At 60.6% G+C, this 57,671-nt stretch carries 45 protein-coding genes and 1 pseudogene (1 of these 46 running past the window's edge); 14 read left to right on the top strand and 32 right to left on the bottom strand.

Going from position 1 to position 57,671, the window contains the following annotated elements:
• The 12 genes from BLW21_RS02485 to BLW21_RS02545 all read right to left on the bottom strand — a co-directional run.
• The coding region (locus BLW21_RS02485) for a transposase (RefSeq protein WP_139255058.1) at positions 1–295 on the bottom strand (295 nt) is incomplete at its 3' end.
• Positions 296–304: 9 nt separating this feature from the next.
• Positions 305–757: an amidoligase family protein gene (locus BLW21_RS02490; protein ID WP_092737590.1), complete on the bottom strand. Its 453-nt coding sequence runs from the start codon at positions 755–757 to the stop codon at positions 305–307.
• A gap of 385 nt (positions 758–1,142) precedes the next feature.
• Positions 1,143–1,973 carry a 5-dehydro-4-deoxy-D-glucuronate isomerase gene (kduI, locus tag BLW21_RS02495; RefSeq protein WP_092737592.1) on the bottom strand — a complete coding sequence of 277 codons (831 nt, stop codon included), beginning with the start codon at positions 1,971–1,973 and terminating at the stop codon, positions 1,143–1,145.
• 110 nt (positions 1,974–2,083) lie between these two features.
• Positions 2,084–3,334 (bottom strand): DUF4861 domain-containing protein, encoded by a 1,251-nt coding sequence (locus BLW21_RS02500; protein ID WP_092737594.1) that lies wholly within the window; start codon positions 3,332–3,334, stop codon positions 2,084–2,086.
• Positions 3,335–3,436: 102 nt separating this feature from the next.
• A complete protein-coding gene (locus tag BLW21_RS02505) occupies positions 3,437–4,750 on the bottom strand; it encodes an MFS transporter (protein WP_092737596.1) in 1,314 nt (437 codons plus the stop codon).
• A gap of 5 nt (positions 4,751–4,755) precedes the next feature.
• Positions 4,756–5,430 (bottom strand): beta/alpha barrel domain-containing protein, encoded by a 675-nt coding sequence (locus tag BLW21_RS02510; protein WP_245711784.1) that lies wholly within the window; start codon positions 5,428–5,430, stop codon positions 4,756–4,758.
• 118 nt (positions 5,431–5,548) lie between these two features.
• Positions 5,549–6,592, bottom strand: coding sequence for a sugar kinase (locus BLW21_RS02515; RefSeq protein ID WP_092737600.1), 1,044 nt, complete (start codon positions 6,590–6,592; stop codon positions 5,549–5,551).
• Positions 6,585–8,036 (bottom strand): glucuronate isomerase, encoded by a 1,452-nt coding sequence (gene uxaC / locus BLW21_RS02520; RefSeq protein ID WP_092737602.1) that lies wholly within the window; start codon positions 8,034–8,036, stop codon positions 6,585–6,587. The genes BLW21_RS02515 and uxaC overlap by 8 nt, the downstream gene beginning before the upstream one ends.
• Positions 8,037–8,137: 101 nt before the next feature.
• The gene (locus BLW21_RS02525; RefSeq protein ID WP_217633831.1) at positions 8,138–9,397 is read right to left on the bottom strand and encodes a glycoside hydrolase family 88 protein; all 1,260 of its coding nucleotides are present in this window, start codon (positions 9,395–9,397) and stop codon (positions 8,138–8,140) included.
• Between the two features lie 74 nt (positions 9,398–9,471).
• Positions 9,472–10,671 (bottom strand): alginate lyase family protein, encoded by a 1,200-nt coding sequence (locus BLW21_RS02530; RefSeq protein WP_092737605.1) that lies wholly within the window; start codon positions 10,669–10,671, stop codon positions 9,472–9,474.
• Between the two features lie 450 nt (positions 10,672–11,121).
• Entirely contained in the window at positions 11,122–13,593 is a 2,472-nt protein-coding gene (locus BLW21_RS02540; protein WP_245711785.1) for a glycoside hydrolase family 2 protein, read from the bottom strand.
• A gap of 201 nt (positions 13,594–13,794) precedes the next feature.
• Entirely contained in the window at positions 13,795–15,906 is a 2,112-nt protein-coding gene (locus BLW21_RS02545; protein WP_092737611.1) for an Ig-like domain-containing protein, read from the bottom strand.
• A 410-nt stretch (positions 15,907–16,316) separates the two neighbouring features.
• On the opposite strand from BLW21_RS02545, the gene uxuA reads away from it, so the two are divergent.
• Entirely contained in the window at positions 16,317–17,480 is a 1,164-nt protein-coding gene (gene uxuA, locus BLW21_RS02550; RefSeq protein WP_092737613.1) for a mannonate dehydratase, read from the top strand.
• Between the two features lie 107 nt (positions 17,481–17,587).
• On the opposite strand, the gene BLW21_RS02555 is transcribed toward uxuA, so the two are convergent.
• The 4 genes from BLW21_RS02555 to BLW21_RS02570 all read right to left on the bottom strand — a co-directional run bounded on the left by BLW21_RS02555 (position 17,588) and on the right by BLW21_RS02570 (position 24,354).
• Positions 17,588–18,403: an SDR family oxidoreductase gene (locus BLW21_RS02555; RefSeq protein ID WP_092737615.1), complete on the bottom strand. Its 816-nt coding sequence runs from the start codon at positions 18,401–18,403 to the stop codon at positions 17,588–17,590.
• Between the two features lie 116 nt (positions 18,404–18,519).
• Entirely contained in the window at positions 18,520–19,719 is a 1,200-nt protein-coding gene (locus BLW21_RS02560) for an alginate lyase family protein (RefSeq protein WP_245711811.1), read from the bottom strand.
• A 30-nt stretch (positions 19,720–19,749) separates the two neighbouring features.
• Complete coding sequence (locus tag BLW21_RS02565; protein ID WP_092737619.1) at positions 19,750–21,186, bottom strand: RagB/SusD family nutrient uptake outer membrane protein; 1,437 nt, start codon at positions 21,184–21,186, stop codon at positions 19,750–19,752.
• 108 nt (positions 21,187–21,294) lie between these two features.
• Positions 21,295–24,354, bottom strand: a complete 3,060-nt coding sequence (locus BLW21_RS02570) for a SusC/RagA family TonB-linked outer membrane protein (protein ID WP_092737621.1) — start codon at positions 24,352–24,354, stop codon at positions 21,295–21,297.
• A 275-nt stretch (positions 24,355–24,629) separates the two neighbouring features.
• Between BLW21_RS02570 and BLW21_RS02575 the strand changes: the two genes are divergently transcribed.
• Positions 24,630–25,649, top strand: coding sequence for a LacI family DNA-binding transcriptional regulator (locus BLW21_RS02575; RefSeq protein WP_092737623.1), 1,020 nt, complete (start codon positions 24,630–24,632; stop codon positions 25,647–25,649).
• A gap of 24 nt (positions 25,650–25,673) precedes the next feature.
• Here the strand turns inward: BLW21_RS02575 and BLW21_RS21020 are convergent, their stop codons facing one another.
• Positions 25,674–26,219 (bottom strand): ISAs1 family transposase, encoded by a 546-nt coding sequence (locus BLW21_RS21020; protein ID WP_175470835.1) that lies wholly within the window; start codon positions 26,217–26,219, stop codon positions 25,674–25,676.
• Between the two features lie 161 nt (positions 26,220–26,380).
• Positions 26,381–26,683 carry a hypothetical protein gene (locus BLW21_RS02585; protein WP_092737627.1) on the bottom strand — a complete coding sequence of 101 codons (303 nt, stop codon included), beginning with the start codon at positions 26,681–26,683 and terminating at the stop codon, positions 26,381–26,383.
• 158 nt (positions 26,684–26,841) lie between these two features.
• Between BLW21_RS02585 and BLW21_RS02590 the strand changes: the two genes are divergently transcribed.
• From BLW21_RS02590 to BLW21_RS02605, 4 genes are all read left to right on the top strand, one after another.
• Complete coding sequence (locus BLW21_RS02590) at positions 26,842–27,450, top strand: hypothetical protein (protein WP_092737630.1); 609 nt, start codon at positions 26,842–26,844, stop codon at positions 27,448–27,450.
• 56 nt (positions 27,451–27,506) lie between these two features.
• The gene (locus BLW21_RS02595; protein ID WP_092737632.1) at positions 27,507–28,166 is read left to right on the top strand and encodes a helix-turn-helix transcriptional regulator; all 660 of its coding nucleotides are present in this window, start codon (positions 27,507–27,509) and stop codon (positions 28,164–28,166) included.
• Positions 28,167–28,618: 452 nt separating this feature from the next.
• Positions 28,619–28,789 carry a hypothetical protein gene (locus BLW21_RS21025; RefSeq protein WP_245711786.1) on the top strand — a complete coding sequence of 57 codons (171 nt, stop codon included), beginning with the start codon at positions 28,619–28,621 and terminating at the stop codon, positions 28,787–28,789.
• 899 nt (positions 28,790–29,688) lie between these two features.
• Positions 29,689–30,114 carry a hypothetical protein gene (locus tag BLW21_RS02605; RefSeq protein WP_092737637.1) on the top strand — a complete coding sequence of 142 codons (426 nt, stop codon included), beginning with the start codon at positions 29,689–29,691 and terminating at the stop codon, positions 30,112–30,114.
• A 103-nt stretch (positions 30,115–30,217) separates the two neighbouring features.
• Here the strand turns inward: BLW21_RS02605 and rplT are convergent, their stop codons facing one another.
• From rplT to BLW21_RS02650, 9 genes and pseudogenes are all read right to left on the bottom strand, one after another.
• Positions 30,218–30,562 (bottom strand): 50S ribosomal protein L20, encoded by a 345-nt coding sequence (rplT, locus tag BLW21_RS02610; RefSeq protein WP_092737639.1) that lies wholly within the window; start codon positions 30,560–30,562, stop codon positions 30,218–30,220.
• 150 nt (positions 30,563–30,712) lie between these two features.
• Positions 30,713–30,907, bottom strand: a complete 195-nt coding sequence (gene rpmI / locus BLW21_RS02615) for a 50S ribosomal protein L35 (protein ID WP_092737641.1) — start codon at positions 30,905–30,907, stop codon at positions 30,713–30,715.
• Between the two features lie 248 nt (positions 30,908–31,155).
• Positions 31,156–31,713 (bottom strand): annotated as a pseudogene (gene infC, locus BLW21_RS02620) (translation initiation factor IF-3); the annotation flags it as partial.
• Between the two features lie 203 nt (positions 31,714–31,916).
• A complete protein-coding gene (gene thrS, locus BLW21_RS02625; protein WP_092737645.1) occupies positions 31,917–33,866 on the bottom strand; it encodes a threonine--tRNA ligase in 1,950 nt (649 codons plus the stop codon).
• 175 nt (positions 33,867–34,041) lie between these two features.
• On the bottom strand, positions 34,042–35,121 hold the full coding sequence (locus tag BLW21_RS02630) for a tetratricopeptide repeat protein (protein ID WP_139255060.1): 1,080 nt from the start codon (positions 35,119–35,121) through the stop codon (positions 34,042–34,044).
• 85 nt (positions 35,122–35,206) lie between these two features.
• On the bottom strand, positions 35,207–36,073 hold the full coding sequence (locus BLW21_RS02635; RefSeq protein ID WP_175470836.1) for a tetratricopeptide repeat protein: 867 nt from the start codon (positions 36,071–36,073) through the stop codon (positions 35,207–35,209).
• A 191-nt stretch (positions 36,074–36,264) separates the two neighbouring features.
• Entirely contained in the window at positions 36,265–39,228 is a 2,964-nt protein-coding gene (locus tag BLW21_RS02640) for a DNA gyrase/topoisomerase IV subunit A (protein WP_245711787.1), read from the bottom strand.
• Between the two features lie 362 nt (positions 39,229–39,590).
• Complete coding sequence (locus BLW21_RS02645; RefSeq protein WP_175470837.1) at positions 39,591–41,645, bottom strand: tetratricopeptide repeat-containing sensor histidine kinase; 2,055 nt, start codon at positions 41,643–41,645, stop codon at positions 39,591–39,593.
• Positions 41,646–41,852: 207 nt separating this feature from the next.
• A complete protein-coding gene (locus BLW21_RS02650) occupies positions 41,853–43,778 on the bottom strand; it encodes a DNA topoisomerase IV subunit B (RefSeq protein ID WP_092738313.1) in 1,926 nt (641 codons plus the stop codon).
• A gap of 195 nt (positions 43,779–43,973) precedes the next feature.
• Between BLW21_RS02650 and BLW21_RS02655 the strand changes: the two genes are divergently transcribed.
• The 3 genes from BLW21_RS02655 to BLW21_RS02665 all read left to right on the top strand — a co-directional run bounded on the left by BLW21_RS02655 (position 43,974) and on the right by BLW21_RS02665 (position 47,489).
• Positions 43,974–45,164: an AI-2E family transporter gene (locus tag BLW21_RS02655; RefSeq protein ID WP_092738314.1), complete on the top strand. Its 1,191-nt coding sequence runs from the start codon at positions 43,974–43,976 to the stop codon at positions 45,162–45,164.
• Positions 45,165–45,277: 113 nt separating this feature from the next.
• Positions 45,278–45,745: a ferritin-like domain-containing protein gene (locus tag BLW21_RS02660; protein ID WP_092737653.1), complete on the top strand. Its 468-nt coding sequence runs from the start codon at positions 45,278–45,280 to the stop codon at positions 45,743–45,745.
• Positions 45,746–45,980: 235 nt separating this feature from the next.
• Positions 45,981–47,489: an exonuclease domain-containing protein gene (locus tag BLW21_RS02665; protein ID WP_092737655.1), complete on the top strand. Its 1,509-nt coding sequence runs from the start codon at positions 45,981–45,983 to the stop codon at positions 47,487–47,489.
• On the opposite strand, the gene BLW21_RS02670 is transcribed toward BLW21_RS02665, so the two are convergent.
• Positions 47,482–47,910, bottom strand: coding sequence for a hypothetical protein (locus BLW21_RS02670; RefSeq protein ID WP_092737657.1), 429 nt, complete (start codon positions 47,908–47,910; stop codon positions 47,482–47,484). The two genes, BLW21_RS02665 and BLW21_RS02670, sit on opposite strands and share 8 nt — an antisense overlap.
• A 163-nt stretch (positions 47,911–48,073) precedes the next feature.
• On the opposite strand from BLW21_RS02670, the gene BLW21_RS02675 reads away from it, so the two are divergent.
• A complete protein-coding gene (locus BLW21_RS02675) occupies positions 48,074–48,502 on the top strand; it encodes a hypothetical protein (protein WP_092737659.1) in 429 nt (142 codons plus the stop codon).
• Between the two features lie 235 nt (positions 48,503–48,737).
• On the opposite strand, the gene BLW21_RS02680 is transcribed toward BLW21_RS02675, so the two are convergent.
• A complete protein-coding gene (locus BLW21_RS02680) occupies positions 48,738–50,345 on the bottom strand; it encodes a hypothetical protein (protein ID WP_139255061.1) in 1,608 nt (535 codons plus the stop codon).
• Between the two features lie 150 nt (positions 50,346–50,495).
• On the opposite strand from BLW21_RS02680, the gene BLW21_RS02685 reads away from it, so the two are divergent.
• On the top strand, positions 50,496–52,094 hold the full coding sequence (locus BLW21_RS02685; RefSeq protein WP_092737663.1) for a hypothetical protein: 1,599 nt from the start codon (positions 50,496–50,498) through the stop codon (positions 52,092–52,094).
• Between the two features lie 101 nt (positions 52,095–52,195).
• Here the strand turns inward: BLW21_RS02685 and BLW21_RS02690 are convergent, their stop codons facing one another.
• Positions 52,196–53,311: a DNA topoisomerase IB gene (locus tag BLW21_RS02690; RefSeq protein WP_092737665.1), complete on the bottom strand. Its 1,116-nt coding sequence runs from the start codon at positions 53,309–53,311 to the stop codon at positions 52,196–52,198.
• Positions 53,312–53,617: 306 nt separating this feature from the next.
• Between BLW21_RS02690 and BLW21_RS02695 the strand changes: the two genes are divergently transcribed.
• Together BLW21_RS02695 and BLW21_RS02700 are read left to right on the top strand one after the other, a co-directional pair.
• Positions 53,618–54,427, top strand: a complete 810-nt coding sequence (locus BLW21_RS02695) for a M48 family metalloprotease (protein ID WP_092737667.1) — start codon at positions 53,618–53,620, stop codon at positions 54,425–54,427.
• A 148-nt stretch (positions 54,428–54,575) separates the two neighbouring features.
• Positions 54,576–55,709 (top strand): App1 family protein, encoded by a 1,134-nt coding sequence (locus BLW21_RS02700; RefSeq protein WP_092737669.1) that lies wholly within the window; start codon positions 54,576–54,578, stop codon positions 55,707–55,709.
• A 42-nt stretch (positions 55,710–55,751) separates the two neighbouring features.
• Here the strand turns inward: BLW21_RS02700 and BLW21_RS02705 are convergent, their stop codons facing one another.
• Together BLW21_RS02705 and mtgA are read right to left on the bottom strand one after the other, a co-directional pair.
• Positions 55,752–56,225: a YybH family protein gene (locus BLW21_RS02705; protein ID WP_245711788.1), complete on the bottom strand. Its 474-nt coding sequence runs from the start codon at positions 56,223–56,225 to the stop codon at positions 55,752–55,754.
• 92 nt (positions 56,226–56,317) lie between these two features.
• Entirely contained in the window at positions 56,318–57,064 is a 747-nt protein-coding gene (mtgA, locus tag BLW21_RS02710) for a monofunctional biosynthetic peptidoglycan transglycosylase (RefSeq protein WP_092737671.1), read from the bottom strand.
• A gap of 207 nt (positions 57,065–57,271) precedes the next feature.
• Between mtgA and BLW21_RS02715 the strand changes: the two genes are divergently transcribed.
• Positions 57,272–57,671: the 5' portion of an LON peptidase substrate-binding domain-containing protein gene (locus BLW21_RS02715; protein WP_092737673.1), read on the top strand. 233 nt of this gene lie beyond the right edge of the window; only the first 400 of its 633 coding nucleotides appear in the window; it begins with the start codon at positions 57,272–57,274; its stop codon lies off the right edge, out of view.

The raw sequence follows: 57,671 nt of genomic DNA on the forward strand, positions 1-57,671 counted from the left end.
CTTTGACCGTGGTCGAGTCGACCAGCACCCAAGCATAATCCGGCTCCTGCACCGCCTGGAACAGGCCCTCCCAGACCCCAGCCAGCGCCCAGCGGCGAAAGCGTCGGGCTACCGTGTTCCAAGGGCCAAACCGTTCGGGCAGGTCGCGCCAGGCGCAGCCCGTGCGCACCCGGTAGACCACGGCGTTGACAAAATGGCGGTTGTTGCGGCCTGTGCCGCCTGCCGTACCGGCCTGCCCAAGTGTGTGCGGCTGAATCAGTTCCCATTCACGCTCAGTAAGTTCGTGGCGTCGCATCCCGCAAATTTAAACATGACTGTCCACACACTCTAGGCCGTCGCAGCCCTGTAGTACCGGGCTTACCAGCTCGAAAGCGTCGGCGCCGCTTAGGCTGCCGTCGCTTACTATTTTCCAATGCGGGCGGGTGCTGTGGTTGTAGCCCTCGGCTTCGGCCTCCAGGCCCTGGGCCCGCAGCTCAGCAAGCAGCGTGGCGCGGGGTACGCCGTAGGCCTCTATTTCTACGCCGAAGGTGCGGGTGAAGCGGGCGGGCTGGAAAGCGGCCAGGGCCGGGGCGGCGGGCGAGGCCAGGGCCTGCGTAGCGCGGGCGGCCACCCAGGCGGCGTACACGTTCTGGGCGAAGCCGTAGCCTACGCCCATCAGGTTGGCTACTTCGCGGCGGCTCAGGCCCAGGGCGAAGAGCTGCTGCATTTTCCAGGTTTTGGTGGTTCCGGTAGTGGCGAGGATTTGGGCGGTCGTCATATTCGTAAGTCGTTGTTTGCGTTCCGTTTAGGTGATGCAAACAACGCATGCTCTCCGGCCCCTATCAAGTTAAAGTACTTGTTTTTGAGTGCGTTGGCTACAGATTCCATGCACGGTGCAAGCGGCCGACTAGCAGGGTGCAATGAACACGAAATAATCCCGGCTGGTAGGCCTTGTCCTTACCCAAATCTTTCGAAAGGCTAGGAGTTCACGAAACTCATCTGTTTGGCCAGTTTCCTAAACTTTGAATCGTAGACGAGTTTCTTAAACTCACCGAGCGCTGCAGCGCCCTGCCAGCAGCCAGCACCTGGTGCGGGGCAGTTGCTAGCAGTTTAAGAAAGGGAGCAATTGAATTGCAGGACAAGACAGTCCAATTACCGCTACTCTACCGCAAATCGGTCATAGCCACAGCGTCCATGTCGGTGTATTCGCGGTTTTCGCCGGCCATACCCCAGATAAAGGCGTAGCTACCGGTGCCGCAGCCGGTGTGGATGGACCAAGGCGGCGAGAGGATGGCCTGCTCGTTGCTCACCCACAGCGGGCGGGTTTCCTGGGGCTCCCCCATCAGGTGCAGCACGCGCTGGCCCTCGGCCAGGTTGAAATACAGGTAGGCTTCCATGCGCCGGTCGTGCACGTGGGCCGGCATCGTGTTCCAGACGTTGCCGGGCTTGAGCTGGGTGAGGCCCATCACGAGCTGGCAGCTCTGGATGCCCTCGGCGTAGATGTACTTGTTGATGGTGCGCTGGTTGGCAGCTTCCAAGGTGCCCATTTCCACGGGCGTAGCCTCGGCGCGGGTGAGGCGAGTAGTAGGGTACGCATGGTGGGCGGGAGCTGAAAGCAGATAATACTTGGCCGGCTTATTGGCGTCGTGACTTACGAACTCTACCTGCCGGCTACCCTGCCCGATATACAGGCAATCCTGGTGGTCAAGTTCGTAGGTTTCGCCGTCGACGGTTATCTGGCCCGGCTCGCCAACATTAAGCGCACCCAGTTCCCGGCGCTCCAGGAAATAGTCAACTTTAAGATTGGCGGGGCAGGGCAGCGCCAGCGGCGCGGTGCCCGGCTGCGCCCCGCCCACAATCATGCGGTCGTAGTGCGTATAGGTCAGCGTGATGTCGCCGGCCACGAACAGGCGCTCAATTAGGAAGTTCTCGCGCAGCTCGGTGGTAGACATCCCCGCCGCTTCGCGGGGGCTAATGGCATATAGTTGGGTCATGGTCGTTTTTAGGTGTTGGTTCTTCGTTATTCGTTTTCTGGCCCCTGAAGTTCGTTTTTCCTGAGTTTCTGCCCCGATAAACGAGCAACGGACACCCAAAAACGAACCCGCTATTTCACCTCTACCTCCAATGGGTAGGCCAAGCGTTGGGCGAAGTCGCGCAGGTAGTCGTCCCAGGCGGCGGGGGTAGCAAACTGGCCGCTTTTGGTCCAGCCGAAGCCCGCGTAGTACACTAGCCGGCCGTTGGCAGGCGTGGTCATCACCAGTAGGTGGCTCTGCTCCTTGGCCCGGGTGCGGTGGTCTTGCCAGCCCTGGATGGCAGCGGGCGCCAGCACAATGCCGGTGCCCAGCTGCGCATCATCCATCGGCTCCCAATAGCGAAACCAGCCCTGCTTAGGCTCGGCCTTCACTTCGCCGCGCACGCCTTTGGGCTCGGCGTGCAGGGTGGTGCCGATAGTGAGGTTGGGCAGCGGCTTGTCGGCACTAAGCTGCTCCTCGAAACGGGTGAGGTTGCTGCCCAGATCGAGGCTGATGATTTTCTTTTCCCGCACCGTGCGGCCGTTGGCCGACCAGGGCGCGTAGCTCAGCTCGAACAGCGTGCGGATAGGCCCGGTAGCCAGCCGCTTGTAGCTGATAAAGTTGCGCGAGACGTAGAGCGAGTCGTTTTCCCAGACGCCTGTGCCCGCAAAACCCCGGCTGACGCCCACGTGGTAGGGGTCGTGGCCCTCGCCCCGGTCAACGTGGTAGTAATTGCTGTTGGTGCGGTAGCCGCCGTACCACTTATCAATGACGGGGTACGAGACGCGCTTGAGCCAGCAGTCCATACCGCTGGTGAGGGTGCCGCCTTTCTCCTTGGCCACCACCATGCGCTCTGCCTCGGGGCCATAGGTGCGGAAGCTCACTAGGTCGTTTTCCCAGGCGTAGTCGTCGGTGCGCTCGGGCACGAAACGCGAGAAAGTGGTCAGCTCGCTTTTAGGCTGGCGGGCGGCCCCGTCGGGCTGGCCCATTACCGTGAAGGAGCGGGTGCCGCCGGCTTCGCTGGCTACTTGAAACAGCAGCTCGTCGGGGGTGCCATTGCCATCAGTATCCAGGGGCTGGCTCACTACGAACTGCCCGGTCTGTTCGTCACGCACCAGCAGGTTTTCCGCTCCGTACTGCGCCAGTAACGCCTGCAACCGGCCGGCGGCCGGAATGCTCACCGTTTCGGCCGGGCGGGCCTGGGCCAGGCGGTTGCGCACGGTTACTGTGAGCGAGTCGGCGGTCTTGGCGGCAGCAGTAGACTTAGCACCAGTACACGAAGCTAGGGCAGCAGCTCCCAGCAATGGCAGAAAAGTTAAGGTCAGGGAAGAAGGAGCACGCATTGTTGTCAGTAAAGTACGGGCGACTAAAAGGGGCAGTCATGCTGAGCGAAGGTGCAGCCGTAGCCGAAGCATGACCGCCCTTCTATCTGTTCTCCACACACCCTACGCCCGGGCGACCAGTTCGGCTTCGGTTACCGGCCTGAGCGTGGGCGAGATGAAGTGCATCACCGTCCAGGCCACCAGGTAGGCCAGGCCGCAAATCAGGAAAATAATATTGTAGCCAGAATTGATGTTACCGCTGTTTTTGGCCGAATCGAGCAGGTAGCCGATAAGAATGGGGAACAGGATACCCCCGACCGAGCCGGCCATGCTGCCCAGGCCGATAACCGAACTCAGGGTACGCTTGGGGAACATATCGGAAGCTACCGTAAAGATGTTGGCGCTCCAGGCCTGGTGGGCGGCGGCGGCGAGGCTGATGAGGGCCACGGCCGGCCAGATGCTGGTGGCGTAGCGGGCGGCCATAATCGGGAGTACCGCAACGGCAAACAGCAGCATGGCCCCCTTGCGGGCCTTGGCCACCGGCCAACCCTTCTTAATCAGCCACGACGACAGGTAACCGCCCCCGATGCTGCCCACGGTTGTCATCGAGTACACGACCACCAGCGGCAGGCTGGGCTTTTTCAGGTCGAGGTCGAAGGTAGTGGCGAAATACGAGGGCAGCCAGAACAGAAAGAACCACCAGATAGGGTCGGTGAGCAGCTTGCCCAGCAGGAATACCCAAGTCTGACGCAAACTCAGCAGGCGGCCCCAGCCTACGGCCGGGCCCTGGTCGCTGGCGGCCGGCGCCTCGGTTTCGTCGTCGGAGTTGATGTAGGCCAGCTCCTCGGCCGAAAGCTTGGGCTGGCGCGAGGGCAACTCGTAGCCGAACCACCAGAAAAACAGCCAGATAAACCCAATGGCGCCGGTCACGATAAAGGCCATTTCCCAGTTGTACACGCCCAAAATCCAGGGCACAAGCACGGGCGCCACCACGGCTCCGATATTGGCCCCGGAGTTGAAAATACCAGTGGCCAATGCTCGTTCTTTCTTGGGAAACCACTCAGCCACCGTTTTCACGGCCGCCGGAAAGTTGCCCGCCTCCCCTAGCCCCAGCGCGGCCCGCGCTATTCCGAACCCGATGGTGCTGGTGGCAAACGCGTGGGCAATAGCAGCCCCGCTCCAGGCAATAATCGAGAAGGCGTAGCCCTGCTTAGTGCCGATGCGGTCAATTAAACGGCCAAACACCAGCAGGCCTACGGCGTAGGCCGCCGAAAACGCCATAACGATATGACTGTAGTCGGTTTCGGTCCAGCTGAACTGCTCTTCGAGCGTGGGCTTGAGCAGACCGATTACCTGACGGTCGAGGTAGTTGATGCTGGTGGCGAAGAACAGCAGGGCCACCACAGTCCAACGGTAATTTCCGACGGGTTTTTGCATGGCCGTTAGCACTTTAAAGAGTAAATGAAAGAAGTCAATTCAGCTACCCGTGCCGTGAGGGCGGCCGGGTCGGCGCTTTCCTTGAAGAGCTGGGAGCCGATGCCCACGCAGCTCACCCCGCCCCCGAACCAGGCCGCTAAGCTTTCCAAGGTTGGCTCCACGCCGCCCGTCACCATAATTTTCACCTGGGGCATGGGCCCGTGGATGGATTTCACATAATCGGGCCCTACGAGGTTACCGGGGAAAATCTTGACTAGCCCCGCACCCAGGCGGGTAGCTTGGAAAATCTCGTTGGGCGTGAGCACGCCCGGCACCCAGGCTACGTTGTGGTGCCGGCATATGGCGGCCACATCGGCCGTCGTAATTGGCTGCACTACGAAATCGGCGCCGGCCGCAATGAAAGCTTCGGCCGTTTCGGCGTTACAGATAGTGCCGATACCCAGCAGCAACTCGGGGCACTCCTGCCATACAAACTCGCGCAGTTGCCGGAACACGGGCAGGGCGTTGTTACCGCGGTTGGTGAACTCGAACACCCGGATGCCGCCCGCGTAGCAGGCCTGCACCATTTGTTTGGCATGCTCGATATCAGCATGGTAAAACACCGGCACCAAGGGTGCTTGGAGCATCCGCGCCAGCGCATCAGCTGCGGCCACAGGCGGAAAATTTTCGGAGAGAGTCATTGTTTTTGAGCTGTTAGCTGCTAGCGGTCAGCCGTTAGCTTCGTTCTGGGGAAGAGGATATAGGACCTGACTTTCTGGTCTTTAGGCTTTATCCTGAAAAAAGCTATTGGCTAATAAATCATCGTAATAGCCGGCCGGTGATATTCCCGGCCAGGATGTGGCGGACTTCGGCGGGCGTTACCAGGTTGATGTCGCCGGGAATGGTGTGCTTGAGGGCCGAGGCGGCCGTAGCGAAAGCCAGCGAATCGGCGGCCGACTGGTTCTGGAGGCAGCCGTAGAGGAAGCCGGCCAGGAAGGCGTCGCCCCCCCCAATGCGGTCCACTACCGGCGTCAGGTCGTAGTAGGGCGTTTGCAGGTAGCCCTCGGCGGCGTCGAAAAGCATGCCTTTGATGCGCTCGTGGGAGGCACTCTGGGTTTTGCGCTTCGTGGCCAGCACCTGTTTCAGCTGGGGGAAGCGTTGCAGCAGTTGGGCGGCCACCGAGGCAAAGCCGTTATCGGCCCCGGCTTCGGCCTCGATGCCGAACAGGTCGGCCGCGTCGCCCTCCGAGCACACGATAACGTCGCAGCTGGCCACCAGCCCGGGCATTACGTCCTGGGCTTTGGCGCCGTACTGCCACAGGTTGCGGCGGTAGTTTACGTCGGCCGATACGGTGAGGCCCCGGGCCCGAGCGGCGGCAATGGCCTCGCGGGTGGCCTGGGCCGCGCCGGCTGAAATGGCGGGCGTAATACCCGTCCAGTGCAGCCATTGAGTATCTCTTAAAATTTCGTCCCAGGCAAACCACTCTGCCTGCAGGTGGGCGAAGGCCGAGTGGGCGCGGTCGTACACCACCTGGCTGGCCCGCAGCGAGGCCCCGGTTTCGAGGAAGTACAGCCCCAGCCGCTCCCCCCGGAACACGGTGCCGGCCAGCTCCACGCCAAACTGCCGGAAGTGACGGGCGGCGGCGTGGCCCAGTGGGTTATCGGGCAGGCAGGTAACGTGGGTGGCGCGCAGGCCCAGGCCCGCCAGGCCGGCGGCCACATTGGCCTCGCCCCCGCCGTAGGTGGCCTCCAGGCTACTGGCCTGGGCCAGGCGCTGGTGGCCGGGCGGCGAGAGGCGCAGCATGATTTCGCCGAATGTAACCAGGCCCCCAGGGCGGCCCGAAACCGGTAAGGTACTAGACATGGGTAGCGGTTGCGGGTGAAACAGGAGCCGTCGGAGCAGGAGTACCAAAACCGAAGTACTGGTGGGCGTTGTGGTAGCATACGTTCTGCACAAGCTGGCCCAAAGCGGGCAAATCGGCGGGCAGCTCGCCCCGGCGCACATCTTCGCCGAGCAGGTTGCACAGAATACGGCGGAAGTACTCGTGGCGCGGAAAAGAGAGGAAGCTGCGCGAATCGGTGAGCATGCCTACGAACCGGCTCAGCAGGCCCTGGCTCGAAAGGCTGTTGAGTTGCTGTTCGATACCCTGCTTCTGATCGAGAAACCACCAGCCCGAGCCGAACTGAATTTTGCCCGGCACCGAGCCGTCCTGGAAGTTGCCGGCCATCGTGGCCATCAGGTCGTTGTCGGCGGGGTTTAGGTTGTAGAGAATGGTTTTAGCCAGCTGGTCGGGCGCATCGAGGCGGTCGAGGTAGCGGGCGAGGGCCAGGCCCTGTCGGTAGTCACCAATCGAGTCGCCGCCGGCGTCGGGGCCCACGCGGCGTAGCAGCCGGGTGCTGTTGTTGCGCAAAGCACCCACATGGAACTGCTGAGTCCAGCCCTTCTCCCAGTTCAGGCGACCCAAAAACACCAGCAGGCCCGACTTGAATTGCCCGGTTTCGGCGAGGCTCAGGGCCGCGCCGCCACGCACCTTCGCGAAAGCCGCCGTTACCTGTTCGGGCGTGTAGTCGTCGGCGTAGAGGTGGCTCAGGCCGTGGTCGGAGAGCCGGCCACCCAGGTGGGCGAAGTAATCGTGACGGTTGCGCAGGGCCGCTTCCAGATCCTGATAGGTGCGGATATCGAGGCCGGCGGCTGCAGCCAACCGGTCGAGGTAGGCGTTATAGGTGGCGGGGTCTTCCACGGCCAGAGCCTTGTCGGGCCGGAAAGTGGGCAGCATCCGGGGGCCGGCGGGGTCAGCGGCGGCCAGCGCGCGGTGGTGCTCCAGCGAGTCGGCCGGGTCGTCGGTGGTGCACACCACTTCCACCTGCATCCGGCGCAGCAGCCCGCGGGCCGAGCATTCGGGGGCCTGGAGTTGCTCGTTGCAGGCCTCCCAGATGCGGCGGGCACTGCCGGGGGTTAGCAGCTCCGTGATTCCGAAGTAGCGCTGCAACTCCAGGTGGGTCCAGTGGTAGAGGGGGTTGCGCAGGGTGTAGGGCACGGTTTGGGCCCACTTCTCAAACTTCTCCCAGTCCGTGGCAGCGCCCGTGATGAAGTGCTCGGCCACACCGTTGGCCCGCAGCGCCCGCCACTTGTAATGGTCACCGGCCAGCCAGAGTTGGGTCAGGTTCTCGAACTGCCGGTTCTGGGCCAGCTGGTCGGGCGGCAGGTGGCAGTGATAGTCGATAATGGGCATGGCCGCCGCGTACTCGTGGTACAGCCGCCGGGCCGGCTCGGAATACAACAGAAAATCAGGGCCGAGGAAAGGCATTTTATTAGAGCTTAATACTTAGTTGATAGTGCTTAGGATGGTGGTTGAGCAGGATGAAATAAGAACGTTGTCATGCTGAGCATGTGCTTGTTTCAACGTTCCTACTTCCCTCCTGCCCCCACTCTGCCGGCCACTACCGTGCGGCCGGTGGCCAGGTGTTGCTGGCGCAGCAGGGCCTCCATGAAGTAGTAGTCGGCGTAGCTTAGGGGCACGTCGATTTCGCTGTTACCTGGTTTCGAGCCGGTGCTGTGCAGCAGCAGGAAGCCGCCGTTGGTGCCGGCCGGGGCGGTATAGTCGCGGGCCAGGCTGGCCAGGGTTTTGTCGGCCTGCTGGCGGTAGATGGCAGCCTGGGGGCTGTAGGTGCTCAACTCGTAGAGGGCCGAGGCAATGAGCGCCCCCGCCGAGGCGTCGCGGGGCTCATTGGGAATGGCGGGCGCGTCGAAATCCCAGTACGGCACCCCGTCAGCGGGCAGGTTGGGGTGGTTGAGCAGGTAGCCGGCTACGCGTTCGGCCTGGGCCAGGTATCTGGGGTCGCGGGTTTCGCGGTACATGAGCGTGTAGCCGTACAGCGCCCAGGCCTGCCCCCGCGCCCAGGCCGACTCGGGCGCGGCTCCCTGGTGGGTGGTGCGCGTAACTACGGCTCCGGTAGTGGGATTATAATCGACTACGTGGTAGGTGCTGAAATCGGGGCGGAAGTGGTTTTTGAGCGTGGTGTTGGCGTGTTGAACGGCGATTTTATAGAACGAGGAGTCGCCCGAGAGGCGGGTGGCAGCAAACAGCAGCTCCAGGTTCAGCATGTTGTCAATTATCACCGGAAAGCCCCACACGTCCTGGTGGTGGTCCCAGGAACGGATGGCCCCGACCACCGGATTGAAGCGGGTGCTGAGCGTGCGGGCCGAAGTCAGCAGCACCTCTTTATAAGCCGGGTCCTGGGTGTAGCGGTAGCCCGTACCGAAGCTGCAATACACCTTAAAACCCATGTCGTGGGTGGTGGCGTTGGTTTTCTCGGGCTCGATGAGGGCCGTGTACTGGCGGGCTGGCACCTGCCATTTATCGTGTCCGGTGGCCTCGGCCAGCAGCCACAAATAGCCGGGCCAGAAGCCGCTGGTCCAGTCGCGGGAGGCCACCAGTACTAGGTTGCCCTGGCCGTCCACGGTGCGCGGCGACACCAGCGGGGCTTTGCCCGCCGCCACGGGCTTGCGGGCCTGGGCCACCGGAATTTCGCGTAGCAGCAGCGCCGCCTGCGTTTCGGCCAGCTTTAAGGTCGCACGCATGACGGAAGAAGCGGCCGGCTTGGTGGTCTGGCAGCCGGCCAGCAGCGTCAAACCAATCAGCGGACAGAGAAAAGGGCGGAAAGTCATGGGCTTAATCGGCTACTGTTTTTCAATCAGATGCGGCATAGCCGGCGGATAGCTTAAGGTGGTAATGGTGGCGGCTACAGCCAGATAAGTGGGTGCCGCACGGGCAGGTTGCGTAGCACTTCGGGCACCTGAGGGTCGTGGTCGAGGCGCTGCCAGGTGGTTAGCCACTGGCGGTTATCGAAGCGCACGGCCACCAGCACCAGGCTGGGGTGGGCCACCGGCCAGTCGTTCCAGTACATCACATCGTGGGCAAAGGGCCAGGCGGCTTTGTTTTCGATGTAGGGGTACAGGAACTCGATGCCGCGCCGGATACCGCGGCCGTCGGGCGTCTGGTAGGTCCAGAGGTCGTCGGTGGGGGTGCTGAGCACGGCGCAGATTGTGGCTATGGCGTCGAGGTTGAACAGGGAGTAGCCGTAGGGCTTGGTGCGGCGGGTTTCAAGCGGAAAGCTACCGTCGAGGGACATCTGGGTGGGCAGCAGCACGGTTTTGTAGCGCGTGCGGCAGAAGTCAAGTAGTTCGGCGTTGCCGGTGAGGCGGGCGAAGGCGGCCACCTGCACGGTCCAGCAGGTGCCATGGTTGTTGGCCTCGTTCATCTCGGCAAGGCCGTAGGGGTGAGTGGTAAGCCAGGTGAGGTAGCTGCTGAACCACTCCTTGATGCCCGCCAGCTCGGGCCCGCTCCGGAAGGCCGGCGACGAGGCTTCGAACATCCGCACGCCCTGGGCCACTTCCAGCAGTTGAATGGTGTCGATAACGCCGATACCGCGGCCCGTAAACCGGCCCGAAATGGCTTGTGAGTACAACAGCGAGGGATTCATGAGCGTGGCCGGGTCGAGAAACCAGGCCCGTAGGTGCCGTAGCGCGTGGCGGGCGTACCGCTCGTCGTGAGTAAGCTGGTAGGCCGAGGCCAGGGCCCCGACAATGCGGCTGAACCGAATCATGGCCCGGCGGTGGGCCACAAAGTTGGCGGGGTTGGTCTGGCCGTCGCGCTGCACGTAGGGGCCGCCGGGGTTGGCCGGATCAGGCCACCAGTAGTCGCCCTCCGAAAAGAAATCGTGGGGGCCGCCGGCACTCCGGGTCGCCACGCTGTCGGTTACCGTGCGCGGCTGCTCCAGCAGGGCCTGGGCCGCCTCGGCCAGCACCTTGGCCCGCAACGTGCGGGTCGCCAGTTGCTTCAGCGACTCCGATTGGTTGGCGCTGATCGGAATCTTGCTTGCGCAACCAGTGGCGAACACGCCATTCAGCAGACAGCAAAACAGGGTCAGCGTTTTCAACATGGGGGCTTGCTAATGGTGGGCGCAGGGTGCTTGGTGGTGTACTTCGTGATTTTGGCAGGCCTCGTCGCATCGGCCTGGCCCGCGCCTTGCGCTAAACGCTGCAGGCTGTTCACCACGCCCGAATGCCGGAACGCCGTTGCCGGAGGGGAGGGATTTAGTAGAAGCATTGGCGCAGTACTCTGCTGGCACTCCGCATTTGTTGGCAGCACGCTGGCCGCGAGGCCCGTGCGCAACAGCGCGGGCAGGAAGGCAAACAGAGACATAGCACGGGTGGGAAAAGCGAACAAAAAGGGCCGACAAGACAGCCAGTGCAACCGGATTAAGGCTCCGGCCACGCTTAAATGTAGGTCTCCTCGCCCCCGATACCCTGCAAACGGCCGGGTTTATTTACGGAATCGTTTGCAGGGTTTGGCCTTGCGCAACCCACATGTGCCTCCCCGCCCCAGCCTCCTACAACGCCAGCACTGCCGCGGGCAAACCGGGCGACTGCACGGCCACAGTGGTTTGGCCGGGCGTGGCGGTGAGGCGGATGATGGCCCGGCCGTTGTAAGCCTGCACCCTGCTCGAGCCGCTGCTGGTACCCAAATCGTCGTGCAGGCGGCCTTCGCCGGCCAGCGAGAAGCGCAGCCAGTTGGCGGCGTCGAGGCAGGGTACGCCCTGGGCGTCGCAGAGCTGAGCCTCCACGGTTACTAGGCCGTTGGCGTCGGCAGTTTTGGTGAGTGTGAGGCGGGCCGGGGTAGCCCACTTTTCGGTCTGGTAGCGGAAGCTGATTTGGTCCTCGACGCGCTGCTTGCCCTGGTAGGCAACGGCCCGTACCTGGTTGGTACCGGCCACCAGCGGCACCTGCCAGCTCAGGCCGGCGGCCGGGAAGTTCTGGCTGTCGCGGGTTTTAAAACCGTAGCTTTTGCCGTTTACAAACAGCTCGGCCCGCTCGCAGTTCGAGTACACTTTCACCATCTTCAGCTCGCCCGGCTCCCCCCAGCGCACCGGCCACGAGTGCCCGTAAATGTGGGCCATCGGCTTATCTGTCCAGTATGACTGGAACACGTAGTACGATTCCTTGGGCGTAAGGTCGCGCTCCACTACGCCCTTCTGGTTCATGTAGGGCACGGGGTTGTCGGGCCGCACGGGGGTCGAGAAATCCTTGAACGGCCAGTAGGCGGTGCCGCTGAGCCAGGGCATAGTTTCCTGCTCCTTGAGGTGCCAGTCGATGAGGTTACAGATGTAGCTCTCGCTCCAGTCGCCATCCTTGGAAACCCGGGCGCTGCCGCCGAACAGCGAGGCGTCGCCGGCCCGCTCGTCGGCACCCTGGCCGGTTTTTATCTTGGCCAGCGCGTTGTCGGGGGTTTCGGAGTGGCGGCCGGCATGGCTGTCGCCGCCCCATTCTACGTGCAGAAAGCGCTTCACCTGCTTGAATTCTTCCGCCGATACTTTTTTGTAATCGGTGTAGATACCGCGGTACCAGCCGGCCCAGATGGAGGGCGAGTACACGTCGGGAATGTCTTTGGCGAAGTCGCAGCGGCGGATGGCGGTGTAGCGGCTGGGGTCGAGCTGATGGGCCAAGTCGTTGAGCTCCTTCATGTAGGTGCGAATCTTCTCCTTGTCGAACTCGGGGAAGTCGTTGGGCCAGTCGTTTTCGTTGCCCAGCCCCCAGATGATGATGGACGGGTGGTTGTAGTGCTGCTGCACCATGTTGGTCATCATGCGGCGGCCCTGCTCCTGGTACACCGTCCCGCCCAGCCCGCCCCGGCACCACGGCACTTCCTCCCACACCACAATACCCAGCGAGTCGCACAAATTCAGCACAATGCGCGACTGCTGGTAGTGGCCCAGCCGGATAAAGTTGACGCCCATTTGCTTCATCAGCAACATTTCCTGCCGGATCTGCGGCTCGGTCATGGCGGCGGCCACTCCGGCGTGGTCTTCGTGGCGGTGGGTGCCGCGCAGCAGCAACCGCTGCCCGTTGAGCTTAAATGGCCTCTTCTCCACGAACTCAATGTGCCGGAAGCCCACGCTAGTCGTAAGCCGCCAGGCCCGGGGGCCCTCCCCCACCGTTACCTCCACGGCGTACTGGCGCGGGTTCTCGGGCGACCACAGCAGGGGCTTTTTCAGCTTGAAATCGGTTACCGCCACCTCGCCGGCCGCCACCCGCACCGCGCCCCGGTACTGGCCCACGACTTTGCCGCGCGGGTCGAGTAGGCGCACGACCACCGGCGCATTGGTGCCCGTGGCCACGGTGGCCGGAAAGGCTATTTTCAAACCTAAGGTGCCGGTTTGGCCGGCGGCATCTACGGCCGCATGAGCCATAAGGCGCTCGGCGTACAGGGCCGGCACGTAGGTCAAATTCAAGTAACGATAGAGCCCCCCGTAGAGGTTGAAATCCGACAGGTCGGAGGGCATCATCTCTAGGTCGCGCGAATTGTCGCAACGGATGCTGATGGGCACCTTGCCCTTAAACTGCTTCTGGTAGGCCTCCATCTTTTGGAAGTCGGCCACAGCTTGGGTGATGTCTACCGTCCACTCGTCGTAGCCGCCCACGTGCGAGCCCACTTTGGTGGTATGAATGTAAACCTCCGTTTTCTGGCCCGCGCCCTCGAAGTGCAGCAGCGTCCGGCCGTTGGCGTAGGGGTTTTGCACGGCCAACTGGGTGCGGTACCAGCCAGGGCCCTGGTAATAGTTTATGTCGGGGGCCACGGCATCAACGGCGTTGAAGCAGTGGGGCAGCGTTACGGGCGTCCAGAGCGGTACGGTTTCGGGCGAGCCGGGCGCAGCGGGCCGCACGGCTTCCCAAATGCCGCCCAAGTCCTGTTTCACGTATTCCCAGCCGGCCGTGAGGCGGATGCTTTGCTGGGCCTGGGCAGGCTGATGGCGGGTGGCAAACAAAAGCAGCAGCAAAAACCGCAGGAAATGAGTGCCTTTCAATGGGTGGGGAACTGGGGAAGTGCGTTTACGAATCATTAGCAAAAACAGGGTCGGCGCGGGCTATACCCGGCGCCGACGGCGGATGGACGGAGGAGTTACAGGAATGAAACCGGGCCATTACCCGGGCTGGTTTTCAGCAAAAACGCTCCACTCCGTTTGCGGGGCGGGGCGCTTTTGCTACCGGCGTTGTCGGGCGGCGGGTTACTGGCGGCTGAAGCGTATCGTTTGCCGGTGCGAACCGTCGCTTACGGTCATCAGATAAGTGCCCGCCGGCAGCGCAGTTACGTTCACGCTGGCCGCGGGCTGGCCGGCCCCCAGGCGCTGGCGCAGCACTGTCCGGCCCAGCAGGTCGGTAACGGTCAGGTCTGCCGTGCTGGCTCCCGCTCCCACCACCGTCAGTAGCCCGTCGGTGCTGGGGTTCGGAAACACGCGCAACGTTGCGGCCGGGCTGGTGGCTGGGGCGGTTGCCAGCCCGGTGGCCGGGCGTGCAGCGGAGCAGATAGGGCGGGTGGCCGAATTACTGAAGTAGAGCGTGAAGCCCCCGGCTTTCGATACCATCACGAAGTTGCTGCCGTCGTTGGTCACCCAATAGGCCCCGTCGAGGCCCGCCAGGCCGGTGTTCGTAAGGGTTACTTCCGGGCGGGCGTTCTTCAGCTGAAACGCCATAGTTTTGCTGAAATCCACGTAGTAAGCGGGCACGCCGTTGGTCGTGTTAAAGGCAAACTTGTAGAGCGCGTTGGCCGAAGGCACCCAGTAGAGACTGAATTTCTTGAAGTTGCTCAGGGCGGGCCCACCGCTGCCCAGCACGTGCACGTTGGTAAAGCTCACGTTGTTGAATTCGGGTAATCCGGCGGCCGAAGGCGTACCGAACGAGCAGCTGCCGGCCCCGCCACCCGCAGGAGCCTTTTTGATAATCACCGTCCGGGAAACCTCCGTAGCCAGGGCCTGGGAGCCGGCCTCAATGGCCCGGGCGGCCACGGTGTAGGTACCGGCCGCCGTGGGCGTCCACGTCACGCTGTACGGGGAGGAAGCATCCTGCTGGTAAAAGGCTCCATTAATTTTGAAGTTCACCTGCTGAATCGAGCCGTCGGGGTCGGAAGCCGTAGCGGCCAGCGTGATGGTGGTGCCCAGCACGTACTCCTGGTTGTTGCTGGCCGGCGAGGTGAGCGAAACCGTGGGCGGCTGGTTGGCCGGCGGCGTAGTGCTGCCGCCGCAGGGCATGATGTTCCAGCCCGGGCACGATTTGGTGATGATGCTTTCTGTGCCGTCGCTGAGCGGGAAATCGGGGGTGTTGGGCACCCGCGTGTTGTTCCAGACGTGGATATTGCGCGGGCTGCCTTGCTTTTTGCGCACCGTCGGAATCTGCCCGCCGGCGGTTTGCAGGTTGAAGGTGTTGCCAAAAATGGCCAGGCTGTCGGCCGTGCGGCTGGCTATGCCCCGGTCCAGAATATCAATGCCCGAGGCTAGTACCGTAGAGCCCGCCCGGTTGAAAGTGTTGCCGTACACGAAGGCGTAGGAGCCCTTCAGGTCGATGAAAGCGTCGGCGCTGTTCTCCCCGCTGATGCCCGCGGCCGAAAACGTGTTGTTGCGGATAACGGTCCCGCGGGTGCCTTCCTTCAGGTCCAGGCCTTCGGCGGCCACGTTGGGGCCAATGGTGCAGTTCTGTACCGTGTTGAAGTCGCAGTGCGGGCGGTATTTGGCGTGCTGGCCCACATCGGAGCCAATGTAGATGCCTTCGCCGTAGCCGGGCTGCACGAGGCCGGTGTTGTAAATCTGGCAGCCATCCACCACGTTGCGGCCCGAGCCGTCGCGCAGGTGCAGGGCTTCATCGGCCACGTCGTGCACTGCCACGTTGGTAATCTGGCCGTAGCTGGAGTTGTCGAACACCAGCCCCTTAGAACCCTGGCGCAACTCTAAATCTTTTATTTTCCAGTAGTTGCCCCCCATAATCCGCAGCACGTAGCCCGCTGTGTTGGGCCCCGCGCCTTCCAGAATGGGCCGGTTGCTGGCGCTGGCCCCGCGCAAAATAATGGGCTGGGTGGCCGTACCACTGGCTTTCGAGGAAAACCAGGCTAGGTCTTTCACGGCCAGACTTTTGTACGTGCCGGCTGAAATCACGATTTCGTCGCCGGGCTGGGCCGTGGCCAGGGCATTCTGGATTTCGGCTACCGTACCGCAGATTTTAACGGCGGTTGCCCGGTTGGCCGTGGTCGGAGCCGAGGCAGGGCCGGTGGGTTGCGCCTGCGCGCTCAGGGCGGTGGGCGCAAGGCCAAGCAGTAGCGCGCAGAGGCGCGGCAGGAAGAGATGTTGCATAACGATTGTGGGAATTGGTGGAAGGAGAAGCAGCGCGGCAGCCAGCGAAGCGTTGGCCCGGCTAGTCGCTCCCGTTAGTGGGGCCCAACAACCGTAGGCAAAAGAGCTTTTCACTGGTTATCAGATAATTATTATTGTATAGTAGATACATAAGTACAGGAAATACTTAGGGTCTGACCTACTTTCACCAGCATTTATCTACGGAATCGTTTTCGTTCTCCCGGCCCCGTTCCGGCTTTGGTCCGCCCCGGAAACGATTCCGTAGATAAACAGGCTATCTACTGGTGCAGACCCGCGCGATAATCCGGTATTTGGTGCAACTAGCGGGCGGCGCGCCCTACCAAGTGCGCATCTTGTGCGCACTTGGTAGGGCGCGCCGCCCGTTTTTTTCCGCCTCCTTATTTTCTGCAATGCCCCTTATTCAAAGCTGGCGCTGGTATGGCCCCGCCGACCCCGTTTCACTCGCCGACATTCGCCAGGCCGGGGCTACCGATGTGGTATCTGCCCTGCACCACATTCCCAACGGCGAGGTGTGGCCGGTAGCCGAAATTGAACGGCGGCAGGCCGAAGTAGCCGCCGCCGGCCTGTGCTGGAGCGTAGTGGAAAGCGTGCCCGTGCACGAGCACATTAAAACCCGCACCGGCGACTTTGCCCTTTACATCGCCAATTACCAGCAGAGCCTGCGCAACCTAGCCGCCTGCGGCATCGGCACCGTCACCTACAACTTCATGCCGGTGCTCGACTGGACCCGAACCGACCTGGCCTATGAACTGGCCGACGGCTCGCGGGCCCTGCGCTTCGAGCGGTTGGCCTTCGTGGCCTTCGATGCGCTACTGCTGCAGCGGCCCGGTGCCCGCACCGAGTATTCGGAACAGGAGCTGGCGGCTGCCGCCGCGCACCTAGCGGGCCTGAGCGCCGAGCAGCAGCTGCAGTTGCAGCGCAACATCATTGCCGGCCTGCCCGGCAGCGAGGAAAGCTTCACGCTCCAGCAGTTTCAGCAGGCCCTCGATGCCTACGCCGGCCTCGACGCGGCCCGGCTGCGGGAACATTTGGTGCTGTTTCTGCGCGACATCGTGCCGGTGGCCGAAGAGGTGGGCATCAACTTGGCCATTCATCCCGACGACCCGCCCTACCCCATCCTGGGCTTGCCCCGGGTGGTGAGCACGGCCGCCGACGTACAGGCTTTATTTGAAGCCGTGCCCTCGCCCAGCAACGGGCTGTGCTTCTGCACCGGTTCGTTCGGCGTGCGGCCCGACAACGACCTACCCGGCATGGTGCGCCAGTTCGCCGACCGCATCCACTTCCTGCACCTGCGCAGCACCCAGCGCGACGCGGCCGGCAACTTCTACGAGGCCAACCACCTCGAAGGCGATGTGGACATGTACGCCGTGCTGCGCGAAGTAGTGCTGGTGATGCGGCAGCGGCAAATCAGCCTGCCCATGCGCCCCGACCACGGCCACCAGATGCTCGACGACCTGCACAAGCGCACCAATCCCGGCTACTCCGCCATCGGCCGCCTGCGCGGCCTAGCCGAGCTACGCGGACTGGAATTAGGCATAGCGCGCGGTTTGTAACCCGTAAATAACTATCCAAAGGCACGAAGCCCACGAGCCCGTAGCGCGACAGACGTGCGCTACGGGCTCATGGGCTTTAGGGGTGGTGGGCTCCGTACTCTGCCAGATTACACCCCGCCAAAAATAGAGAAGCCGCCGTCTACGCAAATCATGGAGCCGGTAACGAAGCGGGAGGCGTCGCTGAGCAGCCACACCAGGGCCCCTTGCAGCTCCTCGGGCTGGCCGAAGCGCTGGAAGGGCGTCTGGCGGATAACCTTGCCGCCGCGCTCCGTAAAGGTACCGTCGGGGTTGGTGAGCAGGTCGCGGTTTTGCTCCGTCAGGAAGAAGCCGGGGGCCAGCGCGTTCATGCGCAGCTTATCGGCGTAGCGGTTGGCCATTTCCACCGCAAACCACTGATTGTAACAGTCGACGGCGGCCTTGCCCATGTTGTAGCCCAGCACCTTGGTAATGGCCCGCTTCGAGTTCATGGAGGAAATATTGACGATGCTGCCGGCCCCCGATTCGGCCAGCAGCGGCCCGAATACCTGGGTGGGCAGCACCGTGCCCCACAGATTCAGGTCCATCACCCGCTTCATTCCTTCAATGTTCATATCGAACACGTCGGCAGCGGGGTCGAGCACGCCGTCGGGGGCGTTGCCGCCGGCCCCGTTCACGAGGCCATCGAGGCGGCCGAACGTGCTGCGCACCAATTCGGCGGCGGCCCGCAGCTGGGGTTCGTCGAGCACGTCGGCCACCAGGGCCAGGGCCCGGCCGCCCTGGTCGGTAATGGCGCGGGCGCGCTGCTCGGCCACTTCGGCGTTGCGGCCCAGGATGCCCACGGCCCCGCCGGCAGCCACGATGCCTTCAATAAAAGCGGCGCCCAAAATACCGGTGCCCCCGGTTACCACGATTACTTTATCCCGGAGAGAAAACTGTTCCGTCATTGTAGTTATTGATTGTTCGTTGTTGGTGATTGGAGGCTAGGGCAAGTCATTTACTAAAGTCAAGCTTAGTATTACAGACTACTCAGCCTTAGTAACCAGTCTATTATCTTTCCCACTCACAAACTCCACGGGGTCCGCACTTCCTGCGGGTAGCGGGCGAACACCTGCGCCACCGGCAGCGCTGGATAGTGCGGCCCGGCCCGGTCGTAAATGGCCAGCAGGGTCCGGTTGCTAACTGGCGTAACATCGGTTAGCTCGAACTGGCGCTGGCCCAGCAGATAGGAGGCAAACCAGGCTACGGCCGGTTCCAGCCCGCGCCCGTCGGAGGTGCGGTAGTGCCAGAGGTCGAGGCCCAGGGGTTGGGCCAGCACGGCCAGCTTCACCCACCCTTCCAGGTTCATAGACGTGTAATTCCAGGGCCGGGTGCGCTCCAGCTCCAAGGGCTGGGCGCCGTCGGGAGCAAATTGCACGCCGATGCGGGGCAGCGTTTGGGTTTGCAGCGTGGTGCGGGCCAGCGCCTCATCCCCGGTGAACCGGGCAAAGTCCACGACTTGCAGGTCGTAGTACGTGCCGTGGTTGTTCTCGCTGCCACGCTCCTGCAGCCCAATGGGGCTGGTGGTGAGCCAAACGGTGAACTGCCGGAACCAGCCCCGTAGCTCCTCGGTCAGCTTATTATCGGCGGCCCGGCTGCCGTGCAGCAAGGCCAGCGCGTCGGGGATATCGGTAAGGTGGCGGGTTTCAATGATGCCGAAGCCCCGGCCCGTTGCAGTGCCCGGAATGCCCTGTCCGTAATTCAGGTTGGGGTTCATGCGGGTGGCGGGGTCCAGAAAAAACACGCGCAGCTGCCGGGCGGCGTGGGCGGCGTAGGCTTCCTTGCCACTGAAATAATACGCCAGCCCCAGCAGCCGCGCCTCGTGGCACACCCGGGTCAGCCGGGCATCGTCGCGCATGTCCCTTGATTCCGGGTTGCGGAGCCCGTCCTTGCGCAGGTAGGGCTTGCCATCGGGCTTGCTGGGGTCGGCCCACCAGTACGGGGCCTGCGAGAGGTAGTCGTGCTTGTTGCCGCTGGGGGGCAGCTGGGGCTTGCCAGTGATAGGGTCGGGGGCCTTGGTAAGCGCCTGGTCGGCCTCGGCCAGCAGCGCCTTTACCGGCCCTACAACTGCGGGTTGGCCCTGCTGGTAAGCAACCTTAAAGGTGGCCAGCGCAGCGCTATCGAGCAGCAGCAACCGGGGCAGACCGGGAGCCGCCCCGGCAGTTGGGGCGGCCCATAGGCTGCTCAGCAGCAGCAGCAGCAGATAAAAGCGTAATCCTCGCATCACATCAGCCATTGTTACCCAAGTTGCAGGTTACTGGCCGTAGCCGGGGTTCTGGGTGAGGTTGGGGTTGAGGATAGACTCGTTGACCGGAATCGGGAACAGGTAGTAGCGGGGTTCCACGCGGCTCACCAGCGTGGGCTTGGCTGCTACTACGGCCTCATTAAGGCGCTTGAGGCGAGTCAGGTCGTACCAGCGGTGGCCCTCAATGCACAGCTCCCAGCCCCGCTCGCGCACCAGCAGGTCCACGAAAGCGTCCTTGGTGGTAGTGCCGGTGAGCGGCGCCAGCCCTGCCCGCACCCGCACGGCGTTGATGCCGGTGTACTTGGCCGGGTCGGCGGGATTGATATTATTGAGGATTTCCGACTGCAGGAGCAGAATATCGGCGTAGCGCGCCACCAGGTAGTTGGCCCGCGAGTCGTTGCCGATGCGCAGCGGGTCTTTGAATTTCACGAAGGAGTAGCGCGGCAGCGTAGCGCCGTTCGAACCCCGGTTGGTGATATTCCAGGCCCGGCGCACATCGGTGGCGGCGTAGGAGGTAACGAAGGTCGGCTCCACGCTGAACGTGCCCAGCCCGTCGGGCACGATTTGCGCGGGCGTAAACTGGCGCACGATGATGCTGCCGATGTTGGGCGGCAAGTCAAACTGAATGGAGAAGATGTGCTCCGGACCGTTTTCCTTGTCCGGGTCGAATACGTCGGAGTAGATGGGTACCAGCCGGTAAAGGCCCGAGTTTATCACCCGGTTCACGGCGCTTAGCGCGTCGGCCATATCGGTGGGCTTGGCGGCGGGGCTGCCGGCGCGGGTTAAGTAGAGTTTTGCCAGCAGAGCGGCGGCGGCCCCCTTCGAGGCCCGGCCCTTCTGGTCGCCCGGAATCTGGTTCTCGGCCAGGCAATTGGCTTCGGCGAATTGCAAATCGGCAATTACCTGCTCGTACACCTGGGCGGCGGGCGTGCGGGTCGGCTTTAGATTATCGTCCGGCGACTTCACCGTGCTGAGCACCAGCGGCACGTCGCCGAAGCAGCGCACCAAATCGAAGTAGGCCATGCCGCGCAGAAAGCGGGCATTACCGATGAGGTTGTTCCGGCGGGCTTCGTCCATGGGCACGCCGGGGCCGCGCTCAATCACGTCGTTGGCCCGGTTCACCATCAGGTAGATGCTGGTCCACCAGTTGTTTACCTCGTTCAGGCGCTCATCGTACGTGAAGCGCGAGAGTTGGGCCCGCTCGTCGCTGGCCGAGCCCACCCGGATGTAGTCGCCGGGCAGTTCCGTGATTTGCCAGGCCGTGCGGCCGAAGTACAGCTGCGGTAGCAGGGCCCCGTAGGCCCCGTTGAGGCCGGCTACCAGGTCGCCCTCGCTCTTGTAAAACGTGTCGGAAGCCACGAAATCATACGGCGTTTCTTCCAGGAAACTTTTGCACGAACCCAGGCTTAGGCCCAGCAAGCTTAGTAATAGTAAATTCTTTTTCATCTTGAAAGTCAAATTGGGGTGGGGAATGATTAGTGGATGGTACTTAGTGGCTAGTGCTTAGTGGTTATCTGTCAGCTAAGCACTAGCTCCTAAGCTCGAAACACTAAATCAAAAGGATGCCTTCACGCCGAAAATGAACGTGCGGGTGTTGGGGAAGGCGTTGTAGTCGGTGTTCAGGCTCAGGTTGTCGCGGCCGAATGAGTTCACTTCCGGGTCGTAGCCCGAGTAGTCGGTGATGGTTATCAGGTTCTGAGCCGTAACGTACACGCTGGCCCCTTTCACGGCGTTGCTGAACTTGGGCAGCGTGTAGCCCAGCGTCAGGGTTTTGAGGCGCACGAAGCTGCCGTCCTCCACGTAGTCGCTGATGATGCCCGTGGAGCGGCGTACCGGGCTGCCGGCCCGCGGGATGTTGGTATCGGTGTTGGTCGGCGTCCAGCGGTCGACAACCGTTTTGAGCTTGTTGGTCGTGAAGATGCCCGATTCCAGCTCGTAGCGGTTCAGATTGAGCACGTCGGTGCCCTGCACGCCCTGGATAAACACGCTCAGGCTGAAGGCCCCGTAGCGGAAGTTGTTGGTGGCCCCGTAAATGAACTTGGGCTGGGCCGTGCCAATGATTACGCGGTCGGCCGAGGTAATCTGGCCGTCGCCGTTCTGGTCGATGAAGCGCGGGTCGCCGGGGCGGTACACGGGCGATTTGATGCCGCTGGCCGTAATTTCATCCGCCGACTGCCAGATGCCGTTCGACTGGTGACCGTAAAACGAGCCGATGGGTTCGCCCACCCGCAGAATGCTGGTAAAGCCCACGCCCGAACCCACGAACAGGCTGGAGCTCGACTGCCCCACCGGCCGCTCGAATTCGCCGTCGAGGTCGAGCACTTTGTTGCGGTTGAGCGACAGGTTCAGGTTGGTGTTCCAGCCGAACTTCGGGCCATCGAAGTTGGAAGTGTTGAGGGCAAATTCAAGGCCCTTGTTCTCCACGCTGCCCGCATTGCGCAAAAGGTTCGGGAAGCCCGTCGTGCGCGGGGTGGCCACCTCCAGCAGCAGGTCGGTGGTTTTCTTGTAGTAAGCGTCGGCCGTGAAGCTGATGCGGTTTTTAAAGAAGGCCACGTCGATGCCTACGTTGGTGGAGGCCGTCGACTCCCAGCGCAAATCGGGGTTTCCAATGTTGAGCGGGGCCAGGCCCACCAGGCGGCTTGTGCCGCCGGCGTAGCCCGCCACGCCGTAGCGCTGCAACGACTGGTAGTTGTCGATTTCCTGGTTACCCGTAATGCCGTAGCCCACCCGCAGCTTCAGGTCGCTCAGGGCGGTCAGGCCCTGCATAAACGGCTCGTCAATCAGCCGGTAGGCAAAAGCCGCCGACGGGAAGTAGCCCCATTTGTTATTGCGGCCAAAGCGCGAGGAGCCGTCGGCCCGCATCGTCACCGTGAACAGGTAGCGCTCGAACAGGCGGTAGTTTACGCGGCCGAAATACGAGGCCAGCGAGTTGGAGAAGCGCCCTGAGCCGGGCGGCAGAAGGTTGGCCCCCAGGCCGATGTTGTCGGAGCCCAGCTGGTTGGTGAAGAAGTTGGTGTTCGAGACGGCGAAGTTGTTGCCAAAAAACCGCTGGAACGTGAGGCCGCCCACCACGTTGAGGGCGTTGTTTTCGTTGAGCTTCTTGTCGTAGGTGAGCGTGTTCTCGTTCAGCCAGCTGTACTGGTTTGCCGCGCCCCGGGTGGCCAGGCCCTTGTTGAGGCGGCCCAGAAAAATATCGTTAGGCCGAAAAATATCGGTCTGGGTAATGCGGTAATCGAGGCCGGCCGTCGAGCGCAAAGTCAGGCCCTCGATAATTTCGTAATTGGCGGCCAAGTTAAACAGCCCCCGCGCCGTGGTGCGGTGGTCTTTGGTTTTGAGCGCGTAGGCCACTGGGTTACCAATGTTTTCTACGTTGGGCAGCGGCGTATTCGAAAACGTGTATTCCCCGAACTCGTCGCGCACTGGGTTGATGGGGCTGAAACGCAGCGCGTCCAGAATTACGCCCCCGTTGCTGCCGCCCGATGAGTTCACGAAGGCCCGCTTCTCGAACGTGCCCGCCAGCTGGCTAGTCAGACCAAAGCTGAGCTTATTGCTGATTTTGCGGTCGATGTTGAAGCGCAGCGTGCCGCGCTGGAAACCCGAGTTGAGCACGATGCCCTCCTGGTCGAAATAGTTCAGGCTCAGGTTGTAGCGCGTAGCCTCGGTGCCCCCGTTGAAGCTGAGCTGGTAGTTGCTCATGCGGGCCGTGCGCAGAATTTCGTCCTGCCAGTCGGTGCCCTCGCCCAGCGAGTCGATCTGGCTGGGGCGGTAGGGCTGCGGCAACGTCCCGCCCGATTCGGAAGCCACGTCGTTGAGGTAACTGGCAAACTCGCGGGCGTTCATCAAATCGTACTTCTTGCGCACAATCTGAATGCCGGTGTAGGCCTCGAAGTTGATGGTGTTGCCGCCAGCCTTGCCTTTTTTAGTGGTGATGAGCACCACGCCGTTGGCGCCCCGCGAGCCGTAGATGGCCGTGGCCGAGGCATCCTTCAGAATCTCTACCGACTCAATGTCGGAGGGGTTGATGGAGTTCAGGTCGCCGGCTCCCGGAAAGCCATCGACCACAAACAACGGCTCGTTGCCGGTATTGATGGAGTTAGTGCCCCGGATGCGGATGGAAATGTCGCCCCCCGGCTCGGCGCTGGTCTGTGTTACCTGCACCCCGCTCACGCGGCCCTGCAGAATCTGCTCGGGCCGGGTAATGGGCGTTTCGGCCACCTGCGCCGCCGAAATCGAGGCCACGGCACCCGTAATGTCGCGCTTGCGCTGGGTGCCGTAGCCCACCACCACCACGTCGTCGAGGGTCGTAGTGGCCTCGGCGAGCCGCACAGTAACCGGGCCGGTGCCGCTTACCTGCACCTGCTGGCCGGCAAAACCCACATAAGAGAATACCAGCAACGGGTTTTCGACCGTTGTATTTACCACGAACGAGCCGTCGGCGTTGGTGCTGGCGCCTTGGGTGGTGCCCTTCACGATGACCGTTACGCCGGGCAGGCCCTGGCCGTCGGCGGCACTCACCACCCGGCCGGTTATCTGCCGGCTCGGAGTTTGGGCCTGGGCTGCCGTAAGGGCCCCGAGCGTAACTAGTGGAACCAGCAGCAGAGTAGATGTGCGCATAGAATGTGGGAATTAGGTGAGGAACCGGTCAGCCAAGTACCGGAATCAAGCGGCGGAAACACGGGCTTTGGCGGGATTTATTCACGGAAACGATTGCGAAACAGACTCCCAAAGTCACTATACCTATGTCAGTTGCATTATTCCCCTAGAGTGGAACGCTAGTGGCTCCAACTTGCCTGCTGGTAGCGCCTCTGACTAGGCCCGGCCTTCGCGGGCGGGTGAGCCCTTACCCACTCCGTTACTTATCCAGGAAAAATGCCTAATTTCCGTTCCCTATGAGCTCCGTCAACTTAAAGCAACTGGCCCAGGCCCTCGATTTGTCCGTCTCCACGGTTTCGCGGGCCCTCAACGACAGCTACGAAATCAGCGCTGCCACGAAAGAGAAAGTGCAGTTGCTGGCTACCCAGCTGGGCTATCAGCCCAACCCCTACGCCAGCAGTCTGCGCCGCCAGCAAAGCAAAACGGTGGGCGTTATCATCCCGGAGGTAGCCAACAACTTCTTTTCGCTGGCCATCAACGGCATCGAGGAGGTAGCCCGTCAGAACGGCTACCATGTACTCATCTACCTTACCCACGAGAACTTCGCCCAAGAGCAAACCATTGTCCAGCACTTGGCCAACGGCCGGGTCGATGGCATCCTTATCTCGGTATCAGGCGAAACCCAGGACGCGGCGCACTTTGCCAAACTGCGCGAGCTGAACCTGCCCACCGTATTCTTCGACCGGGTGTGCGAGCAGACTGATACGGCCAGCATCACCACCGACGATTACGACAGCGGCTACCGGGCTACCCATCACCTGTTGGAGCGGGGCTGCCGCCGTATTATGCACCTCACCCTGGCCCAACACCTGTCCATCGGCCAGAAACGAATGCAGGGTTACCTCGATGCCCTACGTGACGCTGATGTTGCCTTCGACCCGGCCCTGCTGGTGCGTGGTGGCCATGGCTCCGACCACAACACGGCCTTGGTGCAACAACTGCTGGAGCAGGATCCCAGTATCGACGGTATTTTCGCTGCTGTCGAGAGCTTGGCCATTGCCGGCTACCGTGCCTGCCAGGCCACCGGTCGCCGTATCCCTGCCGACATAAAAATCATCGGCTTCTCCAACCTCGAAATGGCCGACCTGCTTAACCCGTCCCTAACCACCATTCGGCAGCCCGCCTACGCTATTGGCCGGGAAGCTGCCACCATTTTGTTTCAGGGACTGATGAAGAATCGTCCCATCCTTACCAGCCAAAGCCAGGAGCTTAAGTCAGAGTTAGTGGTTCGCGCTTCTACTGGTGGCCTTGGTTGAAATTTTGGTCTAAATATCAGATACCTATAGCGGTTTCGCTTTGCGCAGCCGATGGTAGTACTTCCAAAAGCCCCAGCCCGCGTGGCGTTTGACCAAGGCCAATAGCGCGTCCACGAGCAGCGCATCGGCCGCCTGCCGTTCGTTTTGATCGCCCCGGCCGTGGCCTTTGTCGCGCTGCGTGTGGGCGGGCGCTTGGCTGAGCAAGGGCGCAAAATGGGCTTGCACTTGCGCGAAGAGTACGGAGTGGTTTTGCTTGAGGGCCAGCATGTAGTCGGCCTTGCGTTCGAGCAGTCGAGCGGCTAGCGCCGGCTGCGTGCCCAGTGCATCCAGGCTCACCACGCTACCGGCCACGTCCACTAACTCCAGCACCTGCGGCATGGCCACGGCCTTACTGCGCTTGGCGGCTACGGGCACGTGGGCCAGACACAGGCGTGCTTCTTCCGCCCACACGCTCACCAGTTGCACACTGGCTTGCCGACGTCCAGCCACGGTGGTGCCGCGCAGTTGCTTGCCATCGACGACGGCAAGCAGTTGGCCCCACGCAGTGGACCTCTTCCGGCAATTTGACACGCAGGCGACGGGTGCCGTAGCGCTTGTGGTGGCGGCTAAAAGATTTTTCCAGCGCCGTTTCACACACCACAGGCGTAGCGCCTGTAGCGAGCTTGTGCGCCAGGCGTAGTAGTGGGCGGGAGCTACTTCCAAGACCTGGTATAGTAGCCGTAAACATATAGCTACCCCGTGACTGATCTATAAGATGGATAGCAGCTCATAGCGCCGGTGGGATGGCCGAAAAATGACGATGGCTTTTTTGAGATCTCTAACTCTTGCTCCAGCCGTCGGTTGGCAGCGCGTAACTGACGCTCTTCGAGCGCCTCGGCAGGCAGGGCGGGCGTCGCGCTGCCACCGTAGACCAGCTTGGGGTCCAGGTTCAAGGCACAAGCGGCAACTGAGGTCTTGTGGCTCTCGGCGACCATTCGCAGAGTTTGCGTATGGAAGGCCACGTCATACCTACGGTACTTATCGAGCTTTCCCATGGGCGGAAAATACCACCCAATTTTTTCTCGCTCAGCTAGATCACCTCACTCAGCCACTACAAAGTGTAGTTGTTCGTTATTCTATTGTATACTACACTTTAGTGTAGTTGTGTTGCCCAAGGTCTAGGGTTTATTTGGGTCTAAGCTCTATACTAAATATGAATATTACGCAAAATCACCTAGGGCAGTTAGAACTGGGACTACTCAGTGAGTTGGCAGCATTTGTAGTAGGGGAGAACTTCAGTCATCACTCCGCATTATGCCCAAAGGTGGACGTACAACGTGACGTGCAGAATATCTGCTGTGAAGAGATGCACCATCTCAAAAACTCAAGTTTTTACATTGCCCGAGATGCATCCGGAGTCATTCAAGGCTCCATAAGACTCACCAAGTGGGACTACAAAGCGGAGTTGCCTTTACAGAAGATCTTCGACATTAATCCGATTGACACCCTTGACTGCGCTGAGAAGGTATCGCATATCTGGCACATTGGCCGGTTTGCTACGCGTAAAAGCAATACAGACAGGAATATGTTCAAAAAGCTTATGGTCCACGCTGTTACGCCTATCTGTAAGGAGAAAGATAGTGTAGCCTTCGCTGAATGTGACAGCAAGCTATTGAGAGTCATTAACCTGCTTGGTATCGAAACCCGGATAATTGGCAAGTCAGTGAATTACCTGGGATCAGAGACTATTCCCATCTCAATAAGTGCGCAGGGGCTGAGTAGATTTTACCATAAAAATAAAGACTTAATGAGGGTGGAATAGTGTATTCCCATAAGTCAAAATAGGGCGAAAAAAGTCTACTTCCAACTAAAGCTATCATGACAATGAATCAGGCAGAAAGTGTACTCATTGACTGGGATGCTCCCAACCTTTTAGAGCAGCTTGTTCATAACATAAAAGCTCCTTTGGAGAACATTGCAGCTGCGGGAAGAAATAGCGAAGAATATAAAAAAGATAAAATAGAAGAAATTATATTTTCAAGCACTGAAGAGATACGTGATATTATAGAAGCAATAGTAGCAAAGAATAAAATAAGATCACTTGACCTAAGTCATGAAATCCGTCCAGATATATTTCAAATTTATGAGTCTAACGAACATGTTAGACAGATGTGTACCGATGCATTAATTCCTCAAAAAGTGACAAAAGTCGATCAGGTTTGGTTGATGAGTCTCGAAAAAGAGGTTTATGAAAACCTAAGTAATGACTTTCTGAATTTGTATGAACTGTCATTTAAAATGGCTGTGAGTGAACGACAATTGTATAGAAGGATTTTGAGTCTGGTGGCCTTAACTCCTAATAAATATATCCGCATATTGCGTTTGCATAAAGCAAAACAGATGATTGATAACTTCGTAGAACATTCCATTCCACAGATCGCTTACGCAGTTGGCTATAGCGACGTTCATTACTTTTCGAAACTTTTTGCGAGTCAGTACAGTGTTTCCCCAAAAAAACTCGTGGGTTCTCTGCGATAAGATGATGTCGGCCTTACATTTGAAGTAAAATAGTGAATTGACTGAGAATTTCAAATACATGAAACGAAAGTAATTCTATAAATTTGAACAAACAAAAAAATAAAGGGCAAAAAATACTATTAAAAATAATTTGTAAATCTTGGAAAGGTGGTCAATTCAAAAAAAAATACTTACCAACCTTAAAGAAATATTAGAGTACATCTTCGGAAAGAAATTCTCATATGAAAAACCAATTAAAGTTACCGATAAGTCTAATCCGTCCTCTTTATATATTAATATTCCGGTAAAGCCGAGTTCCGAAGAAGATGTGTCAACCCAGAGTAGGAGGGTAAATTAGCAGCAGGTGCAACTAGTAACGGCTTTGTTATGACCGATTACAAATCACTGTACAACTCATTATAGCGGTTTCGGGAACGGTTTATCCTTTCATGAGCCTTCCCGTAAGGTAATATATGAAACCCTATTCCTTGGATTTACGCACCCGCGTGGCGGCCGCCTGTGAGCAGGTCGGCTCCCGCCAACAAGAAGTGGCCGCCCGCTTCGGCGTGAGCGTTTCGTTCATCAAGAAGTTGCGTCACCAGCAGCGTAAAACCGGCTCGTTAGCCCCTATAGCGGTTTCGTGAACAGTGTACCCGTCTGATGTAGAGTTCAACGCCGAGACGCATATTTGCGTCTCGGCGTTGAACTCTACATCAGACGGGTACACTGTTCACGAAACCGCTATAAGCCTCTACGCCAGCACCACGTCATTGCCTCATACCTGTACTTCCTCACGCTGGCCCTCTACTTGCTGCCCGCACTCTATATGTTGCTTAAGCCCCTGTTCCAGACACTACCCGCAGGTATGGGTACTATGGAGATAGGCATAGTCATCTTTACATGCATTCTCATGCTGGTAGGATTCGGATGGATAGGATTTGGCATGCGTGCCGGTAAGACCTGGGCCAAGGTGTTGTTCTTGGTCTTCATGGTCTGGATAATCTACCTATTTGCCCGACTCTCCCCTAACCTATTCCAGCACGGGCCATGGTGGGCGCTACGACAGCTTGTAAGCCCTGTCCTGCAGCTGGCTACGGCCTTCTTTCTGTTCAAGGACACCTTCGTGCGGCGAACAGCCTCTTGAGCGCCTAGAGGCCTGCCAGAAACTTTATGCATCTTGTTTGACAGGATTGCCGGCGCAGGTAGTAGCATTGCCTCCAGCGGCCCCAAAACGAGCTGTGAGAACGTCACAATTTTATCACAAAAGTGCCCCAAATCTGCATCACAGCACGCACTACAACCGCCTCCACGTGCTGGAAACGGGGTCGTGTTGGGGTGGCCACCAATTCAACTCTCGTTCCCGCTACTTGTAAAAAACCGCTTCGGACAATCCCGGAGCGGTTTTTTATTTTTAGCGCAGTTGGGAGGTGCATCGTCCGTAGCCCGGCAGTTTAGCTTTGCCAGAGCCGCCACTAACCGACGATTTAGCGCTATTGGTCTAAATAAGTAGGACATTGAACGAGAAATACGCTCTTTTGAACTTATGCGGCAACAATTCCTCACTCCTACTGGTACGACGTTCCTGACCACTGAATTTGACCAGCAGAATAACTGGATTTACAACGACTGGCAGGGCTTACTCACGCTGGAAGCCATCCAGGAAGGCTCACATGGCATTCTGCATCTGCTGGAGCAGACGCATTGCCCCTATGTGCTCACCGACAACCGCCGTTTGCTAGGCTCGTGGAAACACGGCAACGACTGGCTGGAGCAGGTTTGGATTCCGCAGGCGCTGGCTGCCGGCATGATGTATTATGCCCATGTTAAGGCCCCCGGGGTATTCGGGCAGGCCTCAGTCGAGGACATGCATCTGCGTGTGGGTTCCCACTTGCACCTGCAATTATTCGACGAGATGGAAGAAGCCACTGACTGGCTACATGAAATGCAACTTCTGAAGCTCATAGGGTAGACTCTACGGGCTTCTACCCGTCCGAAAGAGCAAGAACACAGAGAACAAAAAAAGCGGCTGCCCCATAAAGGGCAGCCGCTTTTTTTACAGTAACCGCAAGCGGCTACTTGATTTTCTCAACGATGCCTTTGAAAGCCTCGGGGTGGTTGAGAGCGAGGTCGGCCAGAACCTTACGGTTAAGCTCTATACCTGCCTTCTTGAGGCCACCCATGAACTGCGAATAGGACAGGCCATACTCACGGGCACCAGCGTTGATGCGCTGAATCCAGAGGGCGCGGAACTCACGCTTTTTTACTTTCCGGTCGCGGTAAGCATAGAGCAGACCTTTCTCTACGGCGTTCTTGGCAACGGTCCAAACGTTTTTGCGACGGCCATAATAGCCTTTCGCCAGCTTCATTATTTTTTTCCGACGATGGCGCGAGGCCGCGTGGTTTACACTTCTTGGCATAACCTGGATTGTTTTTGGCGGCCGGCGGCGGACTTACTGCCGCAGCTTGGGTTCCTACCGGACGCCTGGTGGTTGATTTTGAAAGTATGAACTATAGATTTTGAATTACTTTCTGAAGCTTATGCCTCATTCATAATTCAAAATTCATAATTACATGTTAAGCATGTCCTTTACGCGGTTCATGTCGGCCGAAGAAACCAGCGTGATGTGCGTAAGGTTACGCTTCTGCTTGGTGGTTTTCTTGGTCAAGATGTGGCTCTTGTAGGCGTGCTTACGCTTGATTTTGCCCGTGCCGGTCAGCGTAAACCGCTTTTTGGCGCCGGACTTGGTCTTCATTTTCGGCATTGTGATGGTAGAAAAAGGTGAAACATGCGGCGGTCGGCTGCCTAGGGCCGGTGCGCCAGCGAAAAAACGGAGCAGAGCTCCGGGTAAAAGCGTTATTCGGCTCCCTGGTCAGCGGCATCGGTTTCGGCCGGAGCCGTTCCCTGAGCCTCCAGCACCGGAGCAGCTTCCTTAGTGTCGGCAGCCGGGGCTGCGGGCTTGGCAGCCTTATCGGCCGGCTTCGCCTTATCGACTTCCTTAGTAACCACCTTTTTAGGCGGAGCCACCACTTTCGGTGCCAAGTACAGGAACATACGCTTGCCTTCGAGCTTGGGCAACTGCTCTACTTTGGCCAGATCCTCGAGGGCCTGAGCAAACTTGAGCAACAGTATTTCACCCCGCTCCTTGAAGACAATGCTCCGGCCCACAAAATGCACGTAAGCCTTGATTTTCGCGCCTTCCTTCAGGAATTCCTGGGCGTGCTTGAGCTTGAAGGCAAAGTCGTGGTCGTCAGTGTTGGGTCCGAAACGGATTTCCTTGATGACAACTTTGGTTTGCTTGGCCTTTAGCTCACGGGTTTTCTTCTTCTGCTCGTACTTAAATTTCGAGTAGTCGATAACCCGGCACACGGGCGGCGAGGCGGTGGGCGAAATTTCTACTAAGTCCAGGTTTTGGTCCTGCGCCATGCGCCGGGCCTGATCGGTGGGGTAGATGCCTTGCTCCACGTTGTCACCAACGAGGCGCACTTCACGGGCCGTAATCTTATGATTGATTTTAAACGGCTCCTCGACCTGGGCGCGAGGGATATAGCGGCGGTTAGGGGTAGCTATGGCGGTTTCTCCTTAAGGTGAAAGTCGATTTTGACTAGTACTACAACCACATCGGCCGGGGCCAATGAGTTCAGCTAGCGGGCAAATATCCGGCATTTTTTCCAAATCCGCACTAAAACCTATATAAAAAAAGGCTTTAGTAGGCAGAAAAAAGCGCCTTATTACCGTGGCCCGACCTATTATCGGGCCACGGTAATAAGGCGCTACATGGCTGCGCCATCCATCATGGCGGCTACCTGGCTCTCGAAGCTCTTAATGAATGAGTCGATAGGCATCGAACCCACGTCGCCCTCACCGTGCTTGCGCACCGATACGATGCCGTTTTCCTGCTCCTTCTCGCCTACAATCAGCATGTAGGGCACCTTTGATACTTCGGCGTCGCGGATTTTGCGGCCGATTTTCTCGTCGCGGTGGTCGACGGTACCGCGCAATTCGGCACTCATCAGGCGGTCGTACACCTGTTGGGCGTAGTCGTGGTACTTCTCCGAGATAGGCAGCACGGCGAACTGCTCGGGCGAAAGCCAGAGCGGGAAATTACCGGCGCAGTGCTCGATAAGCACGGCCACGAACCGCTCCAACGACCCGAATGGGGCCCGGTGAATCATCACCGGCCGCTGGCGCGAGTTGTCGGAAGCCACGTACTCCAGATCGAAGCGCTCGGGCAGGTTATAGTCGACCTGCACCGTGCCCAGCTGCCATTTGCGACCCAACGCGTCGCGCACCATGAAGTCGAGCTTGGGGCCGTAGAAGGCGGCCTCGCCCAGCTCCGTTACCGTGCTCAGCCCCTTCTCGGCGGCCGACTCGATAATGGCCTGCTCGGCCTTGTCCCAGTTCTCATCGGACCCGATGTACTTGGCCTTGTTCTCTGGGTCACGCAGCGAAATCTGGGCCGTGAAATCCTCGAAACCCAGAGCCCGGAATACGTAGAGCACCAGATCAATAACCTTGGTAAACTCTTCCTTTACTTGATCGGGCCGGCAGAAGATGTGGGCGTCGTCCTGGGTGAAGCCGCGCACCCGCGTCAGGCCGTGCAGTTCGCCGCTTTGCTCATAGCGGTACACCGTGCCGAACTCGGCCAGGCGCACCGGCAGGTCGCGGTAGCTGCGGGGCTTGGTCTTGTAGATTTCGCAGTGGTGGGGGCAGTTCATGGGCTTAAGGAAGAACTCCTCGCCCGGGTTTGGCGTCTTGATGGGCTGGAACGAATCGGCGCCATACTTTTCGTAGTGGCCGCTGGTTACGTACAGTTCTTTAGAGCCGATGTGGGGCGTCACGACGGGCTGGTAGCCAGCCTTTATCTGAGCCCGGCGCAGAAACTGCTCCAGCTTCTCGCGTAGCATGGTGCCCTTGGGCAGCCACAGCGGCAGCCCCGCTCCTACTTTGTCGGAGAAAGCAAACAGCTCCAGTTCCTTGCCCAGCTTGCGGTGGTCGCGGCGCTTGGCCTCCTCGAGCTTTTCGAGATACTCGGTCAGCTCCTTCGCCTTGGGGAACGTGATGCCGTAGATGCGGGTGAGCTGCTTGTTCTTCTCGTCGCCGCGCCAGTAGGCGCCGGCTACGTTAAGCAGCTTCACGGCCTTGATGTTGGCCGTATCGGGCAGGTGCGGGCCGCGGCAGAGGTCCACGAAGTTGCCTTGCTGGTAGAATGTGATGGAGCCGTCTTCGAGGCGTTCCAACAGGTCCAGCTTATAAGGGTCGGCCTTCTCGGTGAAGTAGGCCACGGCGTCGGCCTTGGATACGGCGCGACGCTCGAACTTACTCTTCTGGCGGGCCAGCTCCAGCATTTTCTTCTCGATTTCCGGAAAGTCCTCGCTCGAAATAGTGCGGCCTTCACCCAGATCAATATCGTAGTAAAAGCCGTTTTCGATGGCCGGACCTATGCCCAACTTCACGCCGGGGTATAGCGCTTCGAGGGCTTCGGCCAGTACGTGGGCCGAGGAGTGCCAGAAAGCCATTTTGCCGTCGTCGTCGTTCCAAGTGAGGATGGCTACCTGGGCATCCTGCTCAATAGGGCGGTGCAGGTCGCGCACTTCGCCGTTTACGCGCACGCCCACGGCGTTGCGGGCCAAGCCTTCACTGATGGCAGCGGCGACATCGTAGCCCGTCGCGCCATCTACAAACTGGCGCACCGAGCCGTCGGGGAGGGTGATATTCAACATAAAAAAGGGAGCGTAATGGCTATACAAACAGCCGTGAAGCCGCAAGTTACGGAAATGGTGAGATGGTGAGGTGGTGAAATGGTGAGTTTGACGCTCAAAACCCCTGACTATGCTATTTGCGCTGCTAGGCTCCCCGAACGTAAAACGCACTATTTCACCAGCCCACCATCTCCCCCTACAGCCCCGACCGGTGCAGGCCAAGGGGCTCAATGGCTTCGACGGGTGCGGGGCGCGGGGTTTCGTCGACGATGATGCCGCGGGCGCGGTTGCCCACCTTCCAGGTTTTATAGGTCCAGCGGCGGTTACCAGGGTTTTCGACTACCAACAGCCGATACTGGTCGGCCGCTTCAGTCCAGCGGCCCTGGCTTTCGAAGCTTTCGGCCAGCATGGCGCGGGCTTCGGGTAGGCGCGGCGCGCGGCGCAGGGCCCGCTGCAGGTGGGGCACGGCCAGCGCGTAGCGGTGGCCTTTGTAGGCTGCCAAACCCAGGCGGTAGTCGGCCCGGTAGAAGGTGGAGTCGAGTTGTACCACGCGGGCGTAGCTTTGCAGGGCCTGCCCGGGCTGATTCTGCAACTCAAACTGGCGGCCGTAATCGTACCAGAGCGGGGCGTAGGTCGAATCCAGCTTCAGGCCCCGGGCAGCATACACCGCCGCCTGATCGGGCCGCCGGTAGGCATTGGACAAAAAGGCCAGCTGGTGCAGGATTTCGGGCTCGCGCGGGGCGCGGGCCACGCTGGCCCGCAGGTAGTCGAGGGCCTGCACGGTGTCCTGCAGCCCCACAAAGGATAACCCCTTGTAGAATAGGGCGGCCGCCAAATCAGGCTCCTGCTGCAGGGCCCGGTCGAATTGGTCGAGCGCATCCTGATAGCGGCGGGAGGCCAGGTGCATTTCGCCCACCAGCAGGTTCAGCTCGGGTGAGGCAAAGCCGCGGCGGGCCGCCTCGTCGGTGGCTTCGAGAGCCGCCTTGATGAAGCCTTGAGTGCGCAGAGCGCGGGCTTTGGTGAAGTAGAACTGGCCCGGCGCATCGTCGAGAGCCAGCGCCTGGTTGATGTCACTCAGCGCGGCGTCGGTCTGGCCGGCATCGAGGCGAAAAGCAGCCCGGCGGGCATACAAGGAGGCGTTGCGGGGCTGCCGGATGATGGCGCCGTCGAGCTCTTCGGCTTGTACGCGCGGACCGCTGGCTACTGTGCGCAGGTCAATCATGGTATCGGGCCGGGCCGGGGTCGACTCGGCGCAGCCCGCCAGCAGGCCTGCCATAGCCAGCCCGGCAATCCACCAAAAACGAAAAACCGGCACGGCCACAGACTGAAAAGAGTGAGACGACAAAGATACAAGCTGCCGCTCAGTGGCCCCGGCGCAGCAGCTGGCGACGCTGGAGGCGGGTAAGTTTGTCAAGCATTTTCTGGCAACGGCGGCTGATGACTAACTCTTCGGCCGTAACGGGCGTCAGCCGCAGAGCCGCTCCCAATACGTTCTGAGCCCTGGTATACTGGCTGCGGTTGAGATAGACGCGGGCCAGGTCGTAGGCCACCTCAATGCGGCCGGAATCCAGCTCGTAGGACTGGCGCAGCGCCTCAATGGCCAGCAGCGTGCTGCCACCCGCCGGCATGCCCCCCATAAAGAGCTGGCTGTAGAGGCGCTCGGACAGGCTGTAGTGGTCGACGCGGTAGTGCCAGCGGCCCAGCAGCTGCCAGGCTTCGGCCCAATTAGGTCGCAGTTCGGTGGCCCGGTACACGTGAGGCCGCATTTCGCGGTAGGCCAGCAGGCGGCTGCGCAGCGGCTGCAGCGGGGCCTGAGCGGCGAGTACCCGCGCGGCGGCGTAGTGGGCCTCGGCCCCCTCGGGGCACACTACCAGGGCCCGGTTGGCGTAGAGCCGGGCGGCGGCATAGTAAGCAAATTTGCGGCTCTCGTCGGTGTAGCGGCTGCCAATACGCACGCTTAGTACGGCTGCCTGCCAGAGGGCCTCGTAGGTGGCCGGGGCCTGCGCCAGCACCTGCTCGTAGCGGCTCAACGCCTCCGACTCGCGGTAGGCTTTCAGCAGCTGTCCGGCTTCGGCCAGCCCGGCCTGCAGCGCAGGCTTGGCCGGAGCGGCTCCGCAGACGGGTGCTGGCACCACGGCCGCCGCTTTGGAGGCCGCCCGTTTCGGGCGCAACTGGGCCCGCGCTGCCCGGGGCACCAGCAGCCCTGCACTGGCAAGGAGCAGGCCCAACAGAAGCAAACAACGAATCGGCAGCAGACGAAAAACCAGCATAAACAACTAACGGCCCGGCAGCCACAATCCACCAACCAACGCAAAAGTGGTCAATCCGGCTCAAACGCCCGGCCCACCGAAAGCGAAGCGGGGGAGCAGCCCCTTTCTACGGTGCTACTCCCCCACTTTACTTTGGTGCTTGGGCTGGCCTAAAAGAATTTCAGCTGCGACTTAGGCGTTTTGAGCACGGCCTTGGCCTGAGCAACCTCATCGGCCGAGATGGCGAAGTCGTCGGTGCGGTCGGGCAACGGCTCGTGGGGCGCGATGGGGTCGGCGGGGCGCGGAATGGGGGCCGGACCGGCCTTTTTCTTGGCCGATTTGCGCTCGGGCTCGGGGCCTTCGTCGGTGAGCAGAGTGAGGGCGTGGAGCTTGTAGTAGTTGAGCTTGTTGCCGCGGGCCTTCCAGCCCTTCACGTCGATGAACTCCTGGAGCAGCATTTGCTCGGTTTCGCGCTCGGCTTTCTTATCGCGCTGCAGCTTCAGCTCTACGGCCGGCGCCGGATGGGCCGTGGCCACCAGTAGCTTCGAGCCCTTGGTTTCGCTGATGAAAGTGAAGCGGTTGGCCAGCGTGCTGGTTTCGATGCGGAAGCGTTTGACGTAGTGCGTTTTAGTCTCACCGTCCAGATACACGGCGCTCAGCACCACTTCGGGGTCGAATTTGCGCAGTAGCACCAGGTTGGGCACATCGAAATGGATGGCCGGGTCGGGCGCAGTCAGTTCGTAGGAGCCATCCCGATACACGGCCAGCACCGTATCATCGGTGTCGAAGGTGCCTAGGTAGCGGCCGTGGCCGTCGGCGTTGAGGCGGCCCACTACGCTGTCGAAGAACATTTCGCGCCCGCCCAGCGTGGAGTCACCGAGGGCTTTCTGGGTGATTTTCTTGATGGGCTGCTTGGTAACGATATTGCCCATGGAGCCCTTGCCCTTGATGGCCAGCTCAGCAAAATCGAAGTCGAACTGCTTCACCCGGGCCGCCGCCTTATCGGCCAACTGAATAGCCACGAGTTCCGACTCCGAGTTGGGGTTAGCCGTCAGGTAGAGTGTTTTGGTACCCTTGGTGCCTTTGGTCAGGTCGTAGGTTTTGTCGCGGGTGATGCCCGTAACAAGGAAGCGCTTGGCGAAGCTGATGCCCGAAGTGCCGTCCTGGTAAATCATGTTGTACACCAGCCGGTCGTCGTTCTTGTTGTACACCCCGGCGTGCAGAATGTCCTTGCCAACGAAAGTCTTCTCGGCAATACGCGTCACCATAAACGTACCATCGCGGCGGATGGCAATGATGTCATCGAGGTCGGAGCAGTCGGTGACGGCCACCGCTTTTTCGTCTTTCTTAAGGCCGTAGCCCACAAAACCGTCGGCATAGTTCACGTAGAGCTTCTGATTAGCCACGGCCACTTTCTGGGCTGTTACCACCGAGAAGGTGCGCAACTGGGTGCGCCGCTCACGACCGGCGCCGTACTTCTTCAGCAACCCTTCGAAGTAATTAACGGCATAGCGGGTGAGGTGGGCCAGGTGGTCGGCCACTTCGGCCATTTCCGTTTCGAGGCGGGCAATCAGCTCGTCGGCCTTAAAGCCGTCGAACTTGCTGATGCGCTTGATGCGGATTTCGGTCAGCCGCGTAAGGTCGTCCTCGCTGATGGCGCGGGCCAGCACGATGCGCGTATCATTGGCCTTTTCCTTCTCGCTGGCTACCCGCGTGAATTTCTTCAGGCCGGCTTCAATCGTGCGCAGGATTTCTTCCCAGGTTTCGCACTCCTCGATTTTGCGGTAGATGCGGTTTTCGATAAAAATCTTTTCCAGCGAAGCCGAGTGCCATTTTTCGCCCAGCTCCTCCTGCCTGATTTCCAGTTCCCGCTCCAATAGCCGCACCGTTTTCTGGGTGCTCAGCCGCAGCATATCCTCCACGGCCACAAAGCGCGGCTTGTCTTCAATAATAACGCAGGTATTGGGCGAGATGCTGATTTCGCAGTCGGTGAAGGCGTAAAGCGCGTCCATCGTCAGGTCGGGGCTCACGCCGGGGGGCAGGTGCACCTGCACTTCCACCACGGCCGCCGTGTTATCGACCACCTTCCTGATCTTGATTTTATTGGCTTCCGAGGCTTTCACGATGCTTTCCATGAGCGCCGTGGTAGTGGTGCCGTACGGAATGTCGCGAATGACGAGCATGGTCTTGTCGACCTTGTCGATGGTGGCCCGCAGACGGATTTTACCGCCCCGCTGGCCGTTCTGGTAGTTGCTCACGTCGGCCAGGCCGCCGGTCGAGAAGTCGGGAAACAGCTCAATCTCCTTGCCCCGGAGTACGGCGATGCTGGCCTGGCACAACTCGCGAAAGTTGTGGGGCATAATCTTGGTGCTCAGGCCCACGGCAATGCCTTCCACGCCCTGGGCCAGCAGCAGCGGGAACTTTACGGGCAGCGTGGTGGGTTCGCGCTTGCGGCCGTCGTAGCTCATTTGCCACTCCGTGATGTCGGGGTTGAAGACCACATCGAGGGCGAATTTGCTCAGGCGGGCCTCAATGTAGCGGGGCGCGGCGGCCCCGTCGCCGGTGCGGATGTCGCCCCAGTTGCCCTGGGTTTCAATCAGCAAATCCTTCTGGCCCAGGTTCACCATGGCGTCGCCGATGCTGGCGTCGCCGTGGGGGTGGTACTGCATGGTCTGCCCGATGACGTTGGCCACTTTGTTGAAGCGGCCGTCATCCATTTCCTTCATGGCGTGCATGATGCGGCGCTGCACGGGCTTAAGACCATCCTCAATGGCGGGCACGGCCCGCTCCAGAATCACGTAGGAGGCGTAATCGAGAAACCAGTTCTGGTACATGCCGCGCACCGTGGCCACATCGTGGATGGTTTCGCCGGGCGCGAACTTGGCCTCCTCTTCCTCGGCGTCCGCAGCAGTTTCGTCGTCCGGAATGGGTTCGGGCTCGATGGTGGCCTCCACATCGGCGCCAGATTCGGCCAGTATCTCCCCCTGAGGGGTATTTTCCGTGGTTTCAGCCGCTTCTGCCGGCGTGCCAGCCGATTGAGCGGAGGAAGCTACAGCATCGAAACTGAGCGTGTCGCCCGCCTCGAACAGGGCGGGCTTAGGCGTTTCGTCCAGGGGAGCGTCAGGGTTGACCATAAAGGCAGGGGGTTGGTCGGCAAAGGGAATTCGGGTGTCCATCAAAAGTACCGTTAGCTGCGCAGAACGCAATAATCACAAGGAGCAGCCGTCGCATAAAGTTCCTAATTTTATTAGCTAATAGCAAACCTGTTTCTACTACCAGGCCGAATACACCCTATCAAAATCAGCCTTTCAGTTCAAATCAGGCCCATACTTTGCAACTAACAAAATTAGCCAAAACAAACAACCGCTTCACACCCAAGTATAGGCTTCCGAAGCTCATAGCTTCGGCACTACCAACTTTTATGATTCATTTGCATTATTCGGTTTCAGCCTTTTCGGGCTGGGGGCGGGATGCCGGGTCTCGGTATCGTCCTTCTCTACCCGCTGCTCAGGGGTATCTGCACCCGTAGCCGGAAGCCCCCCGGGCCGGAGCCGGCCGTGGCCTCGCCCCCCACCGCGGCGGCCCGCTGGCTGATGTTGCGCAGGCCGTGGGCCGTGCGGCGGTGGTAGGGTAGCGCACTCTCCGGCACCGGCACTACTTCGGTTTGCCCATCGTCGGATATGCTGAGTACCAGCCGGCCGCTATCCAGAATCCGCAGCTCAATGGTAACGCGGGTGGCGGCGCGGGCATGCTTGAGCACGTTGTGCAGGGCCTCTTTATAGATGAGGTAGAGGTTGCGGCGCAACAGTACCGGCAGGCGCTGTTGGGGCAAACTGGCAGGCGCCTCAAACACTACTTCCAGCCCGGCGTTACCCAGCACATCGTGGGCGTAGTCGCGCATGCGCGCCAGCAGGTCGGGCAGGTGGTCGTTGTGGGCATCGAGGCTCCACACCACATCGTTGAGCTGGCGGATGGCCGAGCGGCTGGCTTCCGAAATCTGGCCGAGCTGCTCCCGCTGGCTGGTGGCATCAGCCAGCCCTTCCTGAAGCTGGCTGCTCTGGAGCGAAATCTGGCTTAGCAGCGTGCCCACATCGTGGTGCAGGTTGGCGGCCAGGCGAGTGCGCAAGGCCGTTTCGCGGGCCTGCTGGCGGCGGTAGCGCCACAGCAGGCCGCCGCCCACCAGCACCGCCAGCACCAGCAGCCCCGAGAGCAGTAGCATGTTGCGCTGGGTACGCAGACGCTCCAGCTCCCGCTGCTGGCTGAGCTGGCGGTAGCGGCCCCGCTGCTGCTGCAGCTCCTGGTTGAACTGAAGCGCATTGATACGGCGCGAGACATCGGCCCCGTTCAGGCTGTCGTTGTACACCGTAACCCGCTGCTGCGCCCGGTAGGCTTCTGCAAACTGGCCGCGCTGGGCAGTAGCCACGGCCAGCACCTGGCTGGCATCCCGGATTCCTGCCTGAAACCGCATCCGCTGGCTGCCCTCCCACCCCTGCCGGGCATACCAGATAGCGCTATCCGGCCAGCCGTTGCGCAACGACGCCTGCGCCAGCACCACCTGGGCCCGCGGAATCAGGGAAACCAGGCTGGCCAGCTGGGCCCGGTGCAGCACCCCATAGCCCAGCCGGAGCGCGCGGCCGTAGTGGCCCTGGTGCTGCTCTACTTCGGCCAGATTCAGCTCCGTGGCCAGAACATCGGGCAGGTCGTTGATCTGGTGGCTGACAATCAGGCTCTGCTGGTAGTAGCGACGGGCCGCCGCCCACTTTCCCTGATGGCGGCTTAGCTCACCCAGCTCATTGAAAATCAGGTTAATCCGGTCCGGGTAGTCATGGATGCGGCTAACGCGCAGTGCGGCCAGCAGCAAGGTCCGGGCATTGGTGTACTCTCCCAGGCGGGTGTAAATGCTGGCCGTCTGAATGGTGAGGGTGGTATGAAAGCGCCGCTCGTTGCCGGTCGAGCCCATGGCCCGGGCCCGGTAGCAGTAGCCCAGGGCCTCCACGTAGCGCCCCTGCCGGTCGGCTATAATGGCCTGCCGGTTGAGGATACGCATCTGCCCGCCAACATCCTGCACCTGCCGGAATTCGGCACGCGATTCCCGCAGGCGAGCCGTAGCGGCCGGATAATCGGTTAGCGCGATATGATAATCGGCCAGGTCCAGCAGCGCTTCGGCCAACAGATCCCGGTAGCGCACCTGCCGGGCCAGGGTCACGGCCTCCCGGATTACCGGCCCCGCGGCCCGTACATCGAAGGCCTCCATTTCATCGGCCAGGTTCAGCAGCAGTTTCACGCGCACTGTATCGGCCTGCGGGTGGGCCTGCACCAGGGCCTGCAGACTGTCGATGTGCCGGGCCTGCGCCTGCCGGAAACGGCGCCGGGCCTGCTGCAGGCCCTGGCTAAGCGCCTCGTTTGCCTGCGGCAGCCCTTGCTTTGGACGGGTCTGGGCGACCATTGCGCCCGGTCCATTAGCGGCCTGCGCTGCAGGAGCGAGCAGCCCAACCGCAATCCAGACAACCCGGAACCAATACCCCCCCGACCAGCCAGTGGGGCTGCGCATCAATGGCATAGCATGTACCTTCAGGAAGAGCGAGAAAACAAAAGTAGGTAGATAGACAGAAAGGAAGAGGATAATTATATATAAAAAAAATCAAATACCTATTACCAGCCAGCCAAGCTCAACACTAGATTCCGGCACCACCCTAAAACAAACGGCCCCGCTCGATTCGCATCGAGCGGGGCCGGACAGGCAGGCACCACAAAACAGTTACGCCAGATCCTCCTCCGGCACTTCGGCCAGCGGCAGCACGTCGGAAATCACGAGGTCTTTTTCGAGGCGCAGGTTGTCGATGATGAACTCCTGACGGGCGGGCGTATTCTTGCCCATGTAATAAGTCAGAATCTGCTGTACCGAGCGTTCGGCCTGCAGAATCACGGGCTCGAGCTTAATGTTTTCGCCGATGAACTTACCGAACTCGTCGGGGCTGATTTCACCCAGGCCCTTAAAGCGCGTGACTTCGGGGTTGCGGCCGAGCTGGCGCATGGCGGCCTGCTTCTCGCTCTCGTTGTAACAGTAGATGGTCGTTTTCTTGTTGCGCACCCGGAACAGCGGTGTTTCGAGAATGTAGACGTGGCCGTTGCGCACTAGGTCGGGGAAGAACTGCAAAAAGAACGTGAGCAGCAGCAGCCGGATATGCATGCCGTCCACGTCGGCGTCGGTGGCAATCACCACGCGGTTGTAGCGCAGGTTCTCAATGCCTTCCTCGATGTTGAGCGCGTGCTGGAGCAGGTTGAGCTCCTCGTTCTCGTACACGATTTTCTTCTTCAGCCCAAAACAGTTCAATGGCTTGCCGCGCAAACTGAAGACGGCCTCGGTCTGCACGTTGCGGCTCTTGGTAATGGAGCCCGAAGCCGAGTCGCCCTCGGTGATGAACAGGGTGGTTTCGGCCTCCTCTTCGTGCTTGCCTTCGCCAAAGTGAAAGCGGCAGTCGCGGAGTTTACGGTTGTGCAGGTTGGCCTTTTTAGCGCGCTGGTTGGCCAGTTTCTTTACCCCAGCCATGTCGGTGCGCTCCCGCTCGCTCTGCTCGATGCGCTTTTTGAGGGCTTCGGCGGTAGCGGAATTCGAGTGCAGGAAATTGTCGAGGTGCTCCTTGATGAAGTCAATCACAAAGTTGCGCACCGTGGGACCATCGGGGCCCATATTCAGCGAGCCGAGCTTGGTTTTGGTCTGGCTCTCGAACACCGGCTCCTGCACCCGCACCGAAACCGCCCCGATGATGGAGGCCCGGATGTCGGCGGCATCGTAGCGTTTTACCTTGTTGCTTTTGGCGAAAAAATCCTGCACCGTTTTCACGATGGCCTCGCGGAAAGCGGCCAGGTGGGTGCCGCCTTGGGTGGTATACTGCCCATTCACGAAGCTGTAGTATTCCTCGCCGTAGTCGTTGCCGTGGGTCAGGGCCAGTTCCATGTCCTCCCCTTTCAGGTGGATGATGGGGTAGCGCAGGCTCTCGGGGTCGGCCTTGCGCGAAAGCAGGTCGAGCAGGCCGTGCTCGGAATAGTACTTCTGGCCATTGAAGTGGATGGTGAGGCCGGCGTTGAGGTAAACGTAGTTCCAGATCTGGTTCTCGAGGTATTCGGGGTAGAACTTGTAGTTCTTAAAAACCGTGTCGTCGGGCTGGAACACCATGAGAGTGCCGTTGCGCTGGCTGGTTTTCTGGGGCTTGGGGTCGCTCGTGAGCATGCCCTGCGAGAACTCGGCCGACTTCATCAGCCCATCGCGCACGCTCTGCACCAGAAAGTAATTGCTGAGCGCATTAACCGCTTTGGTGCCGACCCCGTTTAAGCCCACAGACTTCTGGAAAACCTTGCTGTCGTACTTGCCGCCCGTGTTAATCTTGCTCACCACGTCCACGACTTTGCCCAGCGGAATGCCCCGACCGTAGTCGCGCACCTGCACCTTGTCCTCCGAAATCTTGATTTCGATGGTGCGGCCATGACCCATCACGTGTTCGTCAATGGAGTTATCGATAACTTCCTTTACCAGCACGTAAATGCCGTCGTCGTAGGCCGAACCGTCGCCGAGCTTGCCGATGTACATGCCGGGCCGGAGCCGGATATGCTCGCGCCAGTCGAGCGAGCGGATGCTGTCTTCGGTGTAGCCGTGGGTGGCAACGGATATCTGTTCTTCAGCCATCAGGAAAGTGCGCGAATCAAAGGGAAAGGCAAAATAACGCAGAAAACAACCCTTTTCCACTGAGTTATTTCGCTAGTAAAGTTAGCAAATTCCTTTTTTTCAACCTAACGCTGCCCCCGTTCATTCCGACAAATGCAGCTACGCGCTGCCTACATTTCTTTTCACGTTCCACTACTTCCCAACCATATTAGTAAAATGATTACTCCTGCCGCGCAACATCATCTCCCCCCTACCGGCCACAAGCCCACGCCCGAAGTCCGGCAGAACCCTTTTATCCAGTTCTCCTTTTTCATGCTGGGGTCTGTGCTGTTGATTTACACGCTGCACGAGCTCGACGACATTCTGTTGCCGCTGCTGTTTGCGGCGTTGTTTTCCCTGCTACTGCTGCCCATCTGCCGCTGGCTCGAAAACCATAAGGTGCCGCGGATACTGGCCATTATCATGTGCCTGCTGCTGCTACTGGCCGTGTTTGCCGGCGTTATCGTGGCCTTCGGCTCCCAACTCACCCAGTTTCAGAGCGAGCTACCCAAGCTGCAGGACAAGCTGCTGGAGTTTTTCCGCGACGGCCAGCAGTGGGCTCAGCGCAAGTTTGGCTACCAGCCTATGAGCGTTAATGATCTGAAAGACGCCACGCTCAAGGCCGTTAAGAAGTCGGGCGGTACTTACCTGGGCACCACTCTGCTCACCACTACCACCGTGCTCAGCAACCTGGCCCAGGTGCTGATTTACATTTTCTGTCTGCTGCTCTACCGCGACCACCTGCGCCAGTTCATGTTCCGCTTCGTGGCGCCCGACAAGCGCACGGCCGTCCTCCATACCGTCGACAGCATCCAGACCGTGGTGCAGGCCTACATTTCGGGCCTACTGAAGGTGATTGTCATTGTGTCCATTCTCAATGGCATCGGGCTGCTGGTGCTGGGGGTGAAATTTGCCATCTTCTTCGCCATTTTCGCCTCGGTACTGGCTATCATTCCCTACATCGGCATCCTGATTGGGGCCACCATTCCGGCCATTGTTACGCTGGTAGAAACCGGCTCGCCCGTGCAGGCGGCGCTGGTAGTGGGCGTGTTTGTGGTGGTGCAGTTCTTGGAGGGCAACTTCATTACGCCCATGATTACCGGCTCGCAGGTGAGCATCAACCCGCTGGCGGCCATTCTGGCCCTGATTCTGGGCAACGAGCTGTGGGGCACGCCGGGCATGATTCTGAGCATTCCGCTGATGGCCGTGATTAAAGTGGTGCTCGACGCCAACAAAACCACCGAGCCCTGGGGCTTCCTACTCGGCGACACAGCCGATGGTGACGATTCCACCAAGCCCGAGTCAAGCCAGCCGGGGGGGCTGCACCGGCTCTGGAACCGGCTGCTGGGCCGGCCCGATGGGCAGTAAGCCACCCGGCCTGACCCTAATTTTGTACGCAACCCGGCCCCGGTTTGCAGCAGTATAAGGAGCAGTTGACGCCGCTTGGTGCGGCGTATATTTTTACCTTACCTCTCCTACCCATGGCTACTATCACCGGCGAAACTGCCCGCGCGTACAACGACCTTGTAGAACTCAACAAAACGGCCGCCAAAGGCTACCAGGAAGCTGCCGAAGGCGTCAGCAGCCCCGATCTGAAATCCAAGCTGAGCCAGTTCAGCCAGCAACGGGCCAAATTCGCTTCCGAGTTGACCCAGCACGCCCAGCAGTTTGGCATCAACCCCGAGCAGGAAGGCACCGTGGAAGGCGCGCTGACTGATGCCGCCGCCGCCGTGCACCGCGGCTGGATCAATATCAAATCGGCTATTACGGGCCAGGACGACTCGGCCATTCTGGGCGAGTGCGAAACCGGCGACGCCACGGCCCTGCAAGGCTACGAAACGGCGCTCAAGTCGAACGAACTGCCAGCCGAAGCCCGCAACGTTATCGCGCAGCAACACAGCGACATTCTGTCGACCAAAAACTGGATTACCGAGCAGAAAGGCCGCTAGGCTTGTTTAGCTATTAGCTGATGGCTGTTAGCCATTAGCTTGTTTGAAAGAAGCCCGCCACCCGGTGGGCTTCTTTTTTGGTTTTATGGCTATCCTGTTGGGTTCGATAACTTGTGCAACCATCCGGGCGGGTATCTTTGTTACCAATCTGCTTAGCCAATTCAGCCCTGCCGGGTATATTCAGAACAAGTGCTATCAGCTACCCGCTGCTAGCTAACAGCTCTAAGAACCGCCGTTGTACGCCATTATCGACCTTGAAACCACCGGGGGCCAGCCAGCCCAGGACCGCATCACCGAAATTGCCATCTACATTCATGATGGCGAGAAAGTGGTAGACGAGTTCAGCTCGCTCATCAATCCCGGCCGGCCCATTCCGTTCTTCATCACCCAGCTCACCGGCATCACCGACGACATGGTGCGCGAGGCCCCGCGCTTCCACGAGGTGGCCCGTAAGGTGGTGGAGATGACCGAAGGCTGCGTGTTTGTGGCCCACAACGTGCGCTTCGACTACTCGTTTCTGAAGAAGGAGTTTGGCGATTTAGGCTACACGTATTCGCGCAAAACGCTGTGCACTGTGCGCCTCAGCCGCTCGCTTATGCCGGGCCAGCCCAGCTACAGCCTGGGCAAGCTCTGCCAGAACATCGGCATTCCGCTTAATGGCCGCCACCGCGCCGCCGGCGACGCGGCGGCCACGGCCATTCTGTTCGGGCGGTTGCTCGATATCAGCCAGGAGCAGGAAGCGCCCGCGGCTGCCCAGGGCCTGAGCCCGGCCGATACGCTGGCCGTGGTTGATGCCAACGCGCCATCGGGCCGCCGGCCCACGGCCACCACAACTACGGTTGCGGCCCCCAAGGCGCCGTCGCCCCGCAAGATGAAGGCGGTGCAGGAGGCTATCAAAACTGCTCTGCTGCCGCCCAACATCACGCCCCAGCATGTGGCCGCGCTGCCCCAGGAGGCGGGCGTGTACTACTTCCACAACGAGGCCGGGGAGGTGATTTACGTGGGCAAGAGCATCAATATCTACAAGCGCATCCAGCAGCATTTCGCCGTCGATTACAAATCGCGCAAGAGCATCGAGTTCAAGAACTCGATTTCTGAAATTACCTGGGAACTGACGGGCTCGGAGTTGGTGGCGCTGCTCTACGAGTCGCACGAAATCAAGCGACTCAAGCCGCTCTACAACCGGCAGCAGCGGCGGTCGGTGTTTCCGGCGGGCATTTTCCTGCGCACCGACGAGCAGGGCTACAAGCGCCTGTACTACGGCCGCGCCGACGACCACGCCGAGTCCCACCCGCTCATTGCGCTAGGCAACCAGTTCAAGGCCAAGGGCTTCCTGTTTCATAAGGTGGCCAAGTTCAACCTGTGCCAAAAGCTCTGCGACCTATATAAAACACCGGGCGCCTGCTTCGACTATCAGGTGCACCGCTGCCAAGGCGCCTGCCTGGGCCTGGAACCGGCCGAGGAATACAACAAGCGCGTAGAGGCGGCCATCGAGTCGTTTACCTACGAGCACGGCTCGTTTGTGGTACTGGGAGTTGGCCGCAGGCCCGACGAAAAAACCCTTGTGGTAGTAGAAAACGGCCGCTATCTGGGCTTCGGCTACATCGATGAAACCTTCTCGGCTCGTCGCTTCGAAGACTTCCGGGACGCCATTACGCGCTACAACGACAACAAGGACGTGCAGCAGATTATCCGCCAGTACCTGCGTACCAAACACAAGGATAAGGTGAAGGTGTTCAGCTAGCGCCCTGCTGCTGCTGGCGCAGCCAGTTCACGGCCTGGGTTTCGTCGTTGAAACGGCGCATGTGGTAGCCCTGCGTGGGGCCCTGCTGCTCGGCCTGCTGAAAAACCACCTGCGTATCGGTGAGGGCCTGATAACTGGGAGAAAGCAGCTGGCTCATGGAAACAACCTGGCCCAGGGCGGCGCCCAGTTGCGGAAAGAACTCCTCCAGACCCCAGCGGGTGGTAGCGGGCTCGGCGGCCTGGCGGCGGCGGCCGTCGAGCAGCCAGTAGGGAGAGTGGCAGTCGCGGGCTGCCGCCAGAATAAGCGTGTAGCCCTGGCGGGTTTCAGCGTCAGAAACCGGGCGCATCCAGCGGGCCACCAGGAAGTTCAGATCGGACCGGTACTGCAGGGTGAGGTAATCGGGGGCGGCGAAAACGCGCATTGCTAGTTGGAGTAGCAACAAATATACGATGCGTCCGGCAGCCGCTCATCCAATGCGTCAGCATATTTGTTCCCGGCCAGCCGGCGGCCTCCCGCCCAAACGCCCGTTCGTCAAACAGGCCGTATCTTTGGCTTTATGAGTTGCCCAGTTGTTTAATTCCTGCATGCCTGCCGATACCCCCACGCTTTCCATTACCTTCCGTTCCGACCTTAACCTGCTCATTGCTCGCTGGCTGCGCGATGTATCAAAAAGCGAGTTGCAGCAGGGCTATACCGAAGTACTACAGGCTGCCATCCGGCACCAGGCCGGCAACTGGCTCATCGATTCGCGCCGTCGTTCCCAGTCCAACGCCGAAATGGTCGACTGGCTTGCCCAGGAATACCTGCCCGAGCTCAGCCCGGCCCTCAACAACCGCCCCGTACACCTGGCCTGCCTGGTAGCAGCCACCTGGCAGCCCGGCACGACCCCGGCTACGCCTTTGGCCGTGCTGGCTCAATCCTCAACTCTGGCGGCCAAAAACGAATATCAGGTGCAGCTTTTCAGCGACGAAGGTGCCGCTACCAGCTGGCTGCAGCAAACCGCAAACAGATAAATGCGCGACTCGCTGAACGGGTAAACTGTTACGGTAAGTTTGGGGAGTGTCTGTTTCTGCTCCCGTAGCCTTTTATAAACAAAGCCCCCGACGCCTGTGCTGGCGTCGGGGGCTTTGTGGTTAGCAGCACTTCAGCTAAGTGACAGGCTGCTTGCCCGGTACTGTTCTGATGCGCTGCCCTTTCGCAACAACAGGCTGGTTTCGCGCTATTTACTGGGCCAGGTACGCACCGCCGCTAGTACAGCCGGTGGCGCAGGAGCCAGCCGGCGGCGTCGAACTCCTGGGCCTGGGGTTGGTAGGCTTTGGTTTCGAACTTGCCCACCCGCAGCGTGTTGCCGTCGCCGCTTTCGTAGATGGTAAGGCGGCTGCCGGGGCGCTTAGTGGGCGGTGGGGTGGCTTCCATCAGGTCTTGGCCTGAGCCGTCGTAGATGCTCAGCCGGATGCGGCCGGTAGGCTCGCCACGCAGCTCGAAAGCATCGTCGCCGCCCAGCCCAAACAGCTTGATGGAGCGGGTTTCGGCGGCCGAAAAAGTGCGCTGGTGCAGCAGCGTATCGCCCTGGGGGGTGCGGCGCAGCAGTTGCACCCGCACGGCGTCGGGCCCGGCGGGCTCCACTATAAACCGCTCAGCCTCATCGGTGCCGGGCAGCTCCACGTCGCGGGCCAGCAGCTCGTAAAACTTTTCGGCTACGGCGGGCAGCTGGTCGCGGCGGGCGCGGAGCTTGCGCGTGAACTCGGCCTGGCTCAACTCCCGCACTTCGGGCGGCCAGACGGCCAGGGCGCGGGCAATCACCTCGTCCGACAGCGCCCCGCGCAGGGAGTCGGCTACCTGCCGGAACTCGTCGCGGGTTAGGTAGGGCAGCAGCGACTTGTCCATGGGCTGGGCGGCGCGGTTGAGGCCCTCCACGTCGGCCAGCCGGATTTTCTCGTGAAAGCTCTGGTAGTTGGTTTTCACCCAGCCAATCATGTGGGTCAGCAGGCCGTCATCAAACTTGAAAAAAGCGTGGTCCCGGTCGCGCGGAATGGCTTGGTAGGTGGTACCGCCGGCCGCGGCCGGGAAGCTGGCCCAGCGCCACTGGTCCTCGCGGCGGCTCCAGTCGCCCAGAAACATATCGAACAGGCGGTTGCGCAGGTACTGGCGGGCATCTACCTGAAACCGGGAGCTGGCCAGTAGGTTGGTGAACACCTTGCGCGAGCTTTCCACCCGCGCCGAATTGCCGAAGCTGGTCACCGGCGTCTGGTCGCCATCGGGGCGCTCTTCGAACAGGTAAAGCGCGTAACCGAAACCTTCCCGGAACTCGCCCAGCGCCGGGTCGTCGGCCACGTACACGAGGCGCGGATTGGTGTGGTAAAGGCCGGCAGCACGGGCCAGCGGCGCGGCAACGTAGGCGCCGTATGGATGAATGACGCTGGTTTGGTCCTTCATGATGCGGCCCACGGGGCCTTCGCGCAGGCCCTCGGGCAGGGCGCGGGTGGCATCCTTATCAACGGAGCGCAGCACGTATTCGCGGCCACTCTGATCGACGAGGCGCAGGTTTTTGGTCTGAAACGAGCCGCCCTCCTTGATGGGCGTCAGGCCACCCGGCACGGCCGTACGCAGGTTGAACACCGGCACCCGCACCGGCAGCTTCCACAGGTCGCGGTAGTGGGTACCCCAGAAAAAGCGGTGAATGCTACCCCGGTCGTACTGGGAGCCAGCGGCCACCAGCACCGTCGAGTCGGGGCCGACAATGGGGTGAGCCGCCGGAGCAGCGCCCGGATGCTGGGCCGGGGCCGAGCAGGAAAGCAGCAGCAGGCCGCTGCTAAGGCCGGCCATCAGCCAGGCCGAAGAGAAGGAAAAAGACACAATACAGAAACAGGAGAGCCAACGGAGCGGCCGCCGCCAAGCGAACCGACTGCCCTTATAGCGCAAAGCCGGGCCCAACGGTTGTTGAGAAACCAACAACCACCGACTAATTACGTAGCACAAGCCACTGCCGCGAACTTTCCGTCCTGCATGAACTACCGTTACGCCTTACCCTTTCTGCTGCTGAGCGCATCCGCCTGCAACCGCAAACCCTTCTTTCAGCCCGATGGCCGCCTGGCCCACACCAGCGCGCTGCCCCCTACCGCCGACAGTGCGCTGGTAACAGCCGGCCGCCACTACCAGCGCGGGCCGCTGGGCCGTTTTGTGCTGGGCCCGCATTACCGCCGGGCCTGGGCCGAGCCGGTAACGCTGCCCGTGCTGCGGCTCGAACAGCTGGCGCCGGGCGGGCTGAAGTTCGTGAAGATGGGCGGCGGTTTCCAAACCACAAGCCTGACGATGTCCGACTCGGCGGGCCGCAGCTACGCCGTCCGTACCATCGACAAAAACCCCGAAAAAACGCTGCCTAAAGTACTGAGAGAAACATTTATATACGGCGCCGTACGCGACGCCACTTCGGCAGCCATGCCCTACGGGGCCTTTGTGGTGCCGCCGCTGGCCGAGGCCGCCGGTGTACCGCATACCTCCCCTCGCCCCTACTATGTGCGCCCCGACGAAACCGGGCTCGGGCCCGCGTCCGAGCGGTTTCAGGGCCGGGTGGTGATGGTGGAGCGCAAGTACGAGGGCCGGCAGAACATTGACGGGCCGGTGGCCGGCGCCCGCGACCTCAATGAATCGGAAGAAGTACTACCCGACCGCTATAAAAACCAGCGCGACCAGCTCGACGGAACAGCTTTTGTGCGAGCCCGCCTGCTGGATATGTGGCTCGGCGACTGGGACCGGCACGAAGGCCAGTGGAGCTGGGCCGGCTACGCGCAGCCCGACCGGCAGCAGCTCTGGAAGCCGGTGCCCCAGGACCGCGACCAAGTATTTTTCCGGTTTGATGATGGCTGGGCCTCCTGGGTAATCAGCAAGGTGGTGGCCAAGTTTCGCACGTTCGGCCCCGACTACGAAAGCGTTGCCGGCTACACCCGTAACGCCTCGTTTATCGACAGCCGGGTGCTGCCGGCCGTACCGCGCGCCACCTACCTGGCTACGGCCCGCGAGCTGCAGCAGCGCCTTACCAACGAAGTGATTGAGCAGGCCGTGCGCCAGGGTTTGCCGCCCGCCGTGTACGCCTACGAGGGCCCGCGCATGATTGCGGCCCTGCAGGCCCGCCGCACCAGGCTGCCCCAGTTGGCCGACAAATTCTATCGTCTGCAGGCGAAGGAGGTACTGGTGGCCGGCACCAACGAGCAGGAACGGTTTGTGGTGGAGCGCCTGAGCGACACGGCTACCGTGGTGTCGGTGTATTCGCTGGAGAAGGTACCCGCCGGGCAGGCCCAGGGCCGGCTGCTGTACCACCGCAGCTTCGACCCGCGCGAAACCGAAACTGTGCGCCTGTACGGTCTGGAGGGCAAAGACGAGTTTCTGGTGTCCGGAAAAGTGCGCCGCTCGCCCTTCATCGACATCTACGGCGGCCCCCACGAAGACCTGGTGCGCGACTCTTCCCGCGTGGCCGGCCTACGCAAACGCACCCGCTTCTTTGATACGGCCCGCAACAACGACTTCCGGCCCGGCCCCGAAACCAAGGACAAAACTGCCCACAACGTGCTGTCTCACGCCTTCGACCGGGATGGATCGGGGAGGTGAGTTTCCATTAAGAATTGAGCGTAAGAAATCAAAAACGGCCGTTGAACTTCCCTTTGCAGGAGTCGTTCAACGGCCATTTTTGCTTTCTTACGATCAATTTTTTAACCCTCAATTTCCCCCAGCATTTCCAGCACCATGTGCTCGGTAGGCGTGAGCAGGTCTTTCTGGCTCGGATCGGGGTCGTGGCGCCGTAAGTAATCGAGGAGTTGATTGGAATTGAATAGCTCGATTACTTGGGGGTGGATGTAATACTTGGAGCACACGGTGGGCGTATTGCCCAGGTTTTCGGCCACGTCTTTGATGGCCCGCTTCAGCGTTTTGGGCCGCGGAAACTCGGGCTCTTCGTCCAGAATCCGCTCCAGCGCCTCCACCATTTTCACGGTGCCGCCCCAGGTGCGGAAGTCCTTGGCCGAGAGGCTCAGGCCGGTGGCCTCGTGCAGGTAGGCATTCACGTCGCCCGATTCGAGCTCCTGGCGGTGGCCGTCGGGGGCGTAGTACTGAAACAGGTGCTGGCCCGGAATTTCCTTGCACTTCTGTACCATGCGGGCCAGCTTGCGGTCATGGATGGTCAGGTCGTGGGGCACGCCCTTCTTGCCTACGAAGCTAAAACGCACGTCGGCCCCACTAACGTCCACATGCTTGTCGCGTAGCGTGGTCAGGCCGTAGGTTTTGTTCTTCTTGGCGTATTCCTTGTTGCCCACCCGGATAAATGACTGGTCCATGAGCGTGAGCACCAGGGCCACCACTTTGGTTTTATCGAGCTGGGGCCGGGCCAGGTCCTTGTGCATGCGGGCCCGCAGGTCGGCCAGGTTTTCACCAAACGCTTGCAGGCGGCTGAACTTCGTCAGGGCCCGGGCTTGGTCCCAGGCGGCATGGTAGAGGTACTGCTTGCGGCCCTTGGCGTCGCGGCCGGTTACCTGCAGGTGGGTGTTGGGCGAGGGCGAAATCCAGACATCGGTCCAGGCCGGCGGAATCACAAAACCGCCAATGCGGGCCAGCGTTTTTTCGTCCGTAAGCAGCTCGCCCTTGGCCGTGCGGTAGCGGATCTTGCCGGCCCGGGTGGTTTCGCGGGTCAGGCCGGGCTTGGCGTCGGTGAGGTAGCGCAGGCCGGCCAGCTCGGCCTGGCGGGCAGGGTCTTTGTAGAGCTCGTGGGCGGCGGGCAGCGGAGCGAGGCGTTTTTTCTTGGTTTTGGGGCGGGGGGTAGCGGCAGTAGCCATAGAAGAACGGGGCAGGGATAAGCCACGCGCCGGAGCTGGTGCGCGGCTTATCCTCTACGCAGAAACCGCGAGGAAGATAACCCCGCTTTTACCCCTTTCCCTAGTGCCCCCGCAACCTAAACCCCGAGCCGGGCAGCTATTTTTCTGGCTGATCCTGTGCCAGCTACCCGGCAATTGCGGGCCTGATGAAGGGCGCAGACAACACCCCAGCCCGGGTTTTCGTTAGGATGCCGCCGGCGCTGGCACTGTTTTCTTTAGGCGGCCGGGCAAATTCCTTTTGTTTAACCGATCAACTCTTCGCTTCCTATGCGACATATTCTGCAAAAAACCGCATTACTGGCGGGCCTCGCCCTCACCCTGGGTGGCGTGGCTTCCTGCTCCAAAGACGGCAGCGGCATCCTGCTGTTCTCGGTTGAGGACGACAAGGCCCTGGGCGAAAAAGTAGCTGCCCAGACCGACTCCACCTTCCGCGCTAAAGGCCAGCTGCTGGAGGCCGGCAGCAACCCTCAGGCCTACGCGGCCCTCAATAAAATTGTACTGCGGGTGCTCAATTCGGGTAAAATCCAGTACCGCAATGAGTTTCCCTGGGATGTAAAAATCATCAAAGATGACCAGACGCAGAACGCATTTGCCACCCCCGGTGGCCACATTTACGTGTATTCGGGCCTGATTAAGTACCTCGACGATGAAACGCAGCTGGCGGGCGTGCTGGGCCACGAAATTGCCCACGCCGACCGCCGCCATACCTCCCGCCAGCTCCAGCAGCAGTACGGCATCAGTGTGCTGCTGAGTCTGGTGCTGGGCGACAACCAGAGCACGCTGGTAGATGTGGTCGGCAGCCTGGGCCAGCTTAAGTTCAGCCGCGACTACGAAACGGAGGCCGATGCCTACTCGGTGGAGTACCTCAACGGCACCAACTACTACGCCTGCGACGGGGCCGCCGGCTTCTTCATCAAAACCCAGAACGACGGCCAGGCCAGTCCCCCCGAGTTTCTGAGCACCCACCCCAACCCCGGCAACCGCGTACAAAGCATTCAGGCCAAAGCCGATGAGCTTAACTGCCGCAACCGTACCGCCGGCTCCAACGATTTCAACCAGTTGAAAGGCGCGCTGTAACGCTTCTTTCCTGTCTTTCTGATAGCTCCCGGTAGTTTACCGGGAGCTTTTTTGTGGCTGCTCCTGAGCCGCTGGTTGCCACCCGGCCCCCACTCGCGGCGGGTGGCAGCGGGGCCCGCTCTGCGGTAATCCGCTTTCTTTACGCTCCATGGACTCTTTTCTCAACAAACTTAGCGGCTGGGCCGAAAGCACCGACGAATCTCTGACTCGCCTGCGCGCCCGCCTCGGGCTGCTGCACCCGCTGCAGCTGGTACCCTACCGCAGCTACGGCACCCCCGAGCGCCTCTACGTAAAAGGCCGCCTGCTCACCGATAAGGGCATTGGCGAGCCGGGCGACGACGACTCGCGCTGGCGCAACCTACTGAACATGTACCGTCGTTTCGACAGCAACGAAATTGCCGGCGCCCAGCTCACCGTTCACCCCGCCGACGGTTCTGCCCACCCCATCCTCACCGATGAGGAAGGCTACTTCACGCTCAACTTGGCCCCGCAGATGCTGCTCGCGCCGGTCGATTTTCTGTGGCATCCGGTAGATGTAGCCCTGCAGCAGGCTCCGGCTCCTTTCCTTACCCCACCCAACCTGCGGTCCAGCGCCATGGTGCTCATCCCGCCGCCCGACGCCGAGTACGGCATCATCTCCGACCTCGACGACACCGTAATTCAAACCTCGGCCACCGATTTGCTGCGCATGGCCCGCACGGTGCTGTTGCGCAACGCCCACTCGCGGCTGCCCTTTGCGGGCGTAGCCGAGTTCTACCGGCAGCTGCAGCTGGGCCGCAACGGCCGGCGCAACAACCCGTTCTTCTACGTCAGCAGCTCGCCCTGGAACCTCTACGACCTACTCGACGACTTTCTGGCGCTGAATGGCATTCCGCCCGGGCCACTACTGCTGCGCGACGCGTCCCTGAAGCGCCAGACGGCCGCGGCCAGCAGCCACCACGCCCATAAGCTGCAGGAAATCGAAAACCTGCTGCTCACCTACCCCCTGCTGCCCTTCGTGCTCATCGGCGACTCGGGCCAGGAAGATGCCAATATTTACCGCGAAGTGGTGCGCCGCTACCCCGGCCGCATCCTGGCCATCTACATCCGCGACGTTAACCGCGCCGACCGCGCCGCCCTCGTCGAGCAGGTGCGCGAAGATTTGCGGGGCGATAAAGTGGAGATGCTGCTGGTGCAGGATACCGTGCAGGCCGCTGAGCACGCCGCCAGCACCGGCCTCATTTTCCAGGAAGCCATTCCGGCCGTGGCCGCAGATAAGATGAAGGACGAGGGCGAGGACTGACAGCGGGCGCGGCGTTGTTGCAGCCCCCTGTTTCCTGACTCGCTAGCTCGAATGGTCGGCCACCACTACCCACTTACCCGCAATCCGGCGCATCACCAGCAGAAAGTGTCCCTGTAGGTCGCCGGCGGCAGGGCGGGCCAGGTGCCAGCGGCCGATAACCTGGGCCGCATCGGGGCTGAGCGGGCAGATTTGCAGGCGGCTGAAATCGAGCTGGCCCATGGCGGCCGGGTTAGGGTAGCTGCGGCGGTAGTTGTCGAGGGTGGGCTGCCAGCCGTAGGTGAGGCCGCTTTTGCCAATGAAAACCAGCGAATCGTTCTGCCAGTAGCCCTGCATGAAACCGGCCACGTCGCCCCGGTTCCAGGCGGCCGTCTGGGTGCTCAGCACCGCCAGAATGTCCTGGCGGGCGGCCGTTTCGGCGGCGGGCGGAAGCGCGGCCGACAGGCGCGGGGAGCAGGCGGGCAGCGCGGCCGACATGCAGGCCAGCAGCAACGGGAGAAGCAGAGGTGTCAGTTTCATATGAAGGTGCTGAAGATTAGTGTAGGCATAAAGAAGCACTGTCATGCTGAGAAGCGCAGTCGTGGTCGAAGCATGACATCATTTTTCACCCCTTATTTACTCTCCACCAACTCCTGCACGTAGCTGGTGCCGCGCAGGGCGCGCATGCGGCGTAGCACCCGGCGCTGCTTGGCGCGGGCCACGGGGCCTGGGTTGCTGGCCCGAAACCGGAGCGGGTTGGGCAGCACGCCCGCCAGCAGGGCGGCCTCGGCGGCGCTCAGCTTGGCGGCTGGCTTGCCAAAGTAGGCCTGCGAGGCCGCTTCCGCCCCGAAGATGCAGTCGCCCATCTCGGCTACGTTCAGGTACATTTCCATGATGCGGCGCTTGTCCCAGAGTAGTTCGATGAGCAGGGTGAAGTAGGCTTCGGCGGCCTTGCGCACGTAGCTGCGGCCCTGCCACAGAAACACGTTTTTGGCCACCTGCTGCGTAATGGTACTGCCCCCGCGCAACTGCTTGCTCCCGCTCAAGTTCGATTTAGCAGCCTTTAGCAGTGCGTCGCCATCGAAGCCGTGGTGCAACAAAAACCGCTGGTCTTCGGCCGCCACCAGGGCCAGCGGCAACTCGGGCGATACGTCGGCCAAGCCTTTAAAGTCGTACTGAATACGGCGGTTTTCTTCGCGGATGCCGTGGTAGCCCTTCCCAACCGGGGCATGGGCCCGGCGGTCGAGCATCAGCCAGGTGGCAGGCGGGCTCACCCAGCGGTAGAGCAGCACCCAGGCCACCGACGTCAGGAAGGCCACGGCCAGCACCTGCAGGGCTATCCGGCCCGCCCGGCGGGCAATCTGTTTAAAATCTTTCACGCACTCAACCGCTTGAAAAAGGCTTGTACTCCGAAACCGAAGGGTGGGCAAAAATAGCGGCTGTTTACGCTAACCTCAGCCCCCACTCGCTGCAACCTACCAAAAAAGCATCGGCCAGGCCGGGAAGATTTGGGCCCCGGCGTTGTTATTATGCCACGAGGCCCGTAGCTTCCTGCTTCGGCATTGCCTCTTCTCCTTGCTTACTTTATGCGCCAACTCGCTCTGTTTCCGCTCAATCTGGTCGTCTTTCCCGGCGAAAAGCTCAACCTGCACATCTTTGAGCCCCGCTACCGGCAACTGGTGCGCGACTGCCTGCTGGAGGGCATCACGTTTGGCATTACGCCCTACCTGAACGGCGGCGTGAGCCGGCGCGGTACCGAGGTACGCCTCATCGACGTGGAGAAGAACTATCCTTCCGGCGAACTCGACATCCGTACCGAGGCCATTGGCGTGTTCGAGATGGAGGAGTTCCAGCGCGAGCTACCTGGCAAGCTCTACGCCGGGGCCACCGTGCGCGACCTACCCGACGACCTGGCCGCCGACCCGGTGCTGTACGAGCGCACCCGCGAGCTGATTGAACAGCTCTACAGCATTCTGGGCCTGCGCC

The sequence above is a fragment of the Hymenobacter psychrophilus genome, from assembly GCF_900107135.1.
GTDB classification, from domain to species: Bacteria; Bacteroidota; Bacteroidia; order Cytophagales; family Hymenobacteraceae; genus Hymenobacter; species Hymenobacter psychrophilus.

What these genes read in the sequence shown, in the direction of transcription:
- BLW21_RS02490 (WP_092737590.1), bottom strand. Translation starts at nt 757, where the DNA reads ATGACGACCGCCCAAATCCTCGCCACTACCGGAACCACCAAAACCTGG.
- kduI (WP_092737592.1), bottom strand. Translation starts at nt 1,973, where the DNA reads ATGACCCAACTATATGCCATTAGCCCCCGCGAAGCGGCGGGGATGTCT.
- BLW21_RS02500 (WP_092737594.1), bottom strand. Translation starts at nt 3,334, where the DNA reads ATGCGTGCTCCTTCTTCCCTGACCTTAACTTTTCTGCCATTGCTGGGA.
- BLW21_RS02505 (WP_092737596.1), bottom strand. Translation starts at nt 4,750, where the DNA reads ATGCAAAAACCCGTCGGAAATTACCGTTGGACTGTGGTGGCCCTGCTG.
- BLW21_RS02510 (WP_245711784.1), bottom strand. Translation starts at nt 5,430, where the DNA reads ATGACTCTCTCCGAAAATTTTCCGCCTGTGGCCGCAGCTGATGCGCTG.
- BLW21_RS02515 (WP_092737600.1), bottom strand. Translation starts at nt 6,592, where the DNA reads ATGTCTAGTACCTTACCGGTTTCGGGCCGCCCTGGGGGCCTGGTTACA.
- uxaC (WP_092737602.1), bottom strand. Translation starts at nt 8,036, where the DNA reads ATGCCTTTCCTCGGCCCTGATTTTCTGTTGTATTCCGAGCCGGCCCGG.
- BLW21_RS02525 (WP_217633831.1), bottom strand. Translation starts at nt 9,397, where the DNA reads ATGACTTTCCGCCCTTTTCTCTGTCCGCTGATTGGTTTGACGCTGCTG.
- BLW21_RS02530 (WP_092737605.1), bottom strand. Translation starts at nt 10,671, where the DNA reads ATGTTGAAAACGCTGACCCTGTTTTGCTGTCTGCTGAATGGCGTGTTC.
- BLW21_RS02545 (WP_092737611.1), bottom strand. Translation starts at nt 15,906, where the DNA reads ATGCAACATCTCTTCCTGCCGCGCCTCTGCGCGCTACTGCTTGGCCTT.
- uxuA (WP_092737613.1), top strand. Translation starts at nt 16,317, where the DNA reads ATGCCCCTTATTCAAAGCTGGCGCTGGTATGGCCCCGCCGACCCCGTT.
- BLW21_RS02555 (WP_092737615.1), bottom strand. Translation starts at nt 18,403, where the DNA reads ATGACGGAACAGTTTTCTCTCCGGGATAAAGTAATCGTGGTAACCGGG.
- BLW21_RS02560 (WP_245711811.1), bottom strand. Translation starts at nt 19,719, where the DNA reads ATGCGAGGATTACGCTTTTATCTGCTGCTGCTGCTGCTGAGCAGCCTA.
- BLW21_RS02565 (WP_092737619.1), bottom strand. Translation starts at nt 21,186, where the DNA reads ATGAAAAAGAATTTACTATTACTAAGCTTGCTGGGCCTAAGCCTGGGT.
- BLW21_RS02570 (WP_092737621.1), bottom strand. Translation starts at nt 24,354, where the DNA reads ATGCGCACATCTACTCTGCTGCTGGTTCCACTAGTTACGCTCGGGGCC.
- BLW21_RS02575 (WP_092737623.1), top strand. Translation starts at nt 24,630, where the DNA reads ATGAGCTCCGTCAACTTAAAGCAACTGGCCCAGGCCCTCGATTTGTCC.
- BLW21_RS02585 (WP_092737627.1), bottom strand. Translation starts at nt 26,683, where the DNA reads ATGGGAAAGCTCGATAAGTACCGTAGGTATGACGTGGCCTTCCATACG.
- BLW21_RS02590 (WP_092737630.1), top strand. Translation starts at nt 26,842, where the DNA reads ATGAATATTACGCAAAATCACCTAGGGCAGTTAGAACTGGGACTACTC.
- BLW21_RS02595 (WP_092737632.1), top strand. Translation starts at nt 27,507, where the DNA reads ATGACAATGAATCAGGCAGAAAGTGTACTCATTGACTGGGATGCTCCC.
- BLW21_RS21025 (WP_245711786.1), top strand. Translation starts at nt 28,619, where the DNA reads ATGAAACCCTATTCCTTGGATTTACGCACCCGCGTGGCGGCCGCCTGT.
- BLW21_RS02605 (WP_092737637.1), top strand. Translation starts at nt 29,689, where the DNA reads ATGCGGCAACAATTCCTCACTCCTACTGGTACGACGTTCCTGACCACT.
- rplT (WP_092737639.1), bottom strand. Translation starts at nt 30,562, where the DNA reads ATGCCAAGAAGTGTAAACCACGCGGCCTCGCGCCATCGTCGGAAAAAA.
- rpmI (WP_092737641.1), bottom strand. Translation starts at nt 30,907, where the DNA reads ATGCCGAAAATGAAGACCAAGTCCGGCGCCAAAAAGCGGTTTACGCTG.
- thrS (WP_092737645.1), bottom strand. Translation starts at nt 33,866, where the DNA reads ATGTTGAATATCACCCTCCCCGACGGCTCGGTGCGCCAGTTTGTAGAT.
- BLW21_RS02630 (WP_139255060.1), bottom strand. Translation starts at nt 35,121, where the DNA reads ATGGCAGGCCTGCTGGCGGGCTGCGCCGAGTCGACCCCGGCCCGGCCC.
- BLW21_RS02640 (WP_245711787.1), bottom strand. Translation starts at nt 39,228, where the DNA reads ATGGTCAACCCTGACGCTCCCCTGGACGAAACGCCTAAGCCCGCCCTG.
- BLW21_RS02645 (WP_175470837.1), bottom strand. Translation starts at nt 41,645, where the DNA reads ATGCGCAGCCCCACTGGCTGGTCGGGGGGGTATTGGTTCCGGGTTGTC.
- BLW21_RS02650 (WP_092738313.1), bottom strand. Translation starts at nt 43,778, where the DNA reads ATGGCTGAAGAACAGATATCCGTTGCCACCCACGGCTACACCGAAGAC.
- BLW21_RS02655 (WP_092738314.1), top strand. Translation starts at nt 43,974, where the DNA reads ATGATTACTCCTGCCGCGCAACATCATCTCCCCCCTACCGGCCACAAG.
- BLW21_RS02660 (WP_092737653.1), top strand. Translation starts at nt 45,278, where the DNA reads ATGGCTACTATCACCGGCGAAACTGCCCGCGCGTACAACGACCTTGTA.
- BLW21_RS02670 (WP_092737657.1), bottom strand. Translation starts at nt 47,910, where the DNA reads ATGCGCGTTTTCGCCGCCCCCGATTACCTCACCCTGCAGTACCGGTCC.
- BLW21_RS02675 (WP_092737659.1), top strand. Translation starts at nt 48,074, where the DNA reads ATGCCTGCCGATACCCCCACGCTTTCCATTACCTTCCGTTCCGACCTT.
- BLW21_RS02685 (WP_092737663.1), top strand. Translation starts at nt 50,496, where the DNA reads ATGAACTACCGTTACGCCTTACCCTTTCTGCTGCTGAGCGCATCCGCC.
- BLW21_RS02690 (WP_092737665.1), bottom strand. Translation starts at nt 53,311, where the DNA reads ATGGCTACTGCCGCTACCCCCCGCCCCAAAACCAAGAAAAAACGCCTC.
- BLW21_RS02695 (WP_092737667.1), top strand. Translation starts at nt 53,618, where the DNA reads ATGCGACATATTCTGCAAAAAACCGCATTACTGGCGGGCCTCGCCCTC.
- BLW21_RS02700 (WP_092737669.1), top strand. Translation starts at nt 54,576, where the DNA reads ATGGACTCTTTTCTCAACAAACTTAGCGGCTGGGCCGAAAGCACCGAC.
- BLW21_RS02705 (WP_245711788.1), bottom strand. Translation starts at nt 56,225, where the DNA reads ATGAAACTGACACCTCTGCTTCTCCCGTTGCTGCTGGCCTGCATGTCG.